The organism is Methylobacterium segetis (genome assembly GCF_004348265.1).
Taxonomy (GTDB): domain Bacteria; phylum Pseudomonadota; class Alphaproteobacteria; order Rhizobiales; family Beijerinckiaceae; genus Methylobacterium; species Methylobacterium segetis.
This window is the reverse complement of the sequence record NZ_SMNT01000020.1, coordinates 1-54,717: the sequence shown is the minus strand read 5'-3', so window position 1 is coordinate 54,717 and position 54,717 is coordinate 1. Positions and strand designations below refer to the sequence as shown.

The window sequence follows — 54,717 nt, the reverse complement described above, 5'->3', positions numbered from 1 at the left end:
GGTCCTGATCGTCCACGGCCTGTCCGACCCGGTGATCCCGGCGAGCTTCGGCCGAAGGCTCGCGGAGGCGGTCGGGCAAGCGGCGCATTTCGAGGCGGTGCCGGGCGACCACGTCTCGATCCTCGGCACGTCGGACGGGAAGGCCGAGGCGTTCTTCCGCGGGCGGATCGAGGCGCGGTGCCTGCCGAGCACGGCGGAGTGACGCGCCGACTCCCGATGCCGGTGCGCCGCCTCATATGACGGGTCTGGCAGGGCGTATCGCGAGGGGAGGGGCATGGTCGGACGGCGGGCTCGGCGCTGGCGGGAGGACGACCCCGCGACCCAGGATAACCCTCGCTCGGAGCCCGTGATCTGCCCACTCTGCGAACGCCCGATTCCGGCGCGTTCCCGGTCGAGCCTCCACCACCTCACGCCCAAGCTGAAGGGTGGTACCCACAAGGGGACGGTGCGCCTGCATCAGATCTGCCACTCGGCCATCCACGCCCGCTACAGCGAGGCCGAGATCGCGCGGCGCCTGTCCGCCGTGGAGGCCCTTCGCGAGGACCCGGAGATCGAGCGCTTCGTCGCCTGGGTGCGGACGAAGCCCGATGATTTCCACGCCGCCACCCGCATGACGCGCGATCGCCGCGGCGCGAAGCGCGACCGCTGAGGGGATTTAACGCCGCGTTTCGCATGTCGTCGGGACGCTCGGCCGCGTAGGGCCGCCCGTTAAGACTGCGCGCGGAGGCTCCGGGGCCGTAGCAAGCGGCGGAGCGTCGTCATGGCGGTGGAGGGTTCGGCACCGGGGCGGCCCGACGAGGCGATGCGCCTCGCATGGGTCGACGTCGCCAAAGGTCTCTGCATCATCCTCGTGGTGATGATGCACTCGACCCTGGGAACCGGCGAGGCGATGGGTGCGGAGGGATTCATGCATCCCGTCGTCGCCTTCGCCAAGCCCTTCCGGATCCCCGATTTCTTCCTGCTGTCCGGGCTGTTCCTCGGCCGCGTGATCGATCGGGACTGGCGCCTCTTCTCCGATCGCAGAGTGGTGCACTTCGCCTATTTCTACGGGCTCTGGGTCCTCATCCAGTCGGCCGCCAAATACGCCCAGATCGTCGACGGGGCCGACCCAATGGCGTTCCTCGCCCATCTCGCACGGGCGCTCGTCGAGCCCTACTCGACGCTCTGGTTCATCTACCTCCTGGCGGTTTTCTCGGTGGTCACGAAGCTCCTGCGCGGTGTGCCCCCGGCCGTGCTCCTCGGGCTCGCCGCGCTCCTGCAGATCGTGCCGGTCGCGACCGCGTCCTACCTCCTTGAGGAGTTCTGCGCGCGCTACGTCTACTTCCTCGGCGGATATCTGTTCGCCTCGCGCATCTTCGCCTTCGCCGACACCGTGCGCGCGCATCCCACCCTGGCGCTCGCGGGCCTCGGTCTCTGGGCCGGAATCGAGGGCTGGCTCGCCTTCGCGCCCTCGCCGCTGCCGGGCTTCCCCACCCTCGCGAGCCTGCCGCTCGTCAGCCTCCTCCTCGGAGGAGCGGGCGCGCTCGCCATCGTGGCAGTGGCAGCGCTGCTCACCCGCGCAGGGGGTATCGTCGCGGCTGCCCTCCGGATGTGCGGTCGCCGTTCGATCGTGATCTATCTCGCCTTCTTCCTGCCGATGGCGGCGACCCGGACCCTCCTGGTCAGAACGGGCATCGTCGCCGACGTCGGTCTCGCGAGCCTCCTCGTCACCGCGGTCGCCGTGGTGCTGCCGCTCGGCTTCGAGCGCGCGATCCGGAATACGCCCCTCGCGATCCTGTTTCGCAGGCCGGGCCCGCTGCACATCGCCCCCGAACCGAAGGGCTCGGTCGGCGTGTTTCGGGCTGCCTGACCTCAGCGCCGGGTGCGGGGTCGGACGAGCCGATCGAGGAAATTCGCGATCTCACGACGCCGGTTCGACGCCTCGAGCACCTCCGCTCCGATACCGTGGCGCCACGCGAGATCCGTCCGCTCGCGCGGTGCGGCGTGCAGCGCCTCGAGATCGGCCGCGTAGGCCTCGACCTCCGCGCTCGTCCGGCAGAAGCCCGCCTCGACGACCTCGGCGGCCTGCAGGCGCAGCATCGCGCCGAGCTCGTCGAGATCGAGCTCGGGATGGTACTGCGTGCCCCAGAACACGCCTGTACCCGCACGGATCTCGATCGCCTGCACATCCAGGCGGCCGTTCCCGGCCAGCACCTCGGCCCCGGGCGGCGGCACGATCACGGCGTCGAGATGCATGGCCGGCGCCTCGTAGGAGGCGGGGCGGCCATCGAGCAGCGGGTGCCCGCGCCCGCCCCGGCTGGGTACGAGGCCCCGGGCGAAACCGTATTCGGGGCCGCGCGGATTGCGTCCCGCGTCACCGCCCGCCACGGCAGCGGCAACCTGAACGCCCCAGCAGGAACCGAAGACCGGAAGCCCGGCGTCGAGCGCCGCGCGCATCAGGTCGAGTTGCCGCCGCACCGCCGGGCGATCCTCCGTCACGTGCAGCGCCGAGCCCGTCAGGACCAGGGCGTCGAATCCTGCGAGATCGGCACCCGCCGGCAGCGCCGCATCGACGTCGGCCGGACTGATCAGGGTGCAGGAGACGTCCGTTGCGAGCGCCTTCAGGAGCGCGGCGTAAGCCTGCGCCGAGGTTCGCCCCGTCGCGCGGAGATGCTCCTCCCGGGCATCGCGGACATTTCCGTCCGCGACGAGACAGTGCAGCATCCGTTCCAATCCGATCCATTCGAGAGGGTGCCCGGAAACGGGCCTGCGGGAACGGGGTACCTTGCGTACCGTTCCGGACCGATCCAGGAGACCCGTCGCCGCACGCCCCGGCCTCTCACGGTTAACGAACCCCGAATTCGACAGGTTAAGGGGGCTTAAACCCGCCGTATTTAGCGTGCGAACCGGAGCCGACCGGGCCGATGCTGCGCGGGGTGCAGCGTCGTCGCCCGATGCCGGGCCAGGACATCGACGGAACCCAATGACGAGAGGACGCGGACGGACGGGCCGGGACGAGCCGAACTTCGACGTGCCGGAAGGGCGCGTCGCGAGCCCGGGCGCCCTCGACCTCCGCCTCTCGCGCGACGATCGGGCGGGAGGCGGCGTGGCGGCAAAGCGAGGAGCGAGCGGGCAGGGGCAGCGCGGGCGCGCGGCCCCCGCGGGGCGACGCCCGGCGGCCCCGCCGCGCAAGGCCGCCAAGCGCCGGGGATCGTTCCTCGGTCGGCTCGCCTATGCCGGTATCGTGCTCGGCCTCTGGGCCGTCATCGGCGTGGCCGGGCTCGTCGCCTATCACGCCTCGCAATTGCCGCCGATCGACCAGCTCGCCGTTCCGAAGCGGCCGCCGAACATCGCGATCCTGGCAAGCGACGGCTCCCTTCTCGCCAATCGCGGCGAGACGGGGGGACGCGTCGTGAGCATCAAGGAACTCCCGCCCTATCTCCCCCGCGCCTTCGTCGCCATCGAGGATCGGCGGTTCTACAGCCATCTCGGCGTCGACCCGGTCGGCATCGCCCGCGCCATCGGCCAGAATCTCACGCGCCGCGGCGTTGCGCAGGGCGGCTCGACCCTGACCCAGCAGCTCGCCAAGAACCTGTTCCTGACACCCGAGCGCTCGGCCTCGCGCAAGATCCAGGAAGCGATCCTGGCCCTGTGGCTGGAGCACAAGTACACCAAGGACGAGATCCTCGAACTCTACCTCAACCGGGTCTATTTCGGTGCTGGCGCCTACGGCGTCGAGGCGGCCGCGCAACGGTATTTCGGCAAGCCGGCCAAGAGCGTGAGCCTCGCGGAGGCCGCGATGCTCGGCGGCCTCGTCCAGGCGCCGTCGCGCCTTGCGCCGAACCGGAACCTGCCGGCGGCCCAGACCCGGGCCGCACAGGTTCTCGCCGCCATGCAGGATCTCGGCTTCGCCAAGCCGCAGGACGTGAAGGTCGCGCTCGCTCAACCGGCCCGGCCCGCGAGCAGCCGCGGCGGCGGCTCGGCCAACTACGTCGCCGACCTCGTGATGGACGTGCTCGACGATTACGTGCCCAAATTCGAAGCGGACATCGTGGTGCAGACGACCGTCGACACCGGCCTCCAGGCCGCCGCGGAGAAGGCCCTCGTCGATGAGCTGAACGCCAAGGGAGGCCGCTACAATGTCGGCCAGGGGGCGCTCGTCTCAATGCGGCCGGACGGCGCCATCCGGGCTCTGATCGGCGGCCGCGACTACGCGCAGAGCCAGTTCAACCGGGCAACCACGGCCAAGCGCCAGCCCGGCTCCTCGTTCAAGCCCTTCGTCTATCTCGCGGCGGTGGAGCGCGGTGCCACGCCCGACACGGTCCGCGAGGATGCGCCGATCAAGATCGGAAACTGGCAGCCGGAGAACTACTCGCACCAGTACGAAGGTGCCGTCACCCTGCGCACGGCGCTGGCGCTCTCGCTCAACACGGTGGCGGTGCGCCTCGGGCAGGAGGTCGGCCCGAAGAGTGTGGTGCAGACGGCGCAGCGCCTCGGCATCACCTCGCCGCTCCAGGCGAACGGCTCGATCGCGCTGGGCACCTCGGAGGTTACGCCGCTGGAGATGGTCGGCGCCTACGGTGCCTTCGCCAACGGCGGCACCGGCGTCATTCCCTACGTCGTCGCCACCGTGAAGGGGACGGACGGCAAGCTCCTGTACAAGCGCGGGGAGGGCGGGCTCGGCCGCGTCATCGACCCGAACGCCGTCGGCATGATGAACGCCATGATGCACGAGACCTTCGTGATCGGCACCGCCAAGAAGGGCGACATCCCGGGCTGGGACCTCGCCGGGAAGACCGGCACGAGCCAGGATTTCCGAGACGCGTGGTTCATCGGCTACTCGGGCACCCTCGTGACCGGGATCTGGCTCGGCAACGACGACAGCGAGCCGACCAAGAAGGCGTCCGGCGGCAACCTGCCGGTCGAGATCTGGAAGAGCTACATGACGGTCGCGCTCAAGGGTCAGGCCCCGGTGCCGCTGCCCGGCATGAACCGCTGGCGGAAGGCGCCGGAGACGACCGCCTCGGTCGCGTCGGCCGGGGGACCGACCGGCGGCCTCCTGGGCACACTCCTCGGCGAGCCGCAGCCGGCACCGCGGCCGCAGGCGAGCCAGCAGCGGCAGCGGGGTCCGAGCCAGGACGACCGCAACTTCCTGGAGAAGCTGTTCGGCATCGGCGAGTAGCGGTCGCGCTCCGGTCGTTCAGGATCCGTTGAGCATCCGCGACGGTTCCGGACACCCGAAGGGGTTGCGTAGGGCTTCGCTCACGACTTGTCGCTTCAATGTCATCGAGCGGCGAAGCGTCGGGGGAAGGGGAGCATGCGAGCGCGGTGGCTGAGCGCAGCGACAGCGCATCTCAATGACCGCGCCTCGCGTCTCATCGCGATCCTCGGCGTCTCGGTCACCGCCGGCCTGTGCGCGCTCGGCCTGTACCTGATCTGCGACATGCGCCATGGGGCGTGGCTCCAGGCGGAGCAGGGTGCCCAGAACCTGCTGAGCCTGATCGAGCAGAGCATCGCCCGCAACGTCGAGATGTATGACCTCTCGCTGCAGGCCGTGGCCGAGGGGGCGGAAGATCCGCAGATCTCGAACCTCGATCCCGCGATGCGCCGCCGCGTCCTGTTCGACCGGGCGGCCTCGGCACCGGGCCTCGGGATCATGCTCGTGGCCGACGAGACCGGGCGGATCCGGATCGCCTCGGACCCTACGGTGCCGACGACGGCTACGCTCATCGAGAACCCGGATTTCAAGGCGCTGCGCGATGATCCCTCCCTTGGCCTTGCTGTCAGCGGACCCCGCCTGTCGCGGGTGAGCGGAACACCGATCCTGGCGCTGAGCCGGCGGGTGACCAAGCCGGACGGCTCGTTCGGCGGGATCGTCAGCGGGGCGATCCATCTCTCCTACTTCCAGCGACTGTTCGAGCGGCTGCACGTCGGGCAGGGAGGGGCGATCAACCTGTTCCAGACGGACGGCACGCTGCTCGTGCGCCACCCGCATCTGCCGCAGGTGGTGGGCCGCAGCGTCGCGTCGGGGCCGGCCTTCAAGCGTTTCAAGGAGCTGGGTCGCGGCGTGATCGTCGAGCGCTCGGCCATCGACGGGGCGGCGCGGCTCTACGCCTTCGCCCAGCTCGACGGCCTGCCGCTCATCGCGGACGTGGCAGTCGGCGCACAGAGCATCCGCGCGGTCTGGTGGCCGCGGGCACAGATGGTGATCGCCCTCACGCTGGGGCTCAGCGCGGCAACCCTGAGCCTGACCTTGCTGCTCCAGCGCGAGGTCCTGCGCCGGGCGGCCGCCGAGGCCTCCTCGCGGGCGGCCAATGCGGAACTCGAGACCCTGGCGCTGACGGACAGCCTCACCGGGCTGCCGAACCGCCGCCGCTACGACGAGGCCTTCGCCCGCGAATGGCGCCGCGCCGGTCGGACTCAGATGCCTCTGTCGCTGCTCCTGATCGATGCCGACAGCTTCAAGCACTACAACGACCATTTCGGCCACCAACGCGGGGACGAGGTGCTGAAGACCGTCGCCCTCTGCATGACCCGGCACCTCGACCCGATCGACGCCCTGGCCTGCCGCATCGGAGGCGAGGAATTCGCCGTCCTGTTGCCGGGCGTCGAGGCCGCGGCGGCCCGCCTGATCGCGGAGCGCATCCGCCGCGAGATGGTGCGGATGGAGATCCCCCACGCCGAAGCGGTCGGCGGAACGGTCACGCTCAGCGTCGGGGTCGCCAGCCGGGTTCCGGACGCGGATGAGACGTCCGACATCCTGTTCCGCGATGCGGATGCGGCGCTCTACGAAGCGAAGCGCAGCGGCCGCAACCGCGTGCGGCTGGCGGAGACCTCCGATCCGCGCGGATCGATGCTGCGCAGCGCCTGAGGGCGGCGCGCAGCCTCACAGCATCGGCAGGGTCTTCGGGCGCCGTCCTCTCGGAAACTGCGCGTCGAGGGCGGTGATCTCGGCCTCGTCGAGCGCGAGATCCCGCGCCGTCGCGTTCTCCGCCGCCCGCGCCGCCCGGCCGGTCTTCGGGATCGTGAACGTGTTGTCGAGCCGCGTCAGGAAGGCGAGGGCCACGGCGTGGGGCGTGGTCCCGTGCGCCTCGGCGATGCGGGACAGGAGGCGCCCATCCCCGCTCGTCGGGTCGGGGAAGTCGCCGCTCCCGAAGGGCGAGTAGCCGACCATTGCCACGCCGTTCGCCGCGCACCAGGGGATGACCGCGTGCTCGATCGAACGTTCGCGCAAGTGGTACAGCACCTGATTGCAGGCAATGCGGTAGGGCCCGGCAATGCGCAGAGCCGCCTCGAGATCGTCGACGTCGAAGTTGCTGACGCCCCACGAGAGGATCTTGCCGTCCCGCCGCAGATCCTCGAAGCCGGCGATCGTCTCCTCCAGGGGATGGTTGCCCGGCCAGTGCAGGAGGTAGCAATCCAGGCGGTCGGTCCGCAGCCGGCGGAGCGACTGCTCGCAGGCCCGCACCACGCCGCGGCGCGTGGCGTTGCCGGGAACGACCTTGGAGACGAGGAACACCTCTTCCCGCAATCCCGCGATGGCCTCGCCGACGATCGCCTCGCCGTCACCGTACATCTCCGCGGTGTCGATATGGGTCAGGCCGGCATCGACGCCGGCGCGGAGAGCCGCGACCGCCTCCGCCCAGAGGCTCCCGTCGATCCGCCACGTCCCCTGGCCGATGACCGAGACCCGCTCACCCGTCGACCCGAAGCTGCGCGCGTCCATGCCTGCCTCCTCGCGTGCGGATCCGGTGTCGCCGGGAGGGCCGTGGGGGCCGCCGACGGGTCCGCGCGCGGCGTCGCTGCCGCCGCCCCGCGCTTCATCCCGCGCCTTATTCGCGCCATCATGGGGGAATGAGCAATGGGCATCGGCGCGCGGCGGCGATAACTTTAGGCCAAGGACCCGTCGTGCTCGCTGCCGTTCTTCCCGCAAGCACGATGTCCTCCGGTGCGGCTCCGCCGTTGGGCGCCACGGGGCGGAGGGCCGGCTGATGCTGCCGCAGCACCGCTGGTTCTGGGTCCTGATGCTGCTGGCCTGCGGCGGGGCCGGCCTCCTCTACAACGTCATCTTCGCGGGGGGCGCGACGCCCCTCGCCGGGCTCACCTACGGGCTGTGTGTCGGCGGTGCAGGGCTCGCCTTCGACCGTGGCCTGATCCTCGCCGGCCTGCAGGCGCGGATGCGTCGCCTGCCCGCGATGCTGTACGTGCCCGCGGCCGAGCTCGCCTACGTGCTGATGATCGCCCTCGGCATCGCGCTGGGTGGGCTGGTCGTCTGGTGCTTCGGCCTCACTGACGATTCGCTGCAGACCGCCGTGAAGATCACGCCGCGGGTGCTCGCCTACTCCCTCGCCGTCTCGGCGCTCCTCGTCTTCGTGGTTCGGATGCGCGACCTCATCGGCGGCGAGGTGTTCGTGAATTTCCTGGTCGGGCGCTATCACAAGCCCGTGCGGGAGGAGCGCATCTTCCTGTTCCTCGACGTCGTCGGTTCGACGGCCTTCGCCGAGACCCACGGCGACCTGCGCGCGCAGGCCTATCTCAGCGCCGTCTTCGCCGCCCTCGCCGAGCCGGTACGCCGCAACGCGGGCTCGACCGACGATTACATCGGTGATCTCGCCATGATCACATGGCCGATGGCGCGGGGCCTGAAGGATGCGCGGTGCGTCACCTGCGTGTTCGACGTCCGCGACCGCATCGAGGCGGAGGCCGAGGCCTGGATGGCGCGTTTCGGCACGGTGCCGCGGCTTCGCGCAGCGCTGCACGGCGGCTCGGTTGTCACGGCCGAAGTCGGCGTCGACCGGCACAAGATCGCCTATTTCGGGGATGCCGTGAACGTGACCTCGCGTATTGAGTCCCTCTGCCGCCCCCTCGACGCGGAGATCCTGATCTCGGAGGATCTGCTCGCGCGCCTCGGCTCCCTGCCGCCGGGGATCACGGCGCGCTCGCTCGGCGCCCACACCGTGCGCGGGCGCGGTCAGCCGCTCTCGGTCGCAACCCTGGAACGGTCCTCAGGGCCGCAGACATGGGAGGCGAACGCCGCGCCGGTCGCGGGGGCCGGCCCGCGCCGCCGTCAGGTCTCGGGCGCGCGCTGATGGGAAACGGCTCCGGCATGACCTGGCGCACGCCGCTGCGGCTCTCGCTCCGCTTCGGCCTGCCGATCGTCGGGATCGTCGTGATCGGCCGGGCGATCGTCGCCTCGATCGGTGGTGCGATCGAGCGCAGCCATTTCGCCCTCGGGATCCTGCTCATCGCCCTCGGCTTCGCCGCGCGGCTCGTCCGGGGCCGATGACATGAGCACCGAGATCGCGATCTACGTCGACGCGGACGCCTGCCCGGTGAAGGACGAGACGTATCGCGTCGCGGGCCGGTACGGCCTCCATGTCTACGTCGTCGCCAACAGCTTCCTGAATCTTCCGCGCGAGCCCTGGATCGAGCGGGTCGTGGTCGGCGACGGCTTCGATGCGGCCGACGACTGGATTGCCGCCCGTGCCGGGCCGGGTGCGATCGTGATCACCGCGGACGTGCCGCTCGCGAGCCGATGCGTCGGGCAGGGCGCGACGGTGATCGCACCGACCGGCAAGCCGTTCAGCGAGAATTCGATCGGCCTCGCGCTCGCGACGCGCAACCTGATGCAGGATCTGCGTGAGGGTGGCCTGATCACCGGAGGCCCGAAGCCGTTCTCCGCCCGGGACCGCTCGGCCTTCCTCGGCGCGCTCGACCAGGCCGTGAACCGCCTCCGCCGAGCACGCGCGCGCTGAGCTTCGCTCAGGCGCCGACGAGCTTCCGGAGGGCGTCGTTGATGCGGTCCTGCCAGCCGGGTCCATCCTTCTGGAAGTGCTCCAGGACGGCGCTGTCGAGGCGCAGTGTCACACTCTCGCGAATGCCCGGCACGGCAGCGGGCGCGGCAGGCGCGGTGGGCGCCGGGGCGGCCGGCTTCGTGGTGACGGAGCGGAAAGCGGCCTCGGCCGCCTTACGGGGATCGCTGGTCCGGCGGCTGCGGTCGATCGGCATGACCTTACTTTCCCTTGCGCTTCTTCGGGGAGGGCGGGGCAGCGGCCCGCGCCTCGGCGTCGGACGCCTCCTTGGCGAGGCGGAGGGCTCGCAGGCGAGCCGTGCGCTCATCGACAGCCTTGATCGAAGCGAGATGCTCGGCCATCGCCTGCGCGCCCTCCTTGGCCATGCGCTCGGCCCGTTCGGCGCGCTCCTCGGCCTTGGTGCGGACTTCGCTGTCCTGGCTCATCGATGTCCTTTCTCGGTGCCTCGTCGAGCGGAGCGGCCGCGCGCTCGGGCACGGCCGGAAGACGAGGCTCCGATCGGTCGCGCCGGCTCCGGAGGGGAGGGAGGGGTTGGGCCGGCGGTGCTGTCCGCACACCCGTCACGCGGATGCATGCGGGCGGGATGCGCCTGTGTAGCACGCAGGTCCCACGCAAGGCGAATGCCTAACGAATCCTGCCCCCGGAATTCCCCGAGCCAGCCGGTTCAGGCGGCAGCGGGTGTCGGCATCAGCGGCCCGGCACCGCCGTCCGGACGAGCCTGAGGCTCGAAGCCCCGGCTCTCCGGCATCATCACGAGGTAGACGACGAAACCCGCTGCGGCAATCGCGGCGAGCGACAGGAACGCCGTCGAGAATCCGGCAGCGACGATGATCACCCCCGCCAGCGAGGCGCTGAAGGACGCGCCGAGCCCCTGTGCCGTCGCCACCGCCCCCTGCGCCACGTTGAATCGGCCCGTGCCGCGGGTGAGATCCGCGACGACGATGGGGAACAGGGCTCCGTAGATGCCCGCGCCGATGCCGTCGAGGCACTGCACGCCGACCAGCCAGAACGGATTGTCCGAGAGAGTGTAGAGCACGCCCCGCAGGGCGAGGACGCCAAAGGCCACGAGGAAGATCGGCTTGCGGCCGATCACGTCGGCCTTGGCGCCGACGAAGACCGCAACCGGCACCATCACGCATTGGGCGGCCACGATGCACACGGCGATCAGCGAGGTCGCGTGGTCCTTGCCGGAGATCTTCGTGAGGAGCTGACCGACCGAGGGCAGCATCGCCGCGTTCGCGAGGTGGAACGCCGTGCAGAGCACGGCGAACAGGAGCAGGTACTTGTTTTGGAAGAGGGCGGCGAGCCCGGACGGCTGCTCGCAGTCCTCGGTCTCGGTGCAGTCGAGGCCGCGGGCGAGGTCGTCGTCGATGGCCTTTGCCGGGATCATCAGCATGGCGACGATGGACGCTGCGGCGAGCACCGCCATCAGCCAGAACACGACGATCGGCCCGAAGAAATAGGCGGTCGAGCCCGCGATCGCGGCCGAGGTGGCATTGCCCGCGTGGTTGAAGCCCTCGTTCCGGCCGATGCGCTTCGAGAACATCTTCGGTCCGACGACGCCCAGGGTGATCGCCGCGAGAGCGGGAGGAAAGATCGCTCCGGCGATACCGGCGAGCGACTGCGTCGCCGCCACGAGATAGAAGTTCGAGACGAAGGGCAGGATCAGGCAACTCAGGGTCACCGCGACGGCCGCAGCGATCACGATCGCGCCCTTGTGGTTGGTGCGGTCGATCAGAGCGCCGGCGGGCGTCTGCGCGATGAGACCCGCGATACCGGCAATCGTCATGACGAGGCCGATCGTCGCCTCGTTCCAGCCCTGCTCCGGACCGCGCACCGCCAGGAGATAGATGGCGAGGTACGGGCCGAGGCCGTCGCGCACGTCGGCCAGGAAGAAGTTCAGGGCATCCAGGCCACGCAGGGCGCGCTCGGAGGGCGCCCGAACGGGACCGAGCGCGTCTGCGACACCACTCACACCGGACATGCGCATTTCCTCGGCGGATCAGGGAGGAGCCCGGCACCGATGGTGCGCACGTCTCCGATCGCGGCAATCAGACTTGCCCCGCACCCGTTCCGGTCGGCGGATTAAACTCTTCGTGAAGACGTCAGCTGAGATCTGCCACGCAGAGTTGCTTCACGCGTCTCCCGACCTCAGCTGGACTGAGAAAGGCCGTGGCGCATCTTGCCGGCCGCCGACATCCCGTCCAGGCGCATCGCGGGAGCCCGCTTCGGCATCATCGGCGGGACGCGTGGCCCTCGGGTCTTGATCCACGCCTCGCCCATCCGGCGGGCGAGGAGTCGGATCATCGCCTCGTGCTGCGGCTACCGGCCGGGGCTGAATCGCATCGGCACGGTCACCGAGAGGGACGACAGCGTCACCCCGGCCGGTGCCGGGGGCAGCGAGCCGCGCACGGCCGCGAGCGCGGCACCGTCGATCGCGCCGACGCCGCTGCTGCCGGCAAGGCTCGCGCTCGTAACCTGCCCGGAACGCGTCACGGTGAAGCGAACCACGGCCACGCCGCCGCCCGTCCCAGCCGCGGCGTTGCGGTTCATCCGGCCGTGGATGGCCGAGCTCAGCATGCCCTGCCACTGGCGCAGGGCATTCGGGTCGTTGCCCGAGGCCGCCCGTCCAGCGGCGTTCTGGGCCGACGAGGAGGCCGAGCTGCGATCGGCGCGGCCGGCACTCGCCTGTGCGGCCCGCGCCTTGGCGTCGCGCGCCGCCTTCTCCCGGGCCTCGCGCACCGCCTCCCGGCGCTGCTCTTCCGCCTCGGCCTTGCGCTTCGCGTCGCGGATGGCCTTCAGCTTGGCCTCGCGCTCGGCCGCGATCTTGACCGGGTCCGGCTTCGGCTTGGCCTGCTCGACGGGCTTCGGCGGCTCGGGCGATTGCGCGAGCAGCGGCGGCGGCGGGGCGAGCGGCTCGGCCTGCGGAGCCGTCGAGGTGATGACCTGGCTCTCCGGCTCGACCGGCATCGCGTCCGGCGGCGGCTCCGTCTGAGCCGTCACCGGCGGCTGCTCGGAAACCTCCGGCGGCTTCTCCGCCACGGTCTCCTCGGGCGCCACCGCGGTCACGTCCGGAGGCTTTACGGCCTCGGTCTCGTTCGGGGTCTCGACCGGTGTCGGCGGCGGCGGCGCGGTCTCGCTGGCCTGCGTCTCGCTCGGCGCCTGAACATCGGCCTCCGTCATCTGAGGCGCGAGGTCGATCGAAATCTGCTGCTCGCCGGGAGGAGCGGGCGGGCTCAGGCGGTAGAGCGCGATCCCGATCAGCGCGGCGACGTGCATTGCGAGGGCGACGAGGAAGGCGGCGGCGAGCGGGGACCGCCCGTTCTCAGGCTCACCGCTGGAAACGAGGACGCTCATGGGACTAGCGGGCCGCTCCGTTCGCCGGGGCCGCCGGCGCGGCCGGAGCGCCACCTGAGGGCGCGGCCGGCAGGGGTCCTCCCGGCGACTGGGCGATCAGCGACACCTTGGTGAAGCCCGCCTGGCCGACGAGGCCCATCACTTCCATGATCTTGCCGTAGGGCACGTCGCGGTCGCCGCGCACCAGCATCACCTGGCTGGGATCCTCCGCAGCCAGCGCCCGCAGGCGCGGCATCAGGGTCTCCTGGGTGAAGACCTCCTTGGCGATCGAGGGGTTGCCGTCCTTGTCGATCGTGACTTCGAGCGGCTTCTTCGCCTGCGCGACCTTGGCGGCCGAGGTCTTCGGCAGCTGAACCGGCACGCCGGTCGTCATCAGCGGCGCCGCGACCATGAAGATGATCAGCAGCACCAGCATCACGTCGACCATCGGCGTGACGTTGATCTCGGACATCGGCGTCGTATCGAGGCCGTCCTCGTCGTCGCCGCTCGCGCGGATCGAACCCATGGCCATGACTCGCCCTCCGGGGCTCGGGCGGCGAACGCTGGCACGAGGCCCGCCGCGAACCGTGGGGTGCCGGCCCGCCGCTCGGAGCGGCGACCGGTCGGAAGGTTGGACGTCGCCGGACGGCTACTCGGCGGCCGCCGCCCGGCCGTGCACGCCGCGGTCGCGGGCGAGCCGGTTGCCGAGCACGCCGATGCACGAGACGAAGGCGCCCTGGATGCGGCCGACATCGTTCGTCAGCTTGTTGTAGGCCATCACCGCCGGGATCGCGACGACGAGGCCGATCGCCGTGGCGAACAGCGCCTCGGCGATGCCGGGCGCCACCACGGCGAGCGAGGTGTCCTGGCTCTTCGCGATCGACGAGAACGAATTCATGATGCCCCAGACGGTGCCGAACAGCCCGACGAACGGGGCCGTGGAGCCTGCGGTGGCGAGGAGCGGGAGGCCGGTCTGAAGCCGCTTGACCTCGAGCCCCAGAGCCGCGCGCATGGCGCGCTCGATGCGGTCGCGGCGCTCGGCGCGGGTCTCGGTCGGATCCTGGTCTCGCCACGCCTCGAGTGCGGCGTTGACGATGTGGGACGGGATTCCCTTGCGGCCGGCCTCCAGCGCCCCGCCCGAGCGGACCAGGGCCTCGAAGGCCTTCGCCTGACGCTTGGCGGCGGCGAGCCGCACGATCTTCTCGAAGACGACGGTCCAGCAGGCGATCGAGGCGACCACCAGAAGGATCATGACGCCCTTCACGATCGGGTCGGCCTGCAGGAACAGACCGACGAAAGAGAAATCGTGCACCGCTTCGGCGGCTGCGGGTGTGGGATCCATCACGGGCTCCTCGAACTCTCTCAAATCCTGTGCGGGCACGAGCCCGCGGGTCGCCCGGCCGCAAGGGCCGGACGGGATGACGGTGTCAGGTCAGCGGTCGAACGGGACGCTGCCCTTGCTCTCGGTCTCGGTCCGCTCGAGGCAGGCTTCCCGGCTGGACTCACCTCCCTCGCAGGAGAGGACGTCGTTCAGGAGGACGCGGCCGATCTTCGGGCAGGCGATGCCCGCGAAGTCGAAGATCTTCACGCTGGTCTTCTTCTCGGCGAGCGGTCCGAGCTCGACGGCGATGCGCTTCTGAGCCACCCCGTCGGTGTCGAAGGCGAACAGATCGACCTTGAGGGATTTCAGCGCCGTCCCGCGGCTGTTGTCGACGAGTAGGTAGGTTCGGCAGGCATCGCCCGTCGCCTCGAGGCGGTTGAGCTGCAGCTTGATCGGAGCGCCCCTGGCGCCGCCCTCCTGCGCCAAGGCCGGGCCGGCAAGCGGAAGAGCGAGTGCGGCAAGCGCCGCGAAGCGGGTGACCCGCCGGCGCCGATCCTCGCCGCACCTATTCTCGCCTCGTTCCCGCATCGCCACCTGCCCGTTCGCCGTCACGCTCGTTTCCCCCTGATGTTCCGCCGTCCCTCTCGGACGACCCGGTTCATTGACCGTCCCGATTTCAGTGCAGCGGCGTGCCGCGCGGCCTGCGCGCCTCGGCAGGCTGCAGCCGCGCAGCCGCGGCGTTGATCGTCTCGGCGGCATCGCGCACCGCCTCCGCGAGGCGTGGCGCCTCCGGCCGACCCGCGAGTTCCGCCGCTTCCCGCCGGACCGCCTCCCAATGCCGGCACCGGCCGCGCCGGATCAGCGCGACCAGGGCACATTCATTCGCCGTCACCCGGCAGCACGTGGCCGGCATGAATTGCCAATCCCCGCTCCGCTCCGAGCGCAGGGCCCGCAGGACCCCGACCATGCCGGAGACGAGGCGGCCGCCCTCGGCCGCACCGAGGAGCCGCTCCGCGCCGTCGAAGGCCGCGTCCCAGCAGGCGACGTCGCTCGTCATGTATCCCGAGGCCACGAAACGGGCTACCGACAGGGCGAGCACGTCCGCGTCGTCCGCGCAGACCTCGCTGACCTTCAGCATCCAATCGGTGACGGATGGAATCGAGGACGCGCTCATGCAGATCCCGGTCAAGCTCGAGCTTGCCGGCACGGGCACTGCACAAGCCACCGGACAACGCTTGGCCGCGGGAGTATCCGAGGACACCCCTCGGGATCAAGGTCTGCCCTGAATTATAGAGCAGTTCCAAACTGTTACCGCGAGATCGTGATTCGGCGCGGCGAAGCTTTGCCGAAAAATCCTGGATTGGCCTGCGCAAACATCCCGATCCCGAGAGGGCGCCTTCCCGCGCGCTCGCGCCGGGGCGATCGCGCTCGCGGAAGAAGCGAGGCCGGCGGCCTGCGCGCCCCTTGATGAGGCTTCGCGAGCCCTCCATATCCGGAACACCGGCGGGGTCCCGTCGGCCGGAGCGCTGCATCCGCGGGCTCCCACGACGAAGTGCCCGCTCGGTCTCACGGCCTGGGGCTTCGGAAAGGACTCAGACCGGCGATGACGCGTCCCTCTCCGTTCGGACATCCGTTCCTCCTCGGCTTCGACGAGATCGAGCAGGCTCTCGATCGCGTCTCGAAAGCGGCGAACGACGGGTATCCGCCCTACAATATCGAGCGTCTGACGCGCACGGAGCAGGAGCCGGACCGGCTCCGCATCACCCTGGCGGTGGCGGGCTTCACCCGCGACCAGCTCGACGTGATGCTCGAGGAGAACCAGCTCGTCGTCCGCGGACGGCAGGTGGACGAGCGCGAGCGGCAATTCCTCCACCGCGGCATCGCCGCGCGTCAGTTCCAGCGGGCCTTCCTGCTGGCGGACGGCATGGAGGTGCTCGGCGCCGACCTCTCGAACGGGCTCCTCTCGATCGACCTCGCCCGGCCGGAACCGGAGCGGGTCGTCCGCAAGATCGCCATCGCGTCCCGCGACTGACGCGCTCGGCCACTTCCCACCGGCCGGCGTCGCCTCGGGACAGCAAACCGGCCCCAAGCTCTGCCTCGGAAGGAGGGCATGACATGACCGACCTCAACCAGAACCCCCTGACGGCCGCCGATCTCGATCCGGCGGAGTTCAACCCCGCCGACCTCGCCGCTCTCGGCGAAGGCCACATTGCCTATGTCCGCCCGATCCGCTCGGACGACGTGAAGCGGTTCTTCCCGCAGGCGCCGGAACTGACGCCCGGGCTCGATCTGTTCGCCCTGCTCTCGGCCAGCGGCGCGCCGATCCTCCTCGCCGATTCGCGCGACGTCGTCGTCGCGAACGCGATGGCGCACGACCTCCACACCGTCAGCCTGCACTGACCGTGCCGCGGCCCGGATCGCATCCGGGCCGCCGTCACGCCATCTCGGCCACCGCCGCGACGAGGCGGCGAATGTCCTGGGGGCGCGACAGCCGGTGGTCGCCGTCCGCGATCAGCGTGAGCACGAGCCCCGCCTTCGGCAGCCGCTCGACGAGGCGGAAGGCATGGGCTGCCGGCACGTCCGGATCCTCCAGGCCCTGGAGGATGTGGACCGGACAGCCGAAATCGAGCGGGCCATCGAGCATCAGGTGCCGGCGCCCGTCCTCGATCAGGTCGAGGGAGATCGGGTCGGGTTCGGGGGCGTAGTCCGTCGGACAGTGCCAGACCCGGTCCCGCAACAGAGTGTCCCGGACCTCCTGCGGGAAGCGATCCCACATCAGCGTTTCCGTGAAATCGAGGGCCGGGGCGATCAGGACGAGGCCCGCCGGCGGCGGCTCGCCGCGCTCGCGGCGGGCGCGCGCCGCGAGACACGCGATCCATCCGCCCATGGACGAACCGATCATGATTGGACGCTCCCGGGCGCAGATCGCGATCACCGCCTCCGCGTCCGCGAGCCAGGCCGAGATGGTGCCCTCGGCGAAGGTGCCATCCGAGGCGCCGTGGCCCGAATAATCGAAGCGGATTAGCTTGCGCCCCGCCTCCTTTGCCCAGGCATCGACCGCCATCGCCTTGGTGGCGCCCATGTCGGAGCGGAAGCCGCCGAGCCAGATGACGGGCGGCCCCGCCCCCTCGCGCACCCTCACGGCGATGCGGCGGCGCTCGCCTCCCGCCTCGACGGTGATGAAGTCCGGGCCTGCCTCAGCCGGATGAGCGCTCTCGGTCTGCATCGATCTCCTGCCGCGGGGGTTAGCTGTTGCGAGGGTTACCTGTTGATTGCGGGCATCCACCAATGTCGATGCGGCGCGCAAGGGTTCCGTTTACCCGGACGTTAGGGGGTGCAGCGATCCTTCCAACCATGACCGCACATTCAGGGGGCGGCCGAGCCCCGGCACGCCATCCTCACGCCCCGCCACGGGCCGCGCTCCGATGAGCGGCGAGCCACGCCCTGGCCCTGCCTTTCCGGCGGAGATCGGCCCGCTCGCGGGCGCCTGCATCCTGCAGATCATCCCCGAGCTGGAGGCGGGCGGTGCCGAGCGCACGGCCGTCGACGTCGCGGCGGGGCTCGCCGAGGCCGGCGCGCGACCGCTGGTGGCCACCGAAGGCGGCCGCCTCGTCGGCGAATTGCAGGCGAAGGGCGGCATCTGGGTCCCGTTCCCGGCGGCCGCGAAGAACCCGGTCGCGATGGCCCTCAACGTCCGGCGCCTGATGAGCCTGTGCCGGCGCGAGGGCGTGCAGCTGATTCACGCGCGCTCGCGGGCGCCGGCCTGGGTGGCCCTCGGCGCGGCGCGGCGGCTGAAGATCCCCTTCGTGACGACCTATCACGGCAGCTATTCCGGCCGGACGGGCGTGAAGGTGCTCTACAATTCGGTGATGGCGCGCGGCGACGTGGTCATCGCCAACTCGCACTACACGGCGGACCGGATCCGGACGCTCCACGCCGAGCAGGCGGGCGACCGCGTCGAGGTGATCCACCGCGGCACCGATCTCGCGATCTTCAACCCGGTGGCGGTCGGTGCCGCCCGGGTCGAGGCGCTGCGGCGGAGCTGGGGCGTCGCCCCGCACGAGCGGGTGATCCTGCTCGCGGCGCGTCTCACCGCCTGGAAGGGCCAGCGCGTCCTGATCGAGGCGGCGGCGCTGATGCGCGACCGCGGCCTCGGGGATTTCGCCGTGATACTCGCCGGGGATCCGCAGGGCAGGGCGGCCTACGAGCGGGAACTCGACGCGCTGATCGCTGCCCGTGGCCTCGCGGGCGTGGTCCGCCGCGTCGGCCATTGCACCGACATGCCGGCCGCCTTCCGCGCCGCCTCGGTGGTCGCCGTCCCCTCGATCGAGCCCGAAGCCTTCGGGCGCTCGGCCGTTGAGGCGCAGGCGCTCGGCACGCCGGTCGTCGTGTCCGACCTCGGGGCGGTACCGGAGACGGTGCTGAGCCCGCCCGACGTGGCGCCGGGACAGCGCACGGGCTGGCGCGTGCCGGCGGGCGATGCGGGCGCGCTCGCCAAGGCCCTGGCGGAGGCGCTCTCCCTCGGGGCGAGCGCCCGGGACGCGCTGGCGCGGCGCGAGCGGGCGCATGTGGAGGCCCATTTCTCGCTGGAGCGGATGGTCGCCGACACGCTCGGCGTCTACGCCCGGCTCTTGCCCCGGTGAAGGATCGTTCGCATCTGAGGACAATACGGGATCGTACAGAGGCCGGCCAAGGTCTTCGGGGATCCGGCCCGACAGGCCGTCACCGCCCGTGAACTGCGGCAAGTCTCGGATGTTGACTTGTGAAGCGGATCGGCCAAGGTGTCGCATCCGGGAAAGGCCGGAGCGTTCGGTGGTCGGGGCACTCACGTTCGGTGCCGCAGACTGCCGTTTCGTCGTTGCTTGAGGAGAATACAGCCATTCGTAGACCTATGAGAGCCATGCCGGCCCCGCAGAAGGACGGGCCGCGCGCCAACCGGGACATCCGCGGCGTTCGCGAAGTGCAGCTCATCGATGACACCGGCCAGAACCGTGGCATCGTGCCCTTCTTCGATGCCCTTCAGCTTGCCGAAGAGGCTGGCCTCGATCTCGTCGAGATCGCTCCCAATTCCACGCCTCCCGTCTGCAAGTTCCTCGATTACGGGCGCTTCCGCTTCAACGAACAGAAGAAGCAGAACGAAGCCCGCAAGCGGCAGAAGACGGTCGAGGTGAAGGAGATCAAGCTCCGCCCCGGCATCGACAAGCACGATTACGACGTGAAGATGAAGGCCGTGCAGCGCTTCTTCGAGGAGGGCGACAAGGTCAAGATCACGCTGCGCTTCCGCGGTCGCGAGATGGCGCACCAGGATCTCGGGCTGCGTCTTCTGGAGCGCGTGAAGGTCGAGACCGCCGAGATCGCCAAGGTGGAGAGCGAGCCGATGCTCGAAGGCCGCCAGATGATCATGGTCCTCGCTCCGCGCTGAAGCGCGGCCGACGACTTCCTCGCCCACACCGTTTCGACAGCGCGCCGCCTCCTCCGGGGGCGGCGCCCTTTTCATGAGATGGACCCTGTGGCCACCGCTCCCTCGACCGACGCCTTCCTGTCCAGGCGGGTTCCGCTCGCCGGGCGGATGCGCCTGATCCACGCGCCCGCCGGCGACCCCGCCTTCGCCCGCTACACGGCCGGCCGCTTTTGGCATTACCGGCAGTTCTGCGAAGGGGTGCTGGAGGCGGATTCCGTCGCGCTCGACGTCGGTGCCAATATCGGCCTGACGGCGCTCGTCGCCGCCGAGACGGCGCGCCGGGGCCGGATCTACGCGATCGAGGCGGCCCCGCGGAACTTCGCGGCCCTCTCGCGCAACGTCTACGAGCACGGCGCCTCGGTCATCCGCCCGATCCACTGCGCGGTGGGATCGGAGACCGGCACGGTCCCGTTCTTCGACCATTCCGCCTTCGGCTTCGTGGTGGCCGAGGCGACCATGGCTTCGGTGCCAAGCACGCCGGTGCCGATGCGCCGCCTCGACGACATCGCCGCCGAGGCCGGGATCACGCGGCTCGACGCCATCAAGATCGACATCGAGGGGCTGGAGCACGAGGCGCTGCTCGGCGCGTCCGAGATCCTCGCCCGGTTCGAGCCCGTGGTGATGCTCGAGTTCAACTCGTGGTGCCAGATCGCGTCCTACGACAAGAGCCCGCGCCGCTTCCTCGAATGGCTGCTGGACACATTCCCCCAGCTCCACATCTGGCGCGACGGCCGGCTCACGGACGTGCGCGCCATCGGCGTCTACGAGTTCCTCCACCGCAACCTGACGCAGCACCGCTGCAACACGGACCTCGTCGCGGCCTATTCGGGCGAGCGGCTCGAACGCCTGAGGGCGCAGCAGCAGGGGCGGGGGCTGGCCGGCCTGCGGAAACGCCTCGGCCTCTGAGGGGCCGACGCTCCTAAGCCGACGCGGCCCCTCGTCCCGACCCTCTCCCGAACGGGAGAGGGTGCGTGCCGCTTCACTTCAGCATCGCGATCTGCGCGTCGCCCGTCCGCCGGAGCACGTTCACCGTCACGTCGTCGGCGTGGCGCTGGATGCGCAGATCGATGCGCGAGGAGCCGACCTTCACGTTGAAGATCGAGACGCCGTCGAGGAAGGCCGGCAGGGTCGGGTTGCGGAAGCGGACCCGGTTGCGGGCGTGGTCGAGCTCGAGGCCGAGGCAGGCCGCGAGGAACGCGAAGGGGGCGGCGGCCGCCCAGGCCTGCGGGCTGCAGGCCACGGGATAGGCCACGGGCCCGCGCTGACGGCGCCGCATGAAGCCGCAGAACAGCTCCGGCAGGCGCTTCTGGTCTTGGTAGAGGGCCGTGTCGAACATGCCCTGGAAGATGCGCGAGGCCTCGGGCTTCAGGTCGTAGCGGGCGAGGCCGAGCGCGATCAGGGCGTTGTCGTGGGGCCAGATCGAGCCGTTGTGATAGGACATCGGGTTGTAGCGCGCCTCGCCGCGGGCGATCGTGCGCACGCCCCAGCCGTTGAACCCGTCCTTGGACAGGAGCTGTGCAGCCACGCTCGCGGCCCGTTCCGGCAGGGCGATGCCGGTGAAGAGGGCGTGGCCCGCATTCGACGAGCGCACCGCGCATTGCCGCTTCTCGCCGTCGAGGGCGAGCACGTAGGTGCCGATCTCGGCATTCCAGAACGCCTTGTCGAAGGATTCCCGGAGCTGGCGGGCCTGATGCGTCAGCGATTCGGCGAGCGCGTCGTGGCCGAGCATGGCGGCGAGCTTCGCCATGCCGTTCTTGGCGGCGTAGACGTAGCCCTGGACCTCGCAGAGCGCGATCGGCCCCTTGGCGAGCTGCCCGTCGGCGTGGAAGATCGAGTCGTGGCTGTCCTTCCAGCCCTGGTTCTCGAGGCCCTTGTCCGTATCGCGGGCATATTCGACGAACCCGTCGCCGTCCCGGTCGCCGTACTCGTTCATCCAGGTCAGCGCCAGTTTGAGCGCCGGCCAGATCCTGGCGATCGTGTCCCGGTCGCCGGTCACGGCGTAATAGTCCCAGGCCAGCATCACGAAGAGCGGCGTGCCGTCGATCGTGCCGTAATAGTGCCGGAACGGCACCTCGCCGAGCATCGCCATCTCGCCGCGGCGGGTCTCGTGGAGCACCTTGCCGGGCTGGGCGTCGGCCGCCGGATCGATGGTCTTGGCCTGGGTCGAGGCGAGGTAGCGCAGCACGCCCTTGGCGAAGTTCGGGTCGATCCAGAGCGACATCATCGCCGTGATGATGCCGTCGCGGCCGAATACGGTGGAGTACCAGGGGATGCCGGCGAAGGGATAGATGCCCTCGGGCGTCCGGCTCGCGAGCATGTAGAGGTCGGCGGTGGCGCGGCAGGCCGCCTCGTTGAACTGGTCGTTCGAGGAGATGATCGTGGTGATGCCGGCGGTGAGCTGGCGCTGGTCGCGCCGCGCGTCCCGGTAGGCGCGGGCGAACACCACGCCCTCCGCGAGGCCCTTCGGCGGGCGCACGCCCGTGCTGCCCGCGGCCGCCGAGAGGCCGGCCGCCGCCTCCTCGCCGACCTTCTCGGCCGCCGGCGCGCTCGTGAAGGCGCGGTGCGACTCGCAGACGACGCGGATGAACAGCGAGGCGCGCTCGCCCGGAGCCAGCGTCACCTCGAACTCGGCGCGGCCCGCCTCGATGCGGTTCGGCTTCGGCCCGAAATGCACGGCGGTGGTGCGCACCACCTCGTCGAGGCCGACGTAGCGGAACTGCACCTCGCGCTCGCTCGCCACCTGCACCGAGCGCTTGCCGCGCTGCGTGCGGTTGGTGCCGCGCACCTCGAACAGGTCGCGGTAATCGGCGTCGAAGGTGAGGGTGATGCGGAAGGTGCGCTTGCGCGAATCGTAGGAGCGCAGGCCGATCCGGTCGTAGCAGCTGCCCTTGAACAGGAACTTGGTGCGCTCGATCGCGATCACCTCGCGCGGGATCGAGCTGTCGTCGTGCGCGTCGATCCGGAGGTCGGGCGTCGTCATGTCGACGCTGAGCGCGCCGTTGTCGTCCTGCATCACCGAGGAGAGCAGGAGGGGCCGCTGGTCCTCGATCGTGAAATGCAGGCGCGAGAGGTAGCGCGTGTCTTGGAAGTAGAGCCCCTCGGGGCCGGGCAGCACGCCGATGTCGCCGTAGCTGTCGAGGACGGCGAAGGCCTCGCCGAACTTGAGCGAGCGCAGCGGGCGCTCGACCAGGGAGGTCTGCGCCTCGATGTGGTATTGCGGAAGAACCTCGTCGGCGTCCTGGAACCCGAAGGCGCGCTGCGGCGCCTCGGCATCGGGAGCGTGTGCCTTCGCCGTCATGTCTTCCGCCGCCATGCTGGGCTTCTCCGGATTGTCGAGGGACGCGAATCGAAAGGGCCGCCGAATCGCTCTGGATCGCGAAGCGGCGGCCCTTGGGACCGTCTGAGTTGGGCGATCTTACGACGCCTGCGAGGGCCTGTTAACCCGTGCAGGCGCCGTGCCGCGCTGGGTCGTTCAGGCCGGCATCGCGGCGGCCGAAAGCGAGGGGCGGGCGGAGCCGTTCATCTCGCCGTAATGCGGGGCGAAAGCGGACGCGGTCGGCAGCTTGATGACGTCGGACTGGCCGGCGAGGAGCTGCTCGTAGGCCGCCACGTACTTGCGGACCATGCACTCGGCCGTGAACTGGCTCTCGAAATGGCGCCGCACACCGGCCCGGCTCATCGCCTTGACCTTGTCCACCGCCGCGACCGCCTCGTCCATGCTGTCGCACAGGACGCCGCTGACGCCGTCGGCGATCACCTCGGGCACGGAGCCGTTGCGGAAGGCGATCACCGGCGTGCCGGCCGACATCGCCTCGATCATGACGAGGCCGAAGGGCTCCGGCCAGTCGATCGGGAAGGCGAGGGCGAGGGCGTTGCCGAGGAAGTCCTTCTTCTGCTCCTCGTTGATCTCGCCGATATACTCGATCAGCGGATGGTGGATCATCGGCTCGATGACCTCGTCCCAATATTCCTGGTCCGCCTTGTCGACCTTGGCGGCGATCTTCAGCGGAACGCCGGAGCGCTTCGCCATCTCGATCGCGCGGTCGGGGCGCTTCTCGGGCGAGATGCGGCCGAGGAAGGCGAGGTAGCCGCCCTTGGCGTCGGGGTAGTACGGGCAGTTCTGCGCCGGCAGGCCGTGATGGATCGTCGAGGCCCAGTTCACGTTCGGCGGCATCGGCTCGCGCTGGTTGTCCGAGATCGAGACCAGCGGCATGCCGGTGAAGGTCCGGTAGACCGGCATGAAGTCCGGCACGTCGAGGCGGCCGTGCATCGTGGTGATGCACTTGTGGTTCATGTCCTCGAACATCGGGTACTGCAGCAGGTCGATGTGGAAGTGCAGGATGTCGAACTCGTGCGCCCGGCGGCGGACGTGATGCAGCATCGCGAGGTGGCTCGCGGTGTGGTCGCGGTAGCCGAGCAGCCGCAGCCCCTCGGGGGTGCAGGCCGCGAGCTTGGCCGAGGTCTCCGAGTCGCCGCTCGCGAAGAGCGTCACGTCATGTCCCTGCCGGACGAGTTCCTCGGTGATCCAGGACACGACGCGCTCTGTGCCGCCGTAGAACTTCGGAGGCACGGCCTCCGAGAGCGGGGCGATCTGGGCAATGCGCACGAAAAAGTCTCCTGTGAGGACGAGCGTTTCGGAGAGCTAACCCGATCCGGCCTGAGTGGGACATGAACGAAACTGACAGCCAAGGTTATGGTTCCGGTGGGGCTGGCGCGTTACCGAAATCTTGGCGCACGCCGCAGATGTCCCCGCTATCCCTCCTGTTGTTCGCCCGCACTCACGAGTCCTGCCGGCCCGGCTAGACACGCCGATGCACGTCCGGGGCCATATCCGGGCGCGCGCGTCGCGCGGAAGTCGCAGCGGGCGCCGCGAAGTGATTGAATCGGCGTCGCCGATCTGTCATAAGCCCCGCGCGTCGAACCGCCCGGCCGGATAGGGCTGCCGTGGCGGTTCGTGTTGCTCCACCAGAAGCATCGATCGCACGCGAGGGGTCCGGCCCTTTCCGGGTCGGACGGGCCTTGCCCAACGGAGAGCCAAATGCCCAAGCTGAAGACGAAGTCGGGCGCCAAGAAGCGCTTCAAGATCACCGGCACCGGCAAGGTGATGTATGCCCAGGCCGGCAAGCGCCACGGCATGATCAAGCGGACCACAAAGCAGATCCGCAACCTGCGCGGCACGACGACCCTCTTCGAGGGCGATGCCGCCAACGTGAAGAAGTACTTCCTGCCGAACGCGCGGTAAGTCCCTCACGACGTTTCGAATCTGTTTTTCTTTAGTCCAGGAGATCGACCATGGCCCGCGTCAAGCGCGGCGTGACCAGTCACGCGAAGCACAAGAAAGTCCTCAAGGCCGCCCGCGGCTATTACGGCCGGCGCAAGAATACGATCCGCATCGCCAAGCAGGCGGTGGAGAAGGGTCTGCAATACGCCTACCGCGACCGCAAGAACAAGAAGCGCACCTTCCGTGCCCTCTGGATCCAGCGGCTCAACGCGGCGGTGCGCGAGCACGGCCTGACCTATTCCCGCTTCATCGACGGGCTGGCCAAGTCCGGCATCGTGGTGGACCGCAAGGCGCTCTCCGAACTCGCCATCCACGAGCCCGCGAGCTTCGCGGCGGTGGTGGAGAAGGCCAAGGCCGCCCTCCCGTCCGCCAAGGCCGCGTAACGGCTCCGGCGCACGCGAGAGCAGGACGTTCCGGCGAGGGGCGCGGCGCGGATGGCGCCGCGCCCTCGTCATTTCCGGGCCCTGCCGGCCGGCGCCCCTTGCATCGGCGCGCGCGAGCCGGAACAAGCACCCCGCATCACCGACCCGCCCGGCCGGGCGGCCCGAGGACAGCGATGACCGATCTCGACACCCTCGAACGCGATCTCCTCGCGAAAGTGGAGGCGGCCTCCGACGTGGCCTCGCTCGAATCCCTGCGCGTCGCGGCACTCGGCAAGAAGGGCAGCGTGTCGGACCTCCTGAAGACCCTCGGCTCCATGAGCCCGGAGGAGCGCAAGGAGCGCGGCCCCCTCATCAACGGCCTGCGCGACCGGGTGCAGGGCGCTCTCACGAGCCGGCGCGAGGCGCTGGCCGAGGCGGCACTGTCGGCGCGGCTCGCGGCCGAGCGGATCGACGTGAGCCTGCCCCTGCGCGAGGCGCCGGAGGCGCGCGGGCGGATCCACCCGATCAGCCAGGTCATCGACGAGATCACCGCGATCTTCGCCGATATGGGCTTCTCGGTGGCCGAGGGGCCGGACATCGAGACGGACGAGCTGAACTTCACCGCGCTCAACTTCCCGCCGGGCCACCCGGCCCGCGAGATGCACGACACCTTCTTCCTGCGCCCCGACCGGAACGGGCAGCGCAAGGTGCTGCGCACCCACACCTCGCCCGTCCAGATCCGCACGATGCGGGCTGAGGCGCCGCCGATCCGGGTGATCATCCCCGGACGGACCTACCGGCACGATTCGGACCAGACCCACACGCCGATGTTCCACCAGGTCGAGGGGCTCGTGATCGACCGCTCGGCCAACATCGCGAACCTGAAATGGGTGCTGGAGGAGTTCTGCAAGGCGTTCTTCGAGGTGGAGGGCGTGAAGATGCGTTTCCGCCCCTCCTTCTTCCCCTTCACCGAGCCTTCGGCGGAGGTCGACATCCAGTGCTCGCGCAAGGGCGGCGAGATCCGCTTCGGCGAGGGCGACGACTGGCTGGAGATCCTCGGCTGCGGCATGGTCCACCCGAACGTGCTCCGGAATTGCGGGCTCGACCCGGACAGCGTGCAGGGCTTCGCCTTCGGCGTCGGCATCGACCGCATCGCCATGCTGAAATACGGGATGCCGGACCTGCGCCCCTTCTTCGAGGCGGATGTCCGCTGGCTCGACCATTACGGCTTCCGGCCCCTCGACGTGCCGAGCCTCGTGAGCGGCCTCACCGGCTGACCTGAGCTCTCCCACGATCCCGGCGTCGGCCGGGTCGCTCCCTCATCCAGGCCGGCGCCCCCCGCTCCGACGGGAAGCGGCGCCGAAGGACGGCTCCGATGAAATTCACCCTCTCCTGGCTCAAGGACCACCTCGAGACCGACGCCTCCCTCGACACGATCGCCGAGACGCTCACGCGCATCGGCCTCGAGGTGGAGGGCATCGAGGACAAGGCGACCGCGCTGAAGCCCTACGTCGTCGCCAAGGTGCTCACCGCCGAGCAGCACCCGAACGCCGACCGCCTGCGCGTCTGCACGGTCGATGCGGGCGACGGGCAGCCGCTGCAGGTGGTGTGCGGGGCGCCGAACGCGCGCGCAGGCATGAAATCGGTCTTCGCGCCGCCCGGCACCTACGTCCCGGGCAAGAACATCACCCTGTCGGTCGGCTCCATCCGCGGCGTCGAGAGCCGCGGCATGCTCTGCTCGGGCGCCGAGCTCGGCCTCGGCGACGACCATGACGGCATCCTCGACCTGCCGGAGGACGCCCCCGTCGGCGAGCCCTACGCCCTCTATGCCGGGCTCGACGACCCGACCATCGAGATCAATCTCACGCCGAACCGGCCGGATTGCACCTCCATCCACGGCATCGCCCGGGACCTCGCGGCGACCGGGATCGGGATCCTGAAGCGCGAGCCGCTGCCGCCCGTGCGCGGAGAAGGGGCCTGCCCGGTCCCCGTCGCCCTCGATTTCGCGGGCGAGGACGCCAAGCTCTGCCCGCTCTTCGCCCTGCGGCTCGTGCGCGGCGTGCGCAACGGCCCGTCGCCGGCCTGGATGCAGGCGCGCCTGCGGGCGATCGGGCTCCGGCCGATCAACGCCCTCGTCGACATCACGAACTACATGACCTTCGACCGCGGGCGCCCGCTCCACGTCTTCGACGCGGCCAAGGTCGCGGGCGGGCTGACCGTGCGCCGGGCCCGGGACGGCGAGACGCTCCGCGCCCTCGACGGCCGCACCCACACGCTCACCGAAGAGATGGTCGTGATCGCGGACGAGCGCGGTGTTGAATCGATCGCCGGCATCATCGGCGGCGAGGCTTCGGGCTGCGACGAGGGCACTGTCGACGTGCTCATCGAATCGGCCCTGTGGGACCCGGCCAACATCGCCCAGACCGGGCGCCGCCTCGGCGTCATCACGGACGCGCGCTACCGCTTCGAGCGCGGCGTCGACCCGGCCTTCACCCTGCCCGGGCTCGACCTCGCGACCCGCCTCGTCCTCGACATCTGCGGCGGCAGCCCCAGCGAGGCGACGATCGCGGGCGAGGTGCCCGAGACCGGCCACGTCATCGACTTCCCCTGGACGGAGGTCCGGCGGCTCGCCGGCATCGAGCTCTCGCGGGCCGAGATGAAGGTGACGCTGGAGACCCTCGGCTTCCACGTGGCCGGCACCGGCGACCGGGTGAAGGTGCTCGCGCCCTCCTGGCGGCCGGACATCGAGGGCAAGGCCGATCTCGTCGAGGAGATCGTGCGCATCGCCGGCCTCGACCGGATCGAGCCGAAGCCCCTGCCGCGCCTCGTGGCGGGCGCCGCCAAGCCGGTGCTGACCGTAATCCAGAAGCGCACCCGCGTGGCGAAGCGCGCGCTGGCGAGCCGCGGCCTGATGGAGGCCGTGACCTGGTCCTTCATCCCGCACGAGGATGCCGTGCTCTTCGGCGGCGGCGGCGAGGCGCTGGCGCTCGCCAACCCGATCGCCTCGGACCTCTCGGACATGCGCCCGAGCCTCGTGCCGGGCCTGCTGCGCGCCGCCCAGCGCAACGCCGACCGCGGCTATCCCGACGTCGCCCTGTTCGAAGTCGGCCAGTGCTTCGCGGGGGACGAGCCGGAGGATCAGACCATCCGCGCGGCGGCCGTGCGCCGGGGCAGCGCGGGCCACGCGGGCGGCGGGCGCCACTGGGATGGCACGGCAGGCGCCGTCGACGCCTTCGACGCCAAGGCCGACGCGCTCGCGCTGCTCGCCGGCCTCGGCGTGCCCATCGGCGGCCTGCAGGTGGCAGCGGGCGGCCCCGAATGGCTCCATCCCGGCCGCTCGGGCACCCTTCAATTCGGACCGAAGAACCAAGTGGGCCATTTCGGCGAGGTCCATCCGCGCATCCTCAAGGCGCTCGACCTGAAGGGGACCTTCGTCGCGTTCGAGATCATCCTCGACGCGCTGCCGCTGCCGAAGTTCAAGCCGACCAAGGTGAAGCCGGCGCTCGCTCTCTCCGACTTCCAGCCCGTCTCGCGCGACTTCGCCTTCGTGGTCGGCCGCGACGTCGCCGCGGGTGATGTCGTGAAGGCCGCGCAGGCCGCCGAGCGCAAGCTGATCGCCGGCATCGACGTGTTCGACATCTACGAGGGCACCGGCATCCCCGAGGGCTCGAAGTCGGTGGCGATCGCGGTCCGGCTCCAGCCCCTCGAGAAGACGCTGACGGATGCCGAGATCGAGGCGGTGAGCGCCCGGATCGTCGCCGAGGTCGCCCGCAAGACCGGCGCGACCCTGCGCTCGTGACGGGCACCGACCTCATTTGGCGCCTCGGGCAGGCCGACTTCCTGCCCGAGGAGGCGCTGCGCGAGGCCCTCGCCGCGCCGGAGGCGATCTCGGGCGAGGTCTTGCGCCTCCTCGACGCGGCCGGAACCGGCGCGGAATTGACGGACGAGGAGGCGAACCTCCTGTTCTGGGGCCTGCACGTGCTCGCCGCCGTGCGGGACGGGCGCGCCTTTCCGCCCTTGCTCCGCCTGCTCCGGCAGGACGGCGAGACGATCGACGACCTTCTCGGCGATGCCGCCGGCACGACGCTGCCGCAGGTTCTCGCGAGCCTCTACGACGGCGACTCCGACGCGCTCTTCGCGCTCGTCCTCGACAGCACCACGGACGACCTCGTGCGCAACGAGGCTCTGGCCGCCACCGCCTTCCTGGTTCGGGACGGCCGCATCAACAGGGATGCCGCCGCCGGGATGCTCGCGCGATTCGACGACAAGCGCGTCGCGGTCGAGGGCGATGCCGGCTGGGTGGGCTGGGAGGAGGCGATCGCGCTGACCGGCCTGCGCGACCTCGCGCCCCGCGTCGAGGCGGCGCGCAAGGACGGGCGGCTGCCGCCAGAATTCTCCGACCCAGCCTGGTTCCGCGGCGCGCTCCGCCGGTCCGAGACACGACCCAACGACACTCGGGACCTCGACGAGCGCGGCCTCGGCTATCTCGACGATCCGCTGGCGGCCCTGGCCTGGACCCTGGAGGGCGCGGGCGAGCCCGCCCACAACCCGTTCCGGGACGTCGGCCGCAACGATCCCTGCCCATGCGGCTCGGGAAAGAAGTTCAAGAAGTGCTGCCTCGGCGCCTGACGCGCCGATGCGCACGCGCTGCGGGACGAACCCGTTCCTGAAACTGGGATCGCCACCGCGAGCGGGGCGGCTGCCTCATGGTTCGGAGGCGAGAAGGGCCGGCCGGGATGTTTGGGAACGGCGCTGTTCTAAAGAACGTCGCGCAACGAACGCGATGCCGATGTGGCAGGCTGCGAGGTCTCGATCCACGCCGAGCGCCGCCCGAGCCTGCGCGACACGCGACCTGAACGGAGTGTTTCGCCGCTGGTGACGATCTCCGAACCTGATAACTGTACTCAATCTTCTGCCGCACGCCAGATCGTGCCTCGTCGCGCTTTGTAGACGAAAATCGCAAGAGAAATTATATAATATTTAAAATATTTTCTAGAAAAATACTTGCGTGACGCAATCTATTTCACCAAAATGGCCCCTTTATTTTAAGGATCGCCGGCTTCCAGGGGGCAGCACCCGTCAGGGCGAGCAAAAATTTTGTGGAACGGCGTACGAAACCACGCCGAATGCCGAACGACGTGTCTGCTGCACCGATCCCTACCCCTACCATCGGGACAGGGCGGTCAGCGCCCGCTGCCTCGGCCCGGAATGTCAACGGGCTCATCCGCCGCTCTCCCGGCCTCGTCCGCCGCCTTCCCCCGCTTCCGGCCGAGCACGGCACTCTCACGCTTGAGCGGGCGCGCCACCGGGCAGACCTCCTGCACGAAGCCGTGCAGCGCGTTGATCAGGTTCTCGCTGACCTGCCGGTAGAAGACGAACTGGCCACGCTTCTCGCTGACGACGAGGCCCGCCGCCTCCAGCACCGCGAGATGTTGCGAGATCGAGGGCTTCGTCATTTCGAAGCGGGCCGCGATCTCTCCGGCGCTCAGCTCGCTGTGGGCGAGCAGGGCGAGGATCTTGCGCCGGGGTGTTGAGGCCAGAGCTTCGAAGACGCGCTGCATGGCAGGTACATAGGCGAAACGGCCGGGCTTGACAAAGTCGTCTGCTTATTTAGCTAATTCACTAAATACCTACGGTGATGCCATGCCTTGCCTCTCGACCGAACGCGTGATCGCTGGCCCTGACACTTCGAGCACGGAGGGCCGTATCGCCTGGGCGCCGGCCCGCTCCCTCTGGACCGGCGGGATGCTGGCAGCGGCGCTCATCCTCGGGCCGCTCTACGTGACGCCGGGCGCGGTGGGCCTGTTCGCGGTCACGACGGCGCTGACACTCTGCGCCGGCCATTCGGTGGGCATGCATCGGCTCCTCATCCACCGCAGCTTCGGGGCGCCCCTCTGGCTGGAGCACGCGCTCGTGTATCTCGGCACGCTCGTCGGCATGGCCGGGCCGGTCGGCATGGTGCGGCTGCACGACATGCGGGATTGGTCGCAGCGTCAGGCGGTCTGCCACGATCTGCACGCCCACCGCGCTCCACCCTGGAAGGATGCGTGGCTGCAGATGCATGCGCGCCTCGACCTCGCGCGGCCGCCAAGTTTTCGCCCGGAGGCGCGCCTTGCCGGGGATCCGTTCTACCGCTGGCTGGAAGCGACGTGGATGCTGCAGCAGCTGCCCTGGGCCGTCCTGTTCTACACGGTCGGCGGAATGCCCTGGCTCGTCTGGGGCATACCGGTGCGAATCACGGTCTCGCTCACCGGCCACTGGTTCGTGGGGCATCTCACGCATCGCCGCGGCCCGCAGGGCTGGGTCGTCGACGGGGCGGCCGTGCAGGGCCACGACCTTCCGGCCGCCGCCTGGATCACCTTCGGCGAGGCGTGGCACGGAAATCACCACGCGTGGCCGAGCTCGGCGCGGATGGGACTCGAACCCGGCCAAGCCGATCCGGGCTGGTGGCTGTTGCGCCTGTTCGAGCGGCTGGGCTGGGTCTGGGGTCTCAAGACGCCGCACACGCTGGAACAGCGCCCAGGGGTGCGCCGGATTCTCCCCGAGGCCGATGAACCCCGCCCTGAGAACAGCGCTGCACACGCGCCGGATCCGCTCTCCGGGCCCGCGGTCGCGGCGAGCGTTGCGATCGCCGGCGTAATCGGGGTCGCCGCGGGCCTCTTCGTCCTGATCCCGCTCGGCAGCGAGCTGCACAGGTGGCACCACTACGGCGACGCATTCTCGAGTCCCTGGCATGTTTCCGTCGACGAGTTGGCGATCACTGCGGTCAGCGCGCTCTGCCTCCTCACGATCGTGGTCGCCCTCGTCCACCCGCTGATCGCGATCGCGGTGGTCTGCGGCATCGCCTTCCGGCGCTCGATCGCGCGGCGTACCGCCCTCTGGTGCCTCGCGGCCCCCGTCGTCGTCTGGCTCTTCGTCGGCATGGTCATGTCGGCCGGACCCGACTCGGCCGGCCGCGGTCGCGGCTTCCTGGAGAAGCTCTCCAGCTTCCTCACCGGCGCCGACAATCTCTTGTTCCTCTTGAGCCCCGCCGTGTCGGCGCTCGCCTTCTACCTGTGGGTCAGGTGCGCATCCCGCTCAGCGGGTTCGCCTCGTCCCAACCATAGGACAGGGTCTCGAACCGCATAGCGCGGGCATCGACCATGAGGAGGCGGCCCACCAGCGGCTCTCCGAAGCCGGCGACCGCACGGATCACCTCCAGCGCCATCAGCGAGCCCATGACGCCGGCGAGCGCGCCGAGCACGCCGGCCTCGGCGCAGGGGGGCACGCTGCCGGGTAGCGGCGGGCTCGGGAAGAGGCAGCGGTAGGTCGGGTTCGGGTACCCGTCGGGACCGGTCTCGTGGGCGCGGATCGTCGTGAGCGAGCCGTCGAACTGACCGAGCGCAGCCGTCACGAGCGGCTTGCCCGCGTGGAAGCAGGCATCCGAGACGGCGTAGCGGGTCGTGAAATTGTCCGAGCCGTCCGCGACACAATCATACTCGGCGAGGAGGGCGGGCGCGTTCTCGGCCGTGATCCGGGTGGCGTGCGGGACGATCCGCACATGCGGGTTGAGGCGCGCCACCGCCTCCGCCGCACTCTCGACCTTCGGACGGCCGATGTCGGGCGTGCCGTGGATGACCTGTCGCTGCAGGTTGGACAGCGACACCGCGTCGTCGTCCACGATGCCGATCGTACCGATGCCGGCGGCGGCGAGATACTGGATCAGCGGCGCCCCGAGCCCGCCTGCGCCGATCACGAGGATCCGCGCGGCCTTCAGCTTCGCCTGACCGGGGCCGCCGACCTCGCGCAGCACGAGGTGGCGGGCGTAGCGTTCGATCTCGTCGGCGGAGAGGGGCATGGCGAGGGCCATAGACCCGCTTTGCGCCGGGCGGAAGCCCATCCGGGCCTGTTCCGTTCGGGGCCCCGCTTCAATAGGGTGGCCGCCCCGTCCACCGCGCCGCGTTGCCCCGTGCCCCACTCGCCCCTCGATCTCGCCCAGGCCCTGATCCGCTGCCCCTCCGTGACGCCGGAGGAGGGCGGGGCCCTCGACCTCATGGGCCGGATCCTCGGCGAGGCCGGGTTCGCGGTGGAGCGCCCCGTCTTCTCCGAGCCCGGCACGCCCGACATCGAAAACCTCTACGCGCGCATCGGCACGGCAGGACCCTGCCTTCTGCTCGCCGGCCATACCGACGTGGTGCCGCCGGGCGAAGCCGGCGCGTGGCGCCACGGGCCGTTCTCGGGGGAGGTGACCGAGGGCGTGCTCTACGGTCGCGGCGCCGTCGACATGAAGGGTGGCATCGCCTGCCTGATGGCCGCGACGCTCGATTTTCTCGGCGCGCGCGGGCCGGATTTCGGCGGCTCCATCGCCTTCCTGATCACGGGGGACGAGGAGGGTCCCGCCGTCAACGGCACGGTCAAGCTCCTCGCCTGGGCGAGGGCGCGCGGCGAGCGCTTCGACCATTGCCTGCTCGGCGAGCCGACCAATCCGAGCCGGCTCGGCGAGATGATCAAGATCGGCCGGCGCGGCTCGCTCACGGGCAAGATCACGGTGCACGGGCGCCAGGGTCATGTCGCTTATCCGCACCGCGCCGAGAACCCGATCCCCGGCATGCTGCGCCTCGCCTCCGCCCTCGTCGCCGAGCCGATCGACGGCGGCACGGCGCATTTCGACGCCTCGAACCTCGAATTCACGACGATCGACGTCGGCAACGCTGCGACCAACGTGATCCCCGCCGACGCGCGCGCCGTGTTCAACATCCGCTTCAACGAAGGCTGGACCGCCGAAACGCTGGGCGCCGAGATCCGGCGCCGCCTGGAATCCGCGGCCGGGAACACGGTGCGCTTCAGCCTCGACCTGCAGCCCTCGAACTCCCCCGCCTTCCTGACGCGGCCCGACGCCTTCGTGGATCTGGTGGGCGAGGCGATCGAGGCGGAGACGGGCCTGAAGCCCGCCCTCTCCACCACCGGCGGAACCTCGGACGCGCGCTTCATCAAGGATGCCTGCCCCGTCGTCGAGTTCGGCCTCGTCGGCGAGACCATGCATCAGGTGGACGAGCATGTGCCGCTCGCCGACCTCGATCGGCTGACCGCAATCTACCGGCGGGTGCTGGAATCCTACTTCCCAGCCTGATCAGCCGGGTCGGGCCCTTCCGCGTAATCGACGCCGACGAAGGTGAGGCCGCAGGACGGCGCCATCGGGCCGCAACGGCTGCGGTCGCGCGAGGCCAGGATGTCGGCGACGTCGTCGGCGCTGAGGCGGCGGCTTCCGGCCAGCATCAGGGTGCCGACCATGCTGCGGACCTGATGGTGCAGGAAGGAACGGGCCGAGGTGGCGATCACGATCTCCTCGTGCAGCCCCATCGGCCTCCGCGCCACGTCGAGTTGCTCCAGGGTGCGCACCGGGCTCGCCGCCTGGCACTCGGCGGCGCGGAAGGCCGTGAAGTCGTGTCGCCCGAGGAGGCGCCTCGCGGCAGCCCCCATCAGCTCGGCGTCGATCGGCCAGGGCACGTGCCAGACATGGGCCCGCGTCAGCGCCGCGGGGCTGCGACGGTTCAGAATGCGGTAGCGGTAATGGCGCCGGATCGCGGAGTGGCGCGCGTCGAAATCGGGGCCGACGATCTCGGCCGAGAGGATCGCCACGGGCAGCGGGCGCAGATGCGCGTTCAGCGCGTCGCGCACCGTGTCCGTGCGCCACGCCTTGGCGAGGTCGAGATGGGCGACCTGATGGATCGCGTGGACGCCCGCATCCGTCCGGCCCGCGCAGGTGAGGCGGGCATCCTCGCCGGAGAAGCGCCTCACCGCCGCCTCGATCGCGCCCTGGACGGTGAGATCCTCCGCCTGCCGCTGCCAGCCGCAGAAGGGCGCGCCGTCGTACTCGATGACGAGCTTGTAGCGGGGCATCAGCGGGAAAGGCGCGCGCCGGGCTCGAGCCGGGCGCCGCGCAGGAAGTCGGAACCGGAGACCGTGCCGCCACGGCCGGCCCGTCGCAGTTCGGCAAGGCGCACCGCGCCGGCGCCGCAGGCCACGAGGCCGTCGGCCGAGAGGAGCGTGCCGGGCTCGCCCGACCCTTCCGCCGCCTCGGCCCGCAGCACCTTCACGCGCTCCGGCCCCTTGCCGAGATCGGCCTCGAAGAAGGCGCCGGGGAAGGGGGAGAGGCCGTTGACGTGGTTCGCCACCTCGCGCGCGCCGCGCGACCAGTCGATCCGCGCCTCCTCGTTCGCGATCTTGTGGGCGTAGACGACGCCCGTCTTCGGCTGCGGCGTGAAGGCGAGGCGGCCGGACGCGAGTTCGGAGAGCGCGCGGCTCATCAGCTCGGCACCGAGGGGCATCAGCGCGTCGTGCAACTCGCCCGCCGTCATGCCGGGATGGATGGCTATTCGCGCCTCCAGGGCGACGGGGCCGGTGTCGAGCCCCGCCTCCATCCGCATCACGCCGACGCCGCTCTCGGCGTCGCCCGCCATCACCGCGCGCTGGATCGGCGCGGCGCCCCGCCAGCGCGGCAGCAGCGAGCCGTGCAGGTTGAGGCAGCCGTGGCGGGGCGCGTCGAGGATCGCCTGCGGCAGGAGAAGCCCGTAGGCCACCACCACGGCGACATCGGCCTCATGCCCGCAAAACGTGTCGGCCGACTCCGCGTCGCGCAGGGTGGCGGGGGTGAGGACCGGCACGCCGAGCTCGTCGGCCAGCGCATGGACGGGGGAGGGGCGCAGGCCGAGCCCGCGTCCGGCCCTGGCCGGCGCGCGGGTGTAGACGGCGACGACCGTGTGGCCGTCTTCCGCGATGCGCGCGAGCGTCGGCACCGCGAAATCCGGGGTGCCCATGAAGACGATTCTCAAGCCTCGGCCCTCGCGTCCGGCGTGGGGCGTCAGGCGGCCTCGCCGCGCTTGGCCGCCTTGGCGAACTTCTTGACCACCCGGTCGCGCTTCAGCTTCGACAGGTGGTCGATGAACAGCACGCCGTTCAGGTGGTCGATCTCGTGCTGGATGCAGGTGGCGAGGAGCCCGTCAGCCTCGATCTCCTGCTCCCTGCCGTCGAGGTCGCGGAAACGCACCCGCACCCGGTCCGGCCGCTCGACCTCGGCGTAGAAATCGGGAATCGAGAGGCAGCCCTCGTCGTAGACCCGCCTCTCCTGCGACGACCAGACGATCTCCGGGTCGAGGAAGACCCGCGGCTCGCGGGCGTTCTCGTCCTTCGAGGTGTCGATCGTCACGACGCGCTTCGGCACACCGATCTGGATCGCGGCGAGGCCGACGCCCGGCGCGTCGTACATCGTCTCCAGCATGTCGGCGGCAAGCTTGCGGATCTCCTCCGTCACGGGACCGACCGGCTCGGATGCGAGCCGCAGGCGGCTATCGGGCAGGATGACGAGAGGGCGGACGGCCATGGTGGGGACCCGGGAGCACGGCGCCAAACCGCGGCGCCCGAAGGATTTTCGCAGATAAGGGGTGGGACGGGGCCGGTCAATTCGCCCGGCTCTTGCGGCCCCCGTTCCACACCGGCCTTTCCCGACCACGTCCAATCTACCTCAGATTGCACTCTCCCGGCCGCCGCCCTAAGTACGCCGCCGGACACCGAAGGGGGAACGACATGGTGGAGCAGGGTCTCGACGCCGACGCGTCGACCCCGCGGGCGGCCAAGCCCGAGGTCCCGGAAGAGGTCATCGAAAGCTGGCAGTACATCGTCAACGAGGTTGCGCGGCGCCTCGACGTGCCGGTCGGCCTGATCATGCGCATGATCGGTCCCGAGATCGAAGTGATCGCCGCCAACGACGATTCCCGGAACCCGCACGTGATCGGCGAGCGCACCCTGCTCAAGGATTCCGGCATCTACTGCGAGACGGTGCTGGGCCAGGGCACGCATCTCTACGTGCGCAATGCCCATGCCGACATCCGCTCCTGGGCAGGCAATCCCTGCTTCGAGCGGCACGGCCTGCTCACCTATCTCGGCTACCCGATCCGCTGGCCGGACGGCAGCCTGTTCGGCACGCTCTGCGTCCTCGACCGGACTGAGAGGGACTACACCGACCAGCAGCGCGACGTGATGGCCCTGATGCGCGACCTGATCGAGGGCAACCTGCGCACCCTTTGCCTGCACTGAGGGCTTAGAACGCCGTCCGGCTGCGGATGGCGGCCGAGAGCGTACCCTCGTCGAGGTAGTCGAGCTCGCCGCCGACCGGCACGCCATGCGCCAGCCGGGTGATCGTCAGGCCGAGATGAGCGAGCGATTCGGTCACGTAATGGGCCGTGGTCTGGCCATCGACCGTGGCGTTGAGCGCCAGGATGATCTCCTTCACCGCCGGGTCGCTCGCGCGCTCCACGAGGCGCGCGATGTTGAGGTGCTCGGGACGCACGCCATCGAGGGCCGAGAGCACGCCGCCGAGCACGTGGTAGCGCGCCTGTACGGCGCCCGAGCGCTCCAGCGCCCAGAGATCCGAGACATCCTCGACCACCACGAATGTCGTCGGGTCGCGGGTCGCGTCACGGCAGATCGTGCAGGGCTCGCTCGTGTCGACGTTCCCGCATTCGTGGCAGACCACGATGCGCTCGGCCGCGATCCGCATGGCCTCAGAGAGGGGGCCCAGCAGCGTGTCCCGCTTCTTGATCAACTGCAGCGCCGCACGGCGCGCCGAACGGGGGCCGAGACCCGGCATCCGGGCGAGAAGCTGGATCAGGCGCTCGATCTCGGGACCGGCGACGGCTTGGGGCATCAGGCGTCCATGGGCTGATCGGACGCGGGCGCGTCCGGGCGTGACCGGCAGGGCATAGCGGGCAAATGCCCGGCGGGGAATCGGGTTCGCCCGTGATGAAGATGGGGATTGCGGGGCGGCTTTTCCCGTCCGCGCGTCCTTGGGCCGCTCCCGGCACCCGTTCATCCACCGGACATTCGAGACACGCCAAGATTGATCTCGACTGACAATCCTAGCGCGCAGTCTCGACATCGTACGCAAGTCTGATTGACGGGAAAGCTTCTCGACCTATCGACATTGATTTGAAGCGAGAGGCGGTGAACCAGCGTGCGGCGGGCCTGAACGACCGCATGGACGTCACCTCGCGAGGCCCGGCATCGCACCGATGCCGAAGGATGAACACGGCGCGATCAGGTGCCCGGGAGACACGCTCTTGACCCATATCGGTGACTTCAACGCGGGCCACGGCGCCGAGGCGATCGGCCTGAGGAACCTCAAGGCCGTCCACTGGAACCTGGAGGCGCCACGCCTCTACGAGGAGGCGCTCGCCCGCCGCGAGGGCAAGCTCGCCCGCGGCGGCGCCTTCGTCGCGACGACCGGCAGCCATACTGGCCGCTCGCCCAAGGACAAGTTCGTGGTGCGGGACGCCTCCACCGAGACCGAGATCTGGTGGGAGAACAACGGCGCCATCACGCCCGACCAGTTCGAGACGCTGCTCGGCGACTTCCTGAAGCACGCGGAAGGGCGGGAGCTGTTCGCGCAGGACCTCTATGGCGGCGCCGACCCCGCCCATCGGGTCAAGGCGCGCGTCTTCACGGAACTCGCCTGGCACTCCCTCTTCATCCGCAACCTGCTGATCCGGCCCGATCGGGAGGATCTCGCCGCCTACGTGCCCGACCTCACGATCATCGATCTGCCGAGCTTCCAGGCCGACCCGGCCCGGCACGGCTGCCGCTCGAAGACGGTGATCGCGATCGACTTCAGCCGGAAGATCGTGCTGATCGGCGGCTCGGCCTATGCGGGCGAGATGAAGAAGTCGGTCTTCACCTATCTCAACTACATCCTGCCCAAGAAGGGCGTCATGCCGATGCATTGCTCGGCCAATGCCGCCCTCGACGCGGAGGGTGGGTCGGCCCTGTTCTTCGGCCTGTCCGGCACCGGCAAGACGACGCTCTCGAACGATTCCTCGCGGATGCTGCTCGGCGACGACGAGCACGGCTGGAGCCCAGAGGGGATCTTCAACTTCGAGGGCGGCTGCTACGCGAAGACGATCCGGCTCTCGCGCAATGCCGAGCCCGAGATCTACGCCACCACCGAGCGCTTCGGCACGGTGATGGAGAACGTCGTGATCGACCCCGAGACCCGGGTGCCGGATTTCGACGACGCCTCGCTGACCGAGAACACCCGCTGCGCCTACCCGCTCGATTTCATCGCGAATGCGAGCGCCACCGGCCGGGCCAGCCATCCGAAGAACATCGTGATGCTGACCTGCGACGCGTTCGGCGTGATGCCGCCGATCGCCAAGCTCTCGGGCGCGGAGGCGATGTACCACTTCCTGTCGGGCTACACGGCGAAGGTGGCGGGGACCGAGCGGGGCCTGACGGCACCGGAGGCGACCTTCTCCACCTGCTTCGGCGCGCCCTTCATGCCGCGCCACCCGAGCACCTACGGCAACCTGCTGCGCGACCTCATCGCCGAGCATCAGGTCGATTGCTGGCTCGTCAACACGGGCTGGACGGGCGGCGGCGTCGGCACCGGCCGGCGCATGCCGATCCGCGTCACCCGGCGGCTGCTGGCGGCGGCCCTCGACGGCTCGCTCGGCCAAGGCCAGTTCCGCCGCGATCCGTATTTCGGCTTCGCGGTGCCGGTCGAGGTTGCGGGCGTCGAGCCCCACGTGCTGGAGCCCGTCAAGACCTGGAACAACAAGACCGCCTTCGCCGAGACCGCGGCGCGGCTCGTCGCGATGTTCCGCGAGAACTTTAAGCGCTTCGAGGCGCATGTGGAGCCCGACGTGAAGGCGGCCGAGCCGACGAATCAGGCGATCGCGGCCTGAGGCCCGGATCCGCCACGGCGCTCTCCTCCCCTCACGGGGAGGGGGCGCTCGCGCTCACGCCGCCTGCGCGGCGATCACCTGCCGGACCTTCCGGGCGAGTTGCTCCAGCGTGTAGGGTTTGCCGAGAAGCTGGACATCCGCATCCACGACGCCGTTGTGGACGATCGCGTTGCGGGTGTAGCCCGTCGTGTAGAGGACGCGCAGGTCCGGGCGCCGCAGGCGCGCGGCGTCCGCCAGTTCCTTGCCGCTCATCTCCGGCATCACGACGTCGGTGAAGAGAAGCGACACTTCCGGGTGCTCCTCCAGAAGGCGCAGGGCGTGGGCGCCGCCCGTGGCGTGGATCACCGTGTAGCTGAGGTCGCGCAGCGCCTCGACCGCCATCCGGCGAACCCCGTCCTCATCCTCGACCACGAGGATGATGTGGCGCGGATCACCCTCCGGAACCGGGATGTCGCGGAGGCTGGCGTCGGACGCCGCGACCTCGGCGGCGACGAGGCGCGGCAGGTAGATCTTCACCGACGTGCCGCTACCGGCCTCCGAATAGATCTTCACGTGGCCGCCGGATTGCCGCACGAACCCGTAGACCTGGCTCAGGCCCAGGCCCGTGCCCTGACCGACCGCTTTCGTCGTGAAGAACGGATCGAAGGCCCGCGCGGCCACCTCGGGGCTCATGCCCGCCCCCGTATCGGTGACCGCGATCAACACGTACTGGCCGGCCGGAATTCCCGGATGCGCCTCCGCGTAGGCGTCGTCGAGATGTGCGTTGGCCGTCTCGATCGTCAGGCGCCCGCCCTCCGGCATGGCGTCGCGCGCATTCACCGCGAGGTTGAGCAGGGCGCTCTCGAGCTGATTGGCATCGACCTTCGTCGGCCAGAGGCCGCCCGCGAGCACGGTCTCGACGCGCACGCGCTCACCGAGCGTCCGGCGCAGCAATTCGGACATGGCGGGCACGAGGCGGTTGCCGTCGATGGGCTCGGGGCTGAGCGGCTGTTTCCGGGCGAAGGCGAGGAGACGGTGCGTCAGCGTCGCCGCCCGCGCCCCGCCCTCCAGCGCCTGCTGCACGTAGCTGTCGAGCCGGCCCTCGCCGCGCTCGATCCGGCGCTTCAGCAGGTTGAGGTTGCCCATGATGATGGCGAGCATGTTGTTGAAGTCGTGGGCGAGGCCCCCGGTCAACTGCCCCATCGCCTCCATCTTCTGGGACTGGCGCAACTGCTCCTCGAGCCGCGCTCGCTCGGCCGAGATGCGCAGGAGGGCCTCGTGCGCCTTCGCCAGTTCCCCGTGGGCGGCGGCGATGCGCCGGTTGCGGGCGGCCGCGTCGAACAGGGCGTAGGCGGCGAGCGACACCGCCAGCAGCACGGCGGCCGCGATCGCCACCTGAAGGAAGCGTGCAGTGCGCGCCGCGCCGTCCTGGCGGCTGCGCAGGCGGGCGTCGACCTCCGTCTCGAGGCGCTCGATGATCCTGCGCGCGCGATCCATCAGACGCTTGCCCTCGCCGGAGCGGACCACGGAGAGGCTCGTCTCGGTCTCGCCGGAGCGGCGCAGATCGATCGTGCGCCTCAGCTCGGCGAACTTGTCCGCGGTGACGGTGCGCAATTCGGTAAGCGCCGCGCCGAAATCCGGCTCCTCCATCGTCCCGTCCGCGATCCGGTCGAGGGCCGTGGTGATCTGCGCTTGCGCTTCGTTGAAGGGGCCGAGATAGGCGTCCTCGCCCGTCAGGAGATAGCCGCGCTGGCTCGTCTCCACGTCCTGCAGCATCGAGAAGAGACGCAGCACCGAGGCCCGCAGCTCGACCGTCCGGCGGGTGTCGGCAACGTTGCCGCGCTGCATGGCGATCAGGCCGCCGGTCGCCGCGACGACCGCGACGAGAAGCAGGAAGCCCGCGATGAGCGGCGCGACGCTGAACGGCCGCGCGTGGCCGAGGACGGGGCCCGCGCCGGATTTCGGAGAAGAGAGGCGGGCGTCGGACATGACCGAATCAGCGGAAATCAGGCCGAACTATCCGCCGGAACGGGACGTCGTACCAAACCGGGCCGTAGGCGGCCCAAGGCGTCCCCGCTCAGAAGGGCAGCTTCATGCCGGGCGGCAGGGGCAGGCCCTTGGTCAGCTCGGCCATCCGCTCCTGCGCGGTCTGCTCGGCCTTGCCGCGGGCGTCGTTGACGGCGGCGACGACGAGGTCTTCCAGGATCTCGCGCTCGTCGGCGACCATCAGCGTCGGGTCGATCGACACGCCCTTGACGAGGCCCTTCGCCGTCATCGTTACCCGGACGGCGCCGCCGCCGGAGGCCCCCGAGACCTCGACCGCGTCGAGCTCGGTCTGCAGGTTGGCCATCTTCTCCTGCATGGCCTGAGCCTGCTTCATGATGCCCATCAGGTCGCGCATCGGATCGGTCCCGGTTCGAGTGGCGGTCAGGGGTGATGTAGGCAGGTCGGTCCCCGAGCGCTACGGCTCGTCGTCGCCTTCGGCCTGCGCGGCATCCTCGACCCCGAGGATCTCGGCCTCGGCCGTCGCGGCCTCCTCCTGCGCCTTCTCGCGCACGTCGACGATCTGGGCGCCGGGAAACCGGGACAGGACCTCGCGCACGAGCGGGTGGGCCGCAGCGTTCTGGTGCCGCGTCTCGGTGGCTGCCTTGGCGCGCGCGTCCAGCGTCGGCGCCCCCGCATCCTTGGAGAGCGCGACGATCCACCGGCGCCCCGTCCAGGCGTCGAGGGCGCGGGCGAGATCGTTGGCGATGGTCTGGCGCCCGCCCTCCGCGAGGCGGAACTCGATCCGGCCCTCCTCGAAGCGGACGAGGTGGACGTCGCGCTGCAGGGCGATCTGGAGGGCGATCTCCCGGCGCTCGCCGGCGAACGCCACCACGTCCTCGAATCGGGCGAGCCGGGGACCGGGCTGCGCGGAGGGCGCGGGCGCCGCCGCGAGCGCCGGGCGCGTTGCGGTCTCGGCGCCGACCGCCTGCGCGAAAGTCGGGGCGGGAGCGGGCGGGGCAGTTGCCGGCTGGGCCGGCGGCTCGCCGCGGCCGGCCTCTGTCGACCGGAGCTGGCGCAGGGCTTCGTCCGGGGTCGGCAGGTCCGCCGCGTAGGCGAGGCGCACGAGCGCCATCTCGGCAGCGGCGAGCGGCCGGCTCGCAGCCTGCACCTCGGGGACGGCCTTGAGCAGGATCTGCCAGGCCCGCGACAGCGCCCGCACCGAGAGCTTGCCCGCGAACTGGGCACCGCGGCTTCGCTCGACCTCGCTGAGGGTCGGGTCGGCGCCGGCTTCCTCCGGCACCAGCTTCAGGCGGGTGACGAGGTGCGTGAAGCCGGCGAGATCGGAGAGCACGACGGAGGGGTCGGCGCCCGCCTCGTACTGGCCGCGCAGTTCGGCGAAGGTGGCGGGGATGTCGCCGCGCATCACCGCCTCGAACAGGTCGACGATGCGCCCGCGATCGGCGAGGCCGAGCATGTCGCGCACGCTCGCCGCGGTCACGGTGCCGGCTCCGTGCGCGATCGCCTGATCGAGAAGGGAGAGTGCGTCACGGACCGAGCCCTCCGCCGCCCGGGTGATGGCGGCGAGCGCCTCGACCTCCGCGCCCACGCCCTCGGCCTCGCAGATGCGGGCGAGATGGGCCGACAGGGTCTCGGCCTCGACGCGGCGCAGGTCGAAGCGCTGGCAGCGGGACAGGATCGTGACCGGGACCTTGCGGATCTCGGTCGTGGCGAACACGAACTTGGCGTGGGGCGGCGGCTCCTCCAGCGTCTTCAGGAAGGCGTTGAACGCCTTCTCGGAGAGCATGTGGACCTCGTCCACGATGTAGACCTTGTAGCGGGCGGAGACCGGCGCGTAGCGGATGCCGTCGATGATGCCGCGCACGTCGTCGATGCCCGTATGCGAGGCGGCATCCATCTCCAGCACGTCCATGTGCCGGGATTCCATGATGGCTTGGCAATGCAGCCCGAGACCCGGCATCGTGATGGTCGGGCCGGCCTCCGGCTCGCCGGATCGGGCGTAGTTCAGGCCGCGGGCGAGGATGCGGGCCGTCGTGGTCTTGCCGACACCGCGCACGCCCGTCAGCATCCAGGCCTGCGGGATGCGCTTGGCCGCGAAGGCGTTGGCGAGGGTGCGCACCATGGCGCCCTGGCCGATCAGGTCGTCGAAGGTCTGGGGGCGGTATTTGCGGGCGAGCACCCGGTAGGGCGAGGCCGCGGACGGGGCGGCGGGAAAGCCCGGAAGACCCGGCTCGTCGTCCTGCGTGCCGGTGCTCACGTCCATGCGGTCTGGCTGGGGCTGCTGACCGCCCGGTCACGGCTTAGCCGCGACGCGCCGGCGGTGGAAACGGGTGGGAGGCTGACAAAGACCCGCTCGGTCTCGTTAGGGCTGCTTCCTTCCGGACCTGACCCGGTTGGCGAGTGAAACGTCCCTCACCAACCTCCCGCCGCCTATATGGCCGGGCGCCGCCGCGAACGCAAGCCGCGCCCGCCCAGGCTCATTCGGCCTCGCGCTTGACGATCGCCAGGGTCTTCGGATCGAGCTTGAGGTCGAACTGCTTGCCGTTGGCGTCGATCGCGTCGTCGACTTCGATCATGCCGTCGTCGAGTTCGATCTCCTTCCACTTGGTGAAGCCCTCCTGCTTCAGGATGGCCTCGACCTTGGTCTGCTGGTCCGGGGGGAGCTTCTCGTCGGCAAGCGCCCCGCCGCAGGCGGCGGTCGCGAGGGCAAGGGCGAGGGCGGCGGTGATCGGACGCATGGCGGTTTCCTCTCGTGGTTGGCGGCCGATGAACCAACGAGGACCGACACGGTTCCCTCGTTGCGTCCGCAACGAACGATCCCTACCCTCGGTCACGCTTCCCGAGGACACCCGCCCATGGTCACCCGCGTCGCCACCGTCGCTTTCGAGGGGATCGAGGCGCGCGCCGTCGACGTGCAGGTTCAGATCATTCCCGGCTCCGTCTCCTTCACCGTCGTCGGCCTTCCCGACAAGGCCGTTGCCGAATCGCGGGAGCGCGTGCGCGGCGCCCTCATCGCCTCCGGCCTCGCGCTCCCGGCCAAGCGCATCACCGTCAACCTCGCGCCGGCCGATCTGCCGAAGGAGGGCTCGCACTACGACCTGCCGATCGCCCTCGGCGTGATGGCGGCGATCGGCGCGCTGCCGGCCGACGCGCTGGGCGGCTACTGCGTGCTGGGCGAACTCGCGCTCGACGGGACGATCACCGCGGTGAACGGCGTGCTGCCGGCCGCCATGGCCGCGAACGCGCGCAGCCAGGGCCTGATCTGCCCCGCCGCGACAGGGTCCGAGGCGGCGTGGGCGGGCGGTGACCTCGACGTGCTGGCGCCGCGCTCGCTCATCCAGCTCGCCAACCACTTCAAGGGCAGCCAGATCATGGCCCGCCCGGAGCCCTCCATCGCGGCGCCGGCCGGCCCGATGCCGGATCTGCGCGACATCAAGGGGCAGGAGAGCGCCAAGCGCGCCCTCGAGATCGCGGCGGCCGGCGGCCACAACCTGCTGATGAACGGGCCTCCGGGCGCCGGCAAGTCGATGCTCGCCGCGCGACTGCCGTCGATCCTCCCGCCCCTGACGCCCCGCGAACTCCTCGACGTGTCGATGATCCAGTCGGTGGCGGGCGAGTTACGGGAGGGTGCGCTCTCCAACCGTCGCCCGTTCCGGCAGCCGCACCACTCCGCCTCGATGGCGGCGCTCGTCGGCGGGGGGATCGGAGCGAGGCCGGGGGAGATCTCCCTCGCACATAGCGGCGTGCTGTTCCTCGACGAATTGCCCGAGTTCAACCCGCAAACCCTCGACGCCCTGCGGCAGCCGATGGAGACCGGCGCGGTGATGATCGCGCGGGCCAACCACCGGGCCTCCTATCCGGCGCGGTTCCAGCTCGTCGCCGCGATGAATCCCTGTCGCTGCGGGCAGGGGCTCGAGCCGGGCTATGCCTGCCGGAGAGGCCCCAACGAGCGCTGCATGGCGCAGTACGGCGCCCGCATCTCCGGCCCGCTCCTCGACAGGATCGACTTGCGCATCGAGGTCGCCGCCGTCACGGCGGCGGATCTGATCCTGCCGCACCCCGCCGAAGGCTCGGCGGAGGTTGCCGCACGGGTCGCCGCCGCGCGGAACCTCCAGTCGGTACGCTACGCCGCCCGCGGCTTGCCCCCTGCCACCACGAACGCCACCTGCCCGGCGCCCGTCATCGAGGCCGTCGCCGCTCCGGATGCCGATGGCGCCGCGCTGATCCGCGGCGCGGCGGAGACGATGCGCCTGTCGGCCCGGGGCTTCCACCGGACGCTGCGGGTCGCGCGCACGCTCGCCGATCTCGACGGCGAAGTTCAGGTACGGCGCGTCCACCTCGCCGAGGCGCTATCCTACCGGGGCCGGGGCGAGCAGCCCGCCGCCGCGGCCTGAACTCGGCTCACGAGCCGTCGGTGTTTCTCCGATCCCTCAGGACGAGACGCGCGGCCGCAATGGATTCAGGGTGAAATTGCCGCGTCGATCAATGCTCTGCGGCGTCGCCCGCGGCCGCGTGCTCGACCGGGGGCTCGGCGCTCGCCACGGCCTTGCGCTCCAGGAAGGGCTGCAGACGCTCCGCGAGAGCGCGGTCGAGATGCTTGGCGTAGCCGCCCTTGAAATAGCGCGCTCCGCTTCCGGGGCCGTAGAGCTGGTCGTGGGCCGCCGTCATGGCATCGACTTCGGGCCGACAGAGAAAGCCGATCACGCCGGCCGCCTTGTACCACTCGCCCGCGCGGGCATGGTTCATGGCGCCGGGATTAGCCATCACCGTCTCGGCGAAACAATCGGTCGCCGCCTTTTCCAAGGGAGCGAGAACCTGTGCCGCGTCGATGCGGCTCCGCCCGTTCGGGCGCGCCTCAGCGCCGACGACCGAGACGAGAGAGGCTGCGATGAGCCCGAGAGCGAGTGCTTTCATGGAGACGAGCCTGAGATGCGAACCAGACCGTCACCAGTATTCCCTCACGATTGCGTCACGAACAGGGCCTCTCACGCCACGATCGGCGCGAAATCGTGTTTGCCCCGCCTCTGTCTCCGACCGATCACATGTGACGCGATGCCCGTGGGTTCCGATAACTCTCCGTTAACCCTTGCACGGGAGCTCCGAACTCAACCCCGGCGCTCGGCATTCCACTGGCCGCGGCAGGCGATGCCGCCGTTCGTCGTCCAGGTCCCGTTGCCGTAGCCGTCGCGAGCGAGGCGCCCGACGACGCTGGCGCTGTCCGTTCCACGGGAGATCACCGCGCGCACCGCGCCGTTCGCCGCAACCCGGCCCGAGATCTGGAAGTCGCCGCCGGCGTAGCGGGCCTCGCCCCGCTCGATCTGAACGCCGTAGCGGTAGGCCCTGTCGCAGGGACCGTCGACGGTGATGACCTCGATGCTCCAGCTTCCATCGTAGCGGTTGGGAACCTGCACCTTCTTGCGCGCAGCCTCGGCGGTTCCGATGCCGGCGACGGCGATAACGGCCGCGGCGATGATCGCTGTTCTCATGGTATCCCTGTCCGGGGGCGGCGCACGGCTGCCCGGCCCTTCGTGATGCGGATGCCACGGACCGGACGTGCGCCAGCACATCCGGGCATGACGCCTGAACGTTCCGGTAACTCGTCAGCGCCCGGGAGGTTGCCTGCCGAGCTTCAGGTCCGGGTCGCGCGCGTCAACGCTTCGGTGAGCAGTGCCTGGAGGTCGCAGCCGGCGTGGAAAAAGGCATGGACCCCGGCCGCCTTCAGCGGCTCGACGAGATCGGCGGGCTTCCCGGCGAGGTAGATCGTAGCACCCCGCGTCGCGGCGAGCGCCTCGGCTGCGGCGAGAGCCTGCTCCTCGTAGATCTTGTCCGACGAGCAGATGCAGGCGAGGGGCGCCCCGGACGAGGCGAAGGCCTCTGCGAGCGAGGGGGCGTCGGCGAAGCCGCCATCGCCCACCGCCTCGATCCCGCCGGCGGCGAAGGCGTTCGCCGCGAAGGTCGCCCGCGTGTTGAAGGCGGCGAGGGGGCCGAGATTGGCCAGGAAGACGGTGGGGCGCCGCCCCGTCTTCAGCAGATAGGCGTCGGACGCATCGCGCAGCGCCTCGTAGGGCTCGGCGAGGCGGGACGAGGGAAGGGCCTCGCAGGCCACGGCTTCGCCCGCGCCGAAGCCCGCGCCGCCGGGAGCCGCGACGGGCGCGACGTCGAGCACGGCGACCGGCTTCTCCGCGAGGAAGGGGAATTCGGTTGCGCCCGTGAGCGCCTCGCGCCGAGTCGCGACGTTCCGCGCGCGGGTCTGGCGCATCTCGTCGATCCGGCCCTGCAGCTTGCCGAGGCTGAGGCTCGCGACGATGCCACCCTCGCGCTCGATCGTCTGGAACGCGTCCCAGGCGGCGTCGGTCAGTTCCGCGGTCAGCGCCTCGAACCCGCCCGCTCCGGCCGCCGGATCGGAGACCTTGGCAAGGCTCGATTCCTCGATGAGAACGATCTGGCTGTTGCGGGCGACCCGCCGGGCGAAGCCGTCGGGCAGCCCGAGCGCCTGCGTGTAGGGCAGGGCCGTCACCGAATCGGCTCCGCCGATGCCGGCGGAGAAGGAGGCCATCGTCGCGCGCAGGATGTTCACGAAGGGGTCGCGGCGCGTCATGTTTCGCCAAGCCGTCTCGGCGTGCAGGCGCAGCGGCTTCGGGTCGAGCCCGCAGGCTGCCTCGACGCGCGCCCAGAGGCGGCGCATGGCGCGGAACTTCGCCACGGTCAGGAACTCGTCGGCGTCGGCCACCAGCAGCACGGCGATCGCGTCCCGAGCCCGCCCGAGATCGTGGCCCCCGGCCTCGAGCGCGCGCAGGTAGGCCACGGCCGTCGCGAGGATCGCGGCGAGTTCGGCCGCTTCGCTGGCACCCGCCTCGTGGTAGGGGCGACCATCCGCCAGCAGCGCGCGGCCCCTGAAGCCGGCGGCGTCGAAATCCGTCAGCGTCGCCGCGAGCGTCGGCGCCACCTCGTCCCACACCGCCCCGAGGGTGCCGGCCGCGGCGAGCGTGCCGATCGGGTCGATGCCGAGATCGAGGTCGAGATCCGCGAGCGCGTCGCCGCGGTGCTCGGCGAGCGCCTTGACGAGGGTGGCTGCCTCCTGGCCGCGGGCCCCCGCATCGAGGCGCAGCCCGATCAGCGGTAGCATCACGCCCTTCAGCGCCGTGTCGAGATCCTCGACGCTCGTCGCGGTGAGGCCGTAACCGCGCGCGGCCGGCGCGCCGGCGAAGACCAGCGTCAGCGCATCCGAGCCGCCTTCGAGATCGGCGAGGGCCTGGGCGCCGGCGGCCGCCGCGTCCGGATGGTCGACACGCTGGGCGACGCGCCAGGGGCCCGGGGCGCGCATCGGCTGGGCGGGAGCCTCGGCCGCATCGTAGAGCGGCTCGATCCGGATGCCGTCGGCGGTCTTCGAGACGAGGCGCTTCTCGAAATCGGCGCCCTTCAGGACGCCCTCGACGAGGCCGAGCCAGCGCTCGCGCGTGGCGGGCTCGAAAAGGTCGGCGAGCGGTCTGTCTTCCATCGAAAGGCCCTGCGCGGTCTGGGGCAGGCGCATGGGCGTGACAGCTCGCCCGCCATGTCATCCTGCCAAGTCTCGGCCAGAGCCCTGGCACGAGCTTTCGGCGGAGGCAATCGCCATGAAGACCGATCGCGCCCTCAGCCGAGGATGATCAATCCCGCGAAGCCGAGCGAGCCGACGATGATGCGCCACCACGCGAACAACCAGAAGCCGTGGCGGGAGACGTAGTCGAGCACCGTGCGCACCACGAAGAGCGCCGAGAGGAAGGCCACCACGAAGCCGATCACGATGAGGCCGGCATCGTCCCGCGAGAGGTTCTTGTAATTGTCGAGGAGATCCTTGGCGAAGGCGCCGGCCATGGTCGGCATCGCGAGGTAGAAGGAGAACTCGGTGGCGGAGCGCTTGTCGGCGCCCATCAGCATCGCCCCGACGATCGTGGCGCCCGAACGCGAGACGCCGGGGATCATGGCGAGGCACTGGAAGATGCCGATCTTCAGGTCCATCGGCACGGTGAAGTCGTAGACGTCGGTCTTCTTCACCTCGAGGTCCATGTCGTCGATGACGAGCAGGACGAGACCGCCCGCCACGAGCGTCGCGCAGACGATCCAGGGATTGAACAGGTAGTACTTGATCGCTTTCGAGAAGATGCCGCCGATGATGGCGGCGGGCAGGAAGGCGATCAGGATTCCGAGGACGAAGCGGCGTGCCTTCGGATCGCTTGGCAGGGCCGTCGCCACGCCGAGGAGGCGGCGGAAATACACGGCCAGGATCGCCAGGATCGCGCCGAGCTGGATCAGTACCTCGAAGGTGTTGTTCGGCGACTGGAAGCCGATGAAGTGCCCGACGAGGAGCTGGTGGCCGGTGGATGAGACCGGGATGAACTCGGTGGCACCTTCCACGACGGCGAGCACGACCGCCTTCGTGATGCTCATCGCATCCATCATCTCGTGCCTCGACTTCTCGGCTGGGGACGGCCCGCGGGGCCTCGGCGGACGGGTTCACGGCGCGGGACCGCACCGGCCGGCAGCGTTCGCCGATCAGGGTTGATGGGCGGTTACCGTCGCGACTCGAGCGTGTTAATGAGGCGGCAACGATCGAGCAATAACTCTCATCCCGCGTACGGTCCGCCTTGGCCATGCGCTGGGCGCGTCCCGCCGGCACTTCCCCCCGTCCGATCTCGGCCTCGATGGCGACGCTTCACCACTCTCCCTTCTGCCCCAACTCCCGCTTCATCCGCCTCGTCCTCGCCGAGATGGGCATGGAGCCGACCCTCGTGGAGGAGCGGGCCTGGGAGCGTCGCGAGGCGTTCCTCCTGATCAACCCGGCCGGCACGACGCCTGTCCTCGTGGAGCAGACCGGTCTCGCGGTGCCGGGTGCGGGCATCATCGCCGAGTATCTCGACGAGACGCGGGGGCTCGGCCTCAGCGGCCGCCGGCTCCTGCCCGAGGCGACGCCCGACCGGGTCGAGGTGCGGCGCCTGCTCGACTGGTTCCTCGTGAAGTTCCACGCCGAGGTCACGGGCTATCTGGTCCTGGAGAAGATCTCGAAGCGCTTCATGACGAGCGCGGACGGCGGCGGCCCGCCGGACATGAACGCCATTCGCGCGGCGCGCATCAACGTGCGCTATCACCTCCAGTATATCGGCTACCTGATGGAGCGCCGCCGCTGGATCGCGGGCGACCATCTGACCTATGCGGATCTCGCGGCGGCCGCCCACTTGAGCTGCGTGGACTATCTCGGCGACGTGCCATGGGACGAGAGCGAGATCGCGAGGGATTGGTACGCGCGGCTGAAGTCGCGCCCGTCCTTCCGCGCGCTGCTGGCCGACCGGGTACCGGGCATGGCGCCGGCCGACCATTACGCGGACCTGGATTTCTGAACGCCCGACGCCTCCTCGACGGTGCGGACCTGCGTCGCCTCGTCGAGGCCCGCGCCCGCGCCCTCGGCTTCGACATCCTGCGGGTCGCCCGCCCCGATTCGGTGCCCGACCTGCCCGGACGCCTCTCGGCCTGGCTCGGCTCGGGCTCGCACGGCGAGATGGTTTGGATGGAGGAGCGCGCGGAGGCGCGCGCCGCGCCCGCCGGCCTGTGGCCGGAGGTGCGCAGCGTCGTGATGCTCGGGATGAGCTACGCGCCCGAGACGAACCCGCTCGACATCCTCGGCCGGCGCGACCGCGGCGCCATCGCGGCCTACGCCCAGCGCCGCGACTATCACGAGGTGATGAAGGGCAAGCTCAAGGAGCTCGGCGGCCTTCTCTCGGCCAAGTCCGGACGGCCGGTGAAGGTGTTCGTCGACACCGCGCCCGTGATGGAGAAGCCGCTGGCGGAGGCCGCGGGCCTCGGCTGGCAGGGCAAGCACACGGTGCTCGTCTCGCGGGACTTCGGCAATTGGCTGCTGCTCGGCGCGATCTACAGCGCGGCCGATCTCGAGCCCGACACGCCGGAGCCGGAGCATTGCGGCACCTGCCGCCGCTGCCTCGACATCTGCCCGACCGCGGCCTTCCCGGATCCGTTCCGCCTCGATGCCCGCCGCTGCCTCTCCTACCTGACGATCGAGCACGCGGGCCCCATACCCGCCGAGTTCCGGGCGCCGATGGGCAACCGCGTCTTCGGCTGCGACGACTGCCTCGCGATCTGTCCCTGGAACAAGTTTGCGGAGGCCGCGCACGAGGGCCGGCTCGCCGCGCGGGAGGATCTCGGCGCCCCCGCCCTGCGCGAGCTCGCCCGCCTCGACGAGGCGGCCTTCCGGCACTTCTTTGCGAATACGCCGGTGAAGCGTACCGGCCGCGACCGCTTCCTGCGCAACGTTCTCATCGCGATCGGGAATTCGGGTGATCCGGCACTCGCCGCCGAGGCCGTGCGCTGCCTCGACGATCCGGCGCCGATCGTGCGCGGGATGGCCGTCTGGGCCTGCGGGCGCCTGCTCGGCCCCGAGGCTTGCGCCGGCCTGCATGCCCGATCAGGAAAGGACGAGGCGGACGCGCATGTCCGCGATGAGTGGCGCGCCGCGCTCGCGGCTTCTGACGGGGAGACCCCAGCTTCATGAACCTGTTCGTCTTCGGCCTCGGCTTCAGCGCCCGCCACTTCGCGGAGCGCGAGCGGGCCCGCTTCGCCGCGATCCGTGCCACGGTGACGGACCCGGACAAGGCGCGCGCGATCGAGGCCGAGGCCGGCTTTCCCGTGAGGGCCTTCGGGCCGGAAACGGACGATCCGCGCATCGCGGATGACCTTGCCGACACCGACGCTCTGCTGATCTCGGCCCCGCCCGGCCCGCACGGCGACACAGTGCTCGCCCGCTACGCCGACGCCATCCGGGCGAGCCGGATCGCCTGGATCGGCTATCTCTCGACGATCGGCGTCTACGGCGACCAGGGCGGCGCCTGGATCGACGAGATGACCGAAGCCGCCCCCCGCAGCGCCCGCTCGAAGGAACGGCTCGCCGTGGAGCGGGCTTGGCTCGCGCTCGGAGCGGAGACCGAAAAGCCGGTGCAGGTCTTTCGGCTTTCCGGGATCTACGGCCCGGGCCGGAACCCCTTCGTAAAGCTGCGCGAGGGCAAGGCGCAGCGGATCGTCAAGGCGGGGCAGGTCTTCAACCGCATCCACGTGGACGACATCGCCTCGGCGCTCGCGGCCTCGCTGGAGAAGCCCCGCAGCGGCGCGGTCTACAACGTGACGGACGACGAGCCCGCACCGCCGCAAGTCGTCACGGAATACGCCGCCCGTCTCGCAGGCCTGCCGGTACCGCCGACCGTCGATTTCGAGACGGCGGATCTCAGCCCGATGGCGCGCAGCTTCTACGGGGAGAACAAGCGGGTGCGGAACCGCCTGCTGCGGGAGGACCTCGGCGTGGCGCTCCGCTACCCGACCTACCGCGAGGGTCTCGCCGCGCTGAAGGACGACGCGGCCGCGTGACGCTCAGGCCGCGTGACGGTTCGCGGCAGGCCCAAAATGGCCGAGATAGCGCGCCGCGATGGCGGTGACGGGGAGCACCACGAACACGTCCGTGGTGCCGAACTGGTGATCGACCACGGCGCCGTCGCCGAAGGTCGCGCCGACCCGCAGATACCCCTTGATCAGCGGAGGCAGCGCCTGCAGGGCCGCCTTCGGATCGACGGACTCGCGGGCGAGCCGGTCCATGCGCACGTAGCGACCGGGCAGCGCCTGCGCGCACCAATTCTCGGCTGCGCGGGCGTGATGGTGCAGGAAGCTCAGGGGCAGCGCGAGCCGCTGGGGGTCGGTGCCCTCCAGGCTCGCGCAGCCGATCAACGCGTCGATCCGGTGGTGCAGCACGTAGGCGTAGATGCCGTGCCAGAGGAGTTCGACCGTGCGCTTGGTGCGGTAGGGCTTCAGGACGCAGGAGCGCCCGAGCTCGAGGAGCCGCTTGCCGGGATTGGCGGCGAGGAGCGGCGCGATGTCGTATTCGCCGGCCGTGTAGAAGCCGAAATGCCGGTCCGCCATGTCCTGCCGGAGCAGGCGGTAGGTGCCGACCACCTTCGGCCGCGCCTTGCGGAACGGCTTCGCCTCGGTCGCCGCGTGGTCGATGACGAGGAGGTGGTCGCAGATCGCGTCGTAATCGTCGACATCCCGGCGCGAGAGCATCGCCATGCCGTTCGGGATCGCCGACATCTCCTCGTAGAAGACGCGGAAGCGCAGACGCTGGGCGCGGCGCACCTCCGATTTCCGGGTGGCGAGCCGCACCTCGAGGCTGCCGATGCGCCCGAGACTCGGATCGAGGCCGGGAGTGGCGAGGGGTGCCCGGAAACGCTCGCCGAAGCGGATCGGCGTGGCGCCGGGCGGGATCAGGCTGCGGCCGCCGAAGCCGGGAAGGCCGACCGCGGCGCTCCGCTGCTTCAGCCGGGTGATCGGGCCGTTCACGCCCTTCTCCCAGCCGCTCAGCCAAGCCGCGGAAGCGCCCCGCGCGAAATTCGCGACCATGGTTCAGCCTGCCCTCGGGTGTCGGCGGGGCCTACCCCC

53 protein-coding genes, 1 other RNA gene and 1 pseudogene (1 of these 55 only partly in view) are annotated in these 54,717 nt (G+C 70.3%); 26 read left to right on the top strand and 29 right to left on the bottom strand.

Annotated features, from left to right (window positions below; translation table 11 throughout):
* The 3 genes from E1J50_RS07550 to E1J50_RS07540 form a co-directional block, all read left to right on the top strand.
* Positions 1–202, top strand: the final stretch of a protein-coding gene (locus E1J50_RS07550; protein WP_132252059.1) for an alpha/beta hydrolase. 629 nt of this gene lie to the left of the window's left edge; only the last 202 of its 831 coding nucleotides appear in the window; the start codon falls outside the window, past its left edge; it ends in the stop codon at positions 200–202.
* Positions 203–274: 72 nt separating this feature from the next.
* Positions 275–649: an HNH endonuclease family protein gene (locus E1J50_RS07545; RefSeq protein ID WP_132252057.1), complete on the top strand. Its 375-nt coding sequence runs from the start codon at positions 275–277 to the stop codon at positions 647–649.
* Between the two features lie 111 nt (positions 650–760).
* Positions 761–1,849: an acyltransferase family protein gene (locus E1J50_RS07540; protein ID WP_132252055.1), complete on the top strand. Its 1,089-nt coding sequence runs from the start codon at positions 761–763 to the stop codon at positions 1,847–1,849.
* Between the two features lie 2 nt (positions 1,850–1,851).
* Here E1J50_RS07540 and E1J50_RS07535 read toward each other — a convergent pair whose 3' ends face one another.
* The gene (locus E1J50_RS07535; protein ID WP_132252052.1) at positions 1,852–2,703 is read right to left on the bottom strand and encodes a glutamine amidotransferase-related protein; all 852 of its coding nucleotides are present in this window, start codon (positions 2,701–2,703) and stop codon (positions 1,852–1,854) included.
* A gap of 259 nt (positions 2,704–2,962) precedes the next feature.
* Between E1J50_RS07535 and E1J50_RS07530 the strand changes: the two genes are divergently transcribed.
* Both E1J50_RS07530 and E1J50_RS07525 read left to right on the top strand, forming a co-directional pair.
* Entirely contained in the window at positions 2,963–5,161 is a 2,199-nt protein-coding gene (locus E1J50_RS07530; protein WP_132252050.1) for a transglycosylase domain-containing protein, read from the top strand.
* Positions 5,162–5,296: 135 nt separating this feature from the next.
* A complete protein-coding gene (locus E1J50_RS07525) occupies positions 5,297–6,850 on the top strand; it encodes a GGDEF domain-containing protein (protein ID WP_132252047.1) in 1,554 nt (517 codons plus the stop codon).
* A gap of 15 nt (positions 6,851–6,865) precedes the next feature.
* Here E1J50_RS07525 and E1J50_RS07520 read toward each other — a convergent pair whose 3' ends face one another.
* A complete protein-coding gene (locus E1J50_RS07520) occupies positions 6,866–7,705 on the bottom strand; it encodes an aldo/keto reductase (protein ID WP_132252044.1) in 840 nt (279 codons plus the stop codon).
* Between the two features lie 265 nt (positions 7,706–7,970).
* Here E1J50_RS07520 and E1J50_RS07515 point away from each other — a divergent pair, with 265 nt between their 5' ends.
* Genes E1J50_RS07515 through E1J50_RS07505 form a run of 3 tightly spaced genes read left to right on the top strand, consistent with a single transcriptional unit; the run spans position 7,971 to position 9,734 of the window.
* Positions 7,971–9,068, top strand: a complete 1,098-nt coding sequence (locus tag E1J50_RS07515; protein ID WP_132252041.1) for an adenylate/guanylate cyclase domain-containing protein — start codon at positions 7,971–7,973, stop codon at positions 9,066–9,068.
* 17 nt (positions 9,069–9,085) lie between these two features.
* Entirely contained in the window at positions 9,086–9,265 is a 180-nt protein-coding gene (locus E1J50_RS07510) for a hypothetical protein (RefSeq protein ID WP_245516471.1), read from the top strand.
* Between the two features lies 1 nt (position 9,266).
* Positions 9,267–9,734 (top strand): YaiI/YqxD family protein, encoded by a 468-nt coding sequence (locus E1J50_RS07505; protein WP_132252037.1) that lies wholly within the window; start codon positions 9,267–9,269, stop codon positions 9,732–9,734.
* 7 nt (positions 9,735–9,741) lie between these two features.
* Here E1J50_RS07505 and E1J50_RS07500 read toward each other — a convergent pair whose 3' ends face one another.
* The 8 genes from E1J50_RS07500 to E1J50_RS07465 all read right to left on the bottom strand — a co-directional run bounded on the left by E1J50_RS07500 (position 9,742) and on the right by E1J50_RS07465 (position 15,622).
* Complete coding sequence (locus tag E1J50_RS07500) at positions 9,742–9,987, bottom strand: BrnA antitoxin family protein (protein WP_132252035.1); 246 nt, start codon at positions 9,985–9,987, stop codon at positions 9,742–9,744.
* 4 nt (positions 9,988–9,991) lie between these two features.
* Positions 9,992–10,216, bottom strand: coding sequence for a hypothetical protein (locus E1J50_RS07495; RefSeq protein ID WP_132252033.1), 225 nt, complete (start codon positions 10,214–10,216; stop codon positions 9,992–9,994).
* A 239-nt stretch (positions 10,217–10,455) separates the two neighbouring features.
* A complete protein-coding gene (locus E1J50_RS07490) occupies positions 10,456–11,775 on the bottom strand; it encodes an MFS transporter (protein WP_132252031.1) in 1,320 nt (439 codons plus the stop codon).
* A gap of 338 nt (positions 11,776–12,113) precedes the next feature.
* A complete protein-coding gene (locus E1J50_RS07485) occupies positions 12,114–13,148 on the bottom strand; it encodes an energy transducer TonB family protein (RefSeq protein ID WP_132252029.1) in 1,035 nt (344 codons plus the stop codon).
* Positions 13,149–13,152: 4 nt separating this feature from the next.
* Positions 13,153–13,659, bottom strand: a complete 507-nt coding sequence (gene tolR, locus E1J50_RS07480) for a protein TolR (protein WP_132252027.1) — start codon at positions 13,657–13,659, stop codon at positions 13,153–13,155.
* Positions 13,660–13,776: 117 nt separating this feature from the next.
* Positions 13,777–14,469 (bottom strand): MotA/TolQ/ExbB proton channel family protein, encoded by a 693-nt coding sequence (locus E1J50_RS07475; protein WP_132252024.1) that lies wholly within the window; start codon positions 14,467–14,469, stop codon positions 13,777–13,779.
* 90 nt (positions 14,470–14,559) lie between these two features.
* Positions 14,560–15,036, bottom strand: a complete 477-nt coding sequence (locus E1J50_RS07470; protein ID WP_132252077.1) for a Tat pathway signal protein — start codon at positions 15,034–15,036, stop codon at positions 14,560–14,562.
* Positions 15,037–15,124: 88 nt separating this feature from the next.
* Positions 15,125–15,622 (bottom strand): hypothetical protein, encoded by a 498-nt coding sequence (locus tag E1J50_RS07465; RefSeq protein ID WP_207919165.1) that lies wholly within the window; start codon positions 15,620–15,622, stop codon positions 15,125–15,127.
* A gap of 429 nt (positions 15,623–16,051) precedes the next feature.
* On the opposite strand from E1J50_RS07465, the gene E1J50_RS07460 reads away from it, so the two are divergent.
* Both E1J50_RS07460 and E1J50_RS07455 read left to right on the top strand, forming a co-directional pair.
* A complete protein-coding gene (locus E1J50_RS07460; protein WP_132252022.1) occupies positions 16,052–16,480 on the top strand; it encodes an Hsp20 family protein in 429 nt (142 codons plus the stop codon).
* 83 nt (positions 16,481–16,563) lie between these two features.
* Positions 16,564–16,848: a BQ00720 family protein gene (locus tag E1J50_RS07455; protein ID WP_132252019.1), complete on the top strand. Its 285-nt coding sequence runs from the start codon at positions 16,564–16,566 to the stop codon at positions 16,846–16,848.
* 34 nt (positions 16,849–16,882) lie between these two features.
* Here E1J50_RS07455 and E1J50_RS07450 read toward each other — a convergent pair whose 3' ends face one another.
* Entirely contained in the window at positions 16,883–17,674 is a 792-nt protein-coding gene (locus E1J50_RS07450) for an alpha/beta hydrolase (RefSeq protein WP_132252016.1), read from the bottom strand.
* A 199-nt stretch (positions 17,675–17,873) separates the two neighbouring features.
* Here E1J50_RS07450 and E1J50_RS07445 point away from each other — a divergent pair, with 199 nt between their 5' ends.
* From E1J50_RS07445 to E1J50_RS07435, 3 genes are all read left to right on the top strand, one after another.
* Positions 17,874–19,091, top strand: coding sequence for a glycosyltransferase family 4 protein (locus tag E1J50_RS07445; protein ID WP_132252014.1), 1,218 nt, complete (start codon positions 17,874–17,876; stop codon positions 19,089–19,091).
* 257 nt (positions 19,092–19,348) lie between these two features.
* Positions 19,349–19,870 (top strand): translation initiation factor IF-3, encoded by a 522-nt coding sequence (infC, locus tag E1J50_RS07440; protein WP_245516469.1) that lies wholly within the window; start codon positions 19,349–19,351, stop codon positions 19,868–19,870.
* Between the two features lie 87 nt (positions 19,871–19,957).
* Positions 19,958–20,815, top strand: coding sequence for an FkbM family methyltransferase (locus E1J50_RS07435; RefSeq protein ID WP_165937811.1), 858 nt, complete (start codon positions 19,958–19,960; stop codon positions 20,813–20,815).
* A gap of 73 nt (positions 20,816–20,888) precedes the next feature.
* Here E1J50_RS07435 and E1J50_RS07430 read toward each other — a convergent pair whose 3' ends face one another.
* On the bottom strand, positions 20,889–23,222 hold the full coding sequence (locus E1J50_RS07430) for an amylo-alpha-1,6-glucosidase (RefSeq protein ID WP_132252009.1): 2,334 nt from the start codon (positions 23,220–23,222) through the stop codon (positions 20,889–20,891).
* 159 nt (positions 23,223–23,381) lie between these two features.
* Positions 23,382–24,515, bottom strand: coding sequence for a glycosyltransferase family 4 protein (locus E1J50_RS07425; RefSeq protein ID WP_132252007.1), 1,134 nt, complete (start codon positions 24,513–24,515; stop codon positions 23,382–23,384).
* Positions 24,516–24,947: 432 nt separating this feature from the next.
* Between E1J50_RS07425 and rpmI the strand changes: the two genes are divergently transcribed.
* The 5 genes from rpmI to E1J50_RS07400 all read left to right on the top strand — a co-directional run bounded on the left by rpmI (position 24,948) and on the right by E1J50_RS07400 (position 30,181).
* Entirely contained in the window at positions 24,948–25,151 is a 204-nt protein-coding gene (gene rpmI / locus E1J50_RS07420; protein WP_007561407.1) for a 50S ribosomal protein L35, read from the top strand.
* A gap of 50 nt (positions 25,152–25,201) precedes the next feature.
* On the top strand, positions 25,202–25,573 hold the full coding sequence (rplT, locus tag E1J50_RS07415) for a 50S ribosomal protein L20 (protein ID WP_132252005.1): 372 nt from the start codon (positions 25,202–25,204) through the stop codon (positions 25,571–25,573).
* A gap of 173 nt (positions 25,574–25,746) precedes the next feature.
* Positions 25,747–26,829: a phenylalanine--tRNA ligase subunit alpha gene (pheS, locus tag E1J50_RS07410; protein WP_132252003.1), complete on the top strand. Its 1,083-nt coding sequence runs from the start codon at positions 25,747–25,749 to the stop codon at positions 26,827–26,829.
* 98 nt (positions 26,830–26,927) lie between these two features.
* Positions 26,928–29,351: a phenylalanine--tRNA ligase subunit beta gene (pheT, locus tag E1J50_RS07405; RefSeq protein WP_132252000.1), complete on the top strand. Its 2,424-nt coding sequence runs from the start codon at positions 26,928–26,930 to the stop codon at positions 29,349–29,351.
* On the top strand, positions 29,348–30,181 hold the full coding sequence (locus E1J50_RS07400) for a DUF1186 domain-containing protein (RefSeq protein ID WP_132251998.1): 834 nt from the start codon (positions 29,348–29,350) through the stop codon (positions 30,179–30,181). Before pheT ends, E1J50_RS07400 begins: the two co-directional genes overlap by 4 nt.
* A gap of 554 nt (positions 30,182–30,735) precedes the next feature.
* Here the strand turns inward: E1J50_RS07400 and E1J50_RS07395 are convergent.
* Positions 30,736–31,113: a metalloregulator ArsR/SmtB family transcription factor gene (locus E1J50_RS07395; RefSeq protein WP_132251996.1), complete on the bottom strand. Its 378-nt coding sequence runs from the start codon at positions 31,111–31,113 to the stop codon at positions 30,736–30,738.
* Positions 31,114–31,195: 82 nt separating this feature from the next.
* On the opposite strand from E1J50_RS07395, the pseudogene E1J50_RS28510 reads away from it, so the two are divergent.
* Positions 31,196–32,089, top strand: a pseudogene (locus E1J50_RS28510) (acyl-CoA desaturase); the annotation flags it as partial.
* 523 nt (positions 32,090–32,612) lie between these two features.
* Here E1J50_RS28510 and E1J50_RS07385 read toward each other — a convergent pair.
* Positions 32,613–33,389 (bottom strand): HesA/MoeB/ThiF family protein, encoded by a 777-nt coding sequence (locus E1J50_RS07385; RefSeq protein ID WP_132252071.1) that lies wholly within the window; start codon positions 33,387–33,389, stop codon positions 32,613–32,615.
* A 111-nt stretch (positions 33,390–33,500) separates the two neighbouring features.
* Between E1J50_RS07385 and dapE the strand changes: the two genes are divergently transcribed.
* Positions 33,501–34,661, top strand: a complete 1,161-nt coding sequence (gene dapE / locus E1J50_RS07380) for a succinyl-diaminopimelate desuccinylase (RefSeq protein ID WP_132251994.1) — start codon at positions 33,501–33,503, stop codon at positions 34,659–34,661.
* Here dapE and truA read toward each other — a convergent pair.
* Genes truA through E1J50_RS07365 form a run of 3 tightly spaced genes read right to left on the bottom strand, consistent with a single transcriptional unit; the run spans position 34,646 to position 36,911 of the window.
* Positions 34,646–35,431 (bottom strand): tRNA pseudouridine(38-40) synthase TruA, encoded by a 786-nt coding sequence (gene truA / locus E1J50_RS07375; RefSeq protein ID WP_132251992.1) that lies wholly within the window; start codon positions 35,429–35,431, stop codon positions 34,646–34,648. The two genes, dapE and truA, sit on opposite strands and share 16 nt — an antisense overlap.
* On the bottom strand, positions 35,431–36,363 hold the full coding sequence (gene fmt, locus E1J50_RS07370; protein WP_132251989.1) for a methionyl-tRNA formyltransferase: 933 nt from the start codon (positions 36,361–36,363) through the stop codon (positions 35,431–35,433). The genes truA and fmt overlap by 1 nt, the downstream gene beginning before the upstream one ends.
* Positions 36,364–36,392: 29 nt before the next feature.
* Positions 36,393–36,911, bottom strand: coding sequence for a peptide deformylase (locus E1J50_RS07365; protein ID WP_132251987.1), 519 nt, complete (start codon positions 36,909–36,911; stop codon positions 36,393–36,395).
* A 203-nt stretch (positions 36,912–37,114) separates the two neighbouring features.
* Here E1J50_RS07365 and E1J50_RS07360 point away from each other — a divergent pair, with 203 nt between their 5' ends.
* On the top strand, positions 37,115–37,624 hold the full coding sequence (locus E1J50_RS07360) for a GAF domain-containing protein (protein WP_132251985.1): 510 nt from the start codon (positions 37,115–37,117) through the stop codon (positions 37,622–37,624).
* Positions 37,625–37,628: 4 nt separating this feature from the next.
* Here E1J50_RS07360 and recR read toward each other — a convergent pair whose 3' ends face one another.
* Complete coding sequence (gene recR, locus E1J50_RS07355; protein WP_132251982.1) at positions 37,629–38,234, bottom strand: recombination mediator RecR; 606 nt, start codon at positions 38,232–38,234, stop codon at positions 37,629–37,631.
* Positions 38,235–38,646: 412 nt separating this feature from the next.
* On the opposite strand from recR, the gene E1J50_RS07350 reads away from it, so the two are divergent.
* Positions 38,647–40,266: a phosphoenolpyruvate carboxykinase gene (locus tag E1J50_RS07350; RefSeq protein ID WP_132251980.1), complete on the top strand. Its 1,620-nt coding sequence runs from the start codon at positions 38,647–38,649 to the stop codon at positions 40,264–40,266.
* Between the two features lie 54 nt (positions 40,267–40,320).
* Here the strand turns inward: E1J50_RS07350 and E1J50_RS07345 are convergent, their stop codons facing one another.
* The 5 genes from E1J50_RS07345 to E1J50_RS07325 form a co-directional block, all read right to left on the bottom strand.
* Entirely contained in the window at positions 40,321–42,234 is a 1,914-nt protein-coding gene (locus E1J50_RS07345; protein WP_132251978.1) for a CHASE3 domain-containing protein, read from the bottom strand.
* An 88-nt stretch (positions 42,235–42,322) separates the two neighbouring features.
* Entirely contained in the window at positions 42,323–42,646 is a 324-nt protein-coding gene (locus tag E1J50_RS07340; RefSeq protein ID WP_132251976.1) for a YbaB/EbfC family nucleoid-associated protein, read from the bottom strand.
* A 60-nt stretch (positions 42,647–42,706) separates the two neighbouring features.
* Positions 42,707–44,512, bottom strand: coding sequence for a DNA polymerase III subunit gamma/tau (locus tag E1J50_RS07335; protein WP_132251973.1), 1,806 nt, complete (start codon positions 44,510–44,512; stop codon positions 42,707–42,709).
* A 66-nt stretch (positions 44,513–44,578) separates the two neighbouring features.
* Positions 44,579–44,674: signal recognition particle sRNA small type (ffs, locus tag E1J50_RS07330), an RNA gene on the bottom strand.
* Between the two features lie 52 nt (positions 44,675–44,726).
* Positions 44,727–44,987 (bottom strand): PepSY domain-containing protein, encoded by a 261-nt coding sequence (locus E1J50_RS07325; protein WP_132251971.1) that lies wholly within the window; start codon positions 44,985–44,987, stop codon positions 44,727–44,729.
* 117 nt (positions 44,988–45,104) lie between these two features.
* Here E1J50_RS07325 and E1J50_RS07320 point away from each other — a divergent pair, with 117 nt between their 5' ends.
* A complete protein-coding gene (locus tag E1J50_RS07320; RefSeq protein ID WP_132251968.1) occupies positions 45,105–46,643 on the top strand; it encodes a YifB family Mg chelatase-like AAA ATPase in 1,539 nt (512 codons plus the stop codon).
* A gap of 88 nt (positions 46,644–46,731) precedes the next feature.
* Here the strand turns inward: E1J50_RS07320 and E1J50_RS07315 are convergent, their stop codons facing one another.
* From E1J50_RS07315 to E1J50_RS07300, 4 genes are all read right to left on the bottom strand, one after another.
* The gene (locus tag E1J50_RS07315) at positions 46,732–47,163 is read right to left on the bottom strand and encodes a hypothetical protein (RefSeq protein ID WP_132251966.1); all 432 of its coding nucleotides are present in this window, start codon (positions 47,161–47,163) and stop codon (positions 46,732–46,734) included.
* 191 nt (positions 47,164–47,354) lie between these two features.
* Positions 47,355–47,735, bottom strand: a complete 381-nt coding sequence (locus tag E1J50_RS07310) for a hypothetical protein (RefSeq protein WP_132251964.1) — start codon at positions 47,733–47,735, stop codon at positions 47,355–47,357.
* A gap of 143 nt (positions 47,736–47,878) precedes the next feature.
* Entirely contained in the window at positions 47,879–49,747 is a 1,869-nt protein-coding gene (locus E1J50_RS07305; protein ID WP_132251961.1) for a methylmalonyl-CoA mutase subunit beta, read from the bottom strand.
* A 134-nt stretch (positions 49,748–49,881) separates the two neighbouring features.
* Positions 49,882–50,685 carry an undecaprenyl-diphosphate phosphatase gene (locus E1J50_RS07300; RefSeq protein ID WP_132252069.1) on the bottom strand — a complete coding sequence of 268 codons (804 nt, stop codon included), beginning with the start codon at positions 50,683–50,685 and terminating at the stop codon, positions 49,882–49,884.
* Positions 50,686–50,930: 245 nt separating this feature from the next.
* Here E1J50_RS07300 and E1J50_RS07295 point away from each other — a divergent pair, with 245 nt between their 5' ends.
* From E1J50_RS07295 to E1J50_RS07285, 3 genes are read left to right on the top strand one after another with little or no spacing between them, the layout of a single operon-like run.
* Entirely contained in the window at positions 50,931–51,623 is a 693-nt protein-coding gene (locus tag E1J50_RS07295) for a glutathione S-transferase family protein (RefSeq protein ID WP_132251958.1), read from the top strand.
* A gap of 29 nt (positions 51,624–51,652) precedes the next feature.
* Entirely contained in the window at positions 51,653–52,789 is a 1,137-nt protein-coding gene (gene queG / locus E1J50_RS07290; RefSeq protein WP_132252066.1) for a tRNA epoxyqueuosine(34) reductase QueG, read from the top strand.
* Positions 52,786–53,655, top strand: coding sequence for an SDR family oxidoreductase (locus E1J50_RS07285; RefSeq protein WP_132251956.1), 870 nt, complete (start codon positions 52,786–52,788; stop codon positions 53,653–53,655). Before queG ends, E1J50_RS07285 begins: the two co-directional genes overlap by 4 nt.
* A gap of 3 nt (positions 53,656–53,658) precedes the next feature.
* Here the strand turns inward: E1J50_RS07285 and olsB are convergent, their stop codons facing one another.
* Complete coding sequence (gene olsB, locus E1J50_RS07280) at positions 53,659–54,678, bottom strand: l-ornithine N(alpha)-acyltransferase (protein WP_132251953.1); 1,020 nt, start codon at positions 54,676–54,678, stop codon at positions 53,659–53,661.
* Positions 54,679–54,717 lie beyond the last annotated feature (39 nt).

Coding starts and splice junctions, on each gene's coding strand:
- E1J50_RS07535 (WP_132252052.1), bottom strand. CDS start 2,703: ATGCTGCACTGTCTCGTCGCGGACGGAAATGTCCGCGATGCCCGGGAG.
- E1J50_RS07455 (WP_132252019.1), top strand. CDS start 16,564: ATGACCGACCTCAACCAGAACCCCCTGACGGCCGCCGATCTCGATCCG.
- E1J50_RS07310 (WP_132251964.1), bottom strand. CDS start 47,735: ATGAGAACAGCGATCATCGCCGCGGCCGTTATCGCCGTCGCCGGCATC.
- E1J50_RS07460 (WP_132252022.1), top strand. CDS start 16,052: ATGACGCGTCCCTCTCCGTTCGGACATCCGTTCCTCCTCGGCTTCGAC.
- E1J50_RS07490 (WP_132252031.1), bottom strand. CDS start 11,775: ATGTCCGGTGTGAGTGGTGTCGCAGACGCGCTCGGTCCCGTTCGGGCG.
- E1J50_RS07525 (WP_132252047.1), top strand. CDS start 5,297: ATGCGAGCGCGGTGGCTGAGCGCAGCGACAGCGCATCTCAATGACCGC.
- truA (WP_132251992.1), bottom strand. CDS start 35,431: ATGCCCCGCTACAAGCTCGTCATCGAGTACGACGGCGCGCCCTTCTGC.
- infC (WP_245516469.1), top strand. CDS start 19,349: ATGCCGGCCCCGCAGAAGGACGGGCCGCGCGCCAACCGGGACATCCGC.
- E1J50_RS07295 (WP_132251958.1), top strand. CDS start 50,931: ATGGCGACGCTTCACCACTCTCCCTTCTGCCCCAACTCCCGCTTCATC.
- E1J50_RS07300 (WP_132252069.1), bottom strand. CDS start 50,685: ATGGATGCGATGAGCATCACGAAGGCGGTCGTGCTCGCCGTCGTGGAA.
- E1J50_RS07505 (WP_132252037.1), top strand. CDS start 9,267: ATGAGCACCGAGATCGCGATCTACGTCGACGCGGACGCCTGCCCGGTG.
- E1J50_RS07530 (WP_132252050.1), top strand. CDS start 2,963: ATGACGAGAGGACGCGGACGGACGGGCCGGGACGAGCCGAACTTCGAC.
- E1J50_RS07500 (WP_132252035.1), bottom strand. CDS start 9,987: ATGCCGATCGACCGCAGCCGCCGGACCAGCGATCCCCGTAAGGCGGCC.
- E1J50_RS07365 (WP_132251987.1), bottom strand. CDS start 36,911: ATGGCCGTCCGCCCTCTCGTCATCCTGCCCGATAGCCGCCTGCGGCTC.
- E1J50_RS07515 (WP_132252041.1), top strand. CDS start 7,971: ATGCTGCCGCAGCACCGCTGGTTCTGGGTCCTGATGCTGCTGGCCTGC.
- olsB (WP_132251953.1), bottom strand. CDS start 54,678: ATGGTCGCGAATTTCGCGCGGGGCGCTTCCGCGGCTTGGCTGAGCGGC.
- E1J50_RS07305 (WP_132251961.1), bottom strand. CDS start 49,747: ATGGAAGACAGACCGCTCGCCGACCTTTTCGAGCCCGCCACGCGCGAG.
- E1J50_RS07545 (WP_132252057.1), top strand. CDS start 275: ATGGTCGGACGGCGGGCTCGGCGCTGGCGGGAGGACGACCCCGCGACC.
- E1J50_RS07450 (WP_132252016.1), bottom strand. CDS start 17,674: ATGCAGACCGAGAGCGCTCATCCGGCTGAGGCAGGCCCGGACTTCATC.
- E1J50_RS07395 (WP_132251996.1), bottom strand. CDS start 31,113: ATGCAGCGCGTCTTCGAAGCTCTGGCCTCAACACCCCGGCGCAAGATC.
- E1J50_RS07315 (WP_132251966.1), bottom strand. CDS start 47,163: ATGAAAGCACTCGCTCTCGGGCTCATCGCAGCCTCTCTCGTCTCGGTC.
- E1J50_RS07360 (WP_132251985.1), top strand. CDS start 37,115: ATGGTGGAGCAGGGTCTCGACGCCGACGCGTCGACCCCGCGGGCGGCC.
- E1J50_RS07285 (WP_132251956.1), top strand. CDS start 52,786: ATGAACCTGTTCGTCTTCGGCCTCGGCTTCAGCGCCCGCCACTTCGCG.
- E1J50_RS07430 (WP_132252009.1), bottom strand. CDS start 23,222: ATGGCGGCGGAAGACATGACGGCGAAGGCACACGCTCCCGATGCCGAG.
- E1J50_RS07540 (WP_132252055.1), top strand. CDS start 761: ATGGCGGTGGAGGGTTCGGCACCGGGGCGGCCCGACGAGGCGATGCGC.
- E1J50_RS07495 (WP_132252033.1), bottom strand. CDS start 10,216: ATGAGCCAGGACAGCGAAGTCCGCACCAAGGCCGAGGAGCGCGCCGAA.
- pheS (WP_132252003.1), top strand. CDS start 25,747: ATGACCGATCTCGACACCCTCGAACGCGATCTCCTCGCGAAAGTGGAG.
- E1J50_RS07320 (WP_132251968.1), top strand. CDS start 45,105: ATGGTCACCCGCGTCGCCACCGTCGCTTTCGAGGGGATCGAGGCGCGC.
- E1J50_RS07465 (WP_207919165.1), bottom strand. CDS start 15,622: ATGAGCGCGTCCTCGATTCCATCCGTCACCGATTGGATGCTGAAGGTC.
- recR (WP_132251982.1), bottom strand. CDS start 38,234: ATGCCCCAAGCCGTCGCCGGTCCCGAGATCGAGCGCCTGATCCAGCTT.
- tolR (WP_132252027.1), bottom strand. CDS start 13,659: ATGGCCATGGGTTCGATCCGCGCGAGCGGCGACGACGAGGACGGCCTC.
- E1J50_RS07335 (WP_132251973.1), bottom strand. CDS start 44,512: ATGGACGTGAGCACCGGCACGCAGGACGACGAGCCGGGTCTTCCGGGC.
- E1J50_RS07385 (WP_132252071.1), bottom strand. CDS start 33,389: ATGCCCCTCTCCGCCGACGAGATCGAACGCTACGCCCGCCACCTCGTG.
- E1J50_RS07340 (WP_132251976.1), bottom strand. CDS start 42,646: ATGCGCGACCTGATGGGCATCATGAAGCAGGCTCAGGCCATGCAGGAG.
- pheT (WP_132252000.1), top strand. CDS start 26,928: ATGAAATTCACCCTCTCCTGGCTCAAGGACCACCTCGAGACCGACGCC.
- E1J50_RS07475 (WP_132252024.1), bottom strand. CDS start 14,469: ATGGATCCCACACCCGCAGCCGCCGAAGCGGTGCACGATTTCTCTTTC.
- E1J50_RS07485 (WP_132252029.1), bottom strand. CDS start 13,148: ATGAGCGTCCTCGTTTCCAGCGGTGAGCCTGAGAACGGGCGGTCCCCG.
- E1J50_RS07510 (WP_245516471.1), top strand. CDS start 9,086: ATGACCTGGCGCACGCCGCTGCGGCTCTCGCTCCGCTTCGGCCTGCCG.
- E1J50_RS07325 (WP_132251971.1), bottom strand. CDS start 44,987: ATGCGTCCGATCACCGCCGCCCTCGCCCTTGCCCTCGCGACCGCCGCC.
- E1J50_RS07520 (WP_132252044.1), bottom strand. CDS start 7,705: ATGGACGCGCGCAGCTTCGGGTCGACGGGTGAGCGGGTCTCGGTCATC.
- rplT (WP_132252005.1), top strand. CDS start 25,202: ATGGCCCGCGTCAAGCGCGGCGTGACCAGTCACGCGAAGCACAAGAAA.
- E1J50_RS07445 (WP_132252014.1), top strand. CDS start 17,874: ATGAGCGGCGAGCCACGCCCTGGCCCTGCCTTTCCGGCGGAGATCGGC.
- E1J50_RS07470 (WP_132252077.1), bottom strand. CDS start 15,036: ATGCGGGAACGAGGCGAGAATAGGTGCGGCGAGGATCGGCGCCGGCGG.
- E1J50_RS07345 (WP_132251978.1), bottom strand. CDS start 42,234: ATGTCCGACGCCCGCCTCTCTTCTCCGAAATCCGGCGCGGGCCCCGTC.
- rpmI (WP_007561407.1), top strand. CDS start 24,948: ATGCCCAAGCTGAAGACGAAGTCGGGCGCCAAGAAGCGCTTCAAGATC.